Here is a 40,912-nt window from a genome sequence, read left to right as displayed (position 1 = left end):
AGCGACATGCCCGCGACTTCCTGGGTCTCGACGGCCGCCACCTTGCCGACGCCGTGCGCCGGATAGACGACCGCGTCGCCAACCTTGAATTCCAGACCGCTCTTGTTCGTCATGTCATTCCTTTCCCGGCGCAGGGTGGATGAGGCGGCAACGCAAGTGACGGCTGCGCTCTCCATCGACGGGAACCGTCGGCGGCGCAGCTGTATCAGTCGTCAGGAGCGAAAACGGATCACCAAACCTCTGGCCGACCCCGCCTTCGTGGGCGGAGTTCTGTCGCAAACGCGGGCGGCGCGAGAAAATCGCTTACCGCCCGACCCAATNCGACCCCGCCTTCGTGGGCGGAGTTCTGTCGCAAACGCGGGCGGCGCGAGAAAATCGCTTACCGCCCGACCCAATGACAGGAACCTATCACAAAATTGGGGAAATTCAAAACGTCCACAGCGTCAGCGTGGCCGTAACGGTAAATCCCACCGGCCGATGGCGGCGAACAGGCGCCGCCGTTGCCGTCAGGAGCCCTTGCCGGGCTTTTCCGAGAAGTATTTCTCGAACTTGCCGGTTTCGCGCTCGAACTGTTCGGCGTCGGCCGGGGGCGTGCCCTTGACGGTGATGTTGGGCCAGACCTTGGCGTATTCCGCGTTGACCAGCAGCCATTTGCCGTCGGGCTCGTCCTCGGTGTCGGGCACGATGGCGTCGACCGGGCATTCCGGCTCGCATACGCCGCAGTCGATGCATTCGTCCGGGGCGATGACGAGGAAATTCTCCCCCTCGTAGAAGCAGTCGACCGGGCAGACCTCGACGCAGTCCATGAACTTACATTTCACGCAGGCGTCGGTGACGATGTAGGTCATGGGGCGGAGGGGATCGCGCGGTTTCGGGGACGGGTTGCGCAGATGACCCCCGCGGCCGCGGCTGTCAACTCGGTGGGCGGACGTGACGCATCCGGGGGGTTGTCATGGACGATGGGCGCTCTATCTGTATCAGATGCGATTACAGATCGCCCGACATCCAGAGGATTTCACACAATGCATCCCGTCTCCCGCACCGTCATCGCCGCCGCCGCCTCGCTCAGCCTTCTGGCCGGCGGCGCCGTGGTCGCCCAGGCCGTCCTGACCCAGACCCCGGCCGAGGTCCAGGCGGGGACCTACAAGCTGGATTCCGCGCACGGCAAGATCACCTGGTCGGTCGACCACATGGGCTTCTCGACCTACGTCGGCCAGTTCGTGGCGGTGCAGGCGAACCTGACCCTGGACCCTGCCAACCCCTCGGCCTCGACGCTGACGGCGACCATCCCCCTGACCGAGGTCGACACCAATTCCGACGGACTGGACGCCCACCTGCAGACGGCCGACTTCTTCGACACCGCAAACCATCCTGTCGCCACCTTCGTCTCGCGCTCGGTCACGATCGACGCCGCCGACCCGTCGGAAGCCGTCGTGGTCGGAGACCTGACCCTGCGCGGCGTCACCCGTCCGGTGACCATGGCGGTCGAGTTCAACCAGGCCGGCCCGTCCATGGGCGCCTACAAGGCCGGGTTCGACGGCGAGGCCACGATCAAACGGTCCGAGTTCGGCATCGCCTATGGCCTCCCGGTGCTGGGCGACGAGGTGACGCTGCACATCGAAGGCGAGTTCGTCCGGCAGCCGTAGGCGTCAGTCGGTCGGGGCGAGGACATAGAGGGCGCGGGCTTCCTCGGGCGGACCGCGCCGCTCGCCCAGGCCCTCGACCGTGAGGTCGACCAGCCGTCCGCCGATGGCGAACACCAGACCGTCGCCGACGTGAACGGAACGGCTGGGCTTGTCCAGCCGGGCCTGTCGCCCCTGGTGGGTCAGCCGGACCGCGCCCCGCTCGACCATGGCCGCCGCCAGCGACCGCGTCCTCGCGAAGCGTGCGCGCCACAGCCACACATCGATGCGACAGGCCGTCTCGCTCATGCCGGCGCGCGGTTCCGGCGGGGGCGTCTGCGTTTCGCGCGGGCGGGCGGGGGCGCCGCCGTCAGGGCCGACAGGACGGCGAACGGCGAGTCCTTCACCGTCCTTGGCCGGTCGCCCCGATCCGGCTTCTGCGCGCGCGAGGCTTTCAGCGCGGCGGTCAGGGCCCTGGCCTCGTCCAGCGAAACGCCCAGGGCCCCGACGTCGGCGTCGGTCAGCACGCCCTTGCCGGCGGCCTGGCGCTCGCTCATCGACTCCAGCAGGTCCACCGCGGCGGCGACCTTGCCGACCGCGCGCAGGCCGAAGGCCGACAGCAGGCGCGGCGAGGGCGGCGGCTCGGGCAGGGCGGTCAGGGTCGTGGCTCCCGGCCGGAACGGCTCGCCGGCGACAAAGGCCTGGGCCAGGGTTCGCGCCCGCGCCTTCAGCACCCCCGGCAGCCAGACCGAATGGGTCCCCATGCGCACGGCGAAGGTCCTCAGCGTGCGCCGCTCGACCTGGCTCAGCGCCGCCAGATCGCGCTCGACGTCGCGCCGGTCGATGACTCCCCCGGCCTCGATCAGGCGGAAGGCGATCCCGCGCGGCAGGCCCTTCAAGGTCCCGCTCTCCACCGCCGCCTTCAGTCGCGCCAGCGGCTTCAGCGCCCGCCCGGCCTCGCCGGCCAGCCACGCCTCCAGCCGCCGCTGCGCCCGCTCGCGCCCCGCCGCCGGCCCCAGTTCGCCCGACAGCCGCACTCGCGGCGCGAACCAGCTTCCGCCCGTCACCTGACCGGCCGCAACGCCGCGCCACAGCACCGCGCCTTCGGGGGTGACGCTGAACGCCTCGTCCGCGTCGGCCGCCAGCCGGCCAAGCCGGCGCGCGATCTCGGGCGTCACCGCCTGCCGCGCGGCATGCCGCAGGGCCCGGTCCTCGAGGGCCGAGGATCCCTTGTCGATCTGGAAGTCCACGCCGGTCAGCCGCCCGACCGCATGGCCCTCGACGATGACCGCCCCTTCGGCGTCGACGTCCGCGACCGCGTCCTCGCGCACGTTCAGGGCCCGCATCAGGGCGGTCGTGCGCCGGTCGACGAAGCGCGCGGTCAGTCGTTCGTGCAGGACGTCCGAAAGCCGCTCCTCCAGCGCCCTGGTGCGGTCGCGCCAGCCTTGGGCCTGATCCAGCCAGTCGGGACGGTTGGCGATGTAGCTGAGGGTGCGCACGCCGCTGAGACGGGCCGACAGCTGGTCGATCTGGCCATCGTCGCGGTCCAGTTCGGCGAAGCGGGGCGCGATCCAGTCCTCGGTCAGTCGGCCCCGCCTGCCGGTCAGAGCCTGGAAGATGTCCTTCGCCAGCCGGCCGTGTTCGTCCAGCGTCGTCTTCTGGAAGTCCGGCAGCTGGCAGGCCTCCCACAGCCGCATGATGGCGCCGCGCGAGCGGCCGACGCGCGCGACCTCCTCATCCTTGATCAGGCGCCGCAGCAGGGTTTCGTCCAGCGCCGGCTGGGTCAGGCTCAGACCCGTCCGGCCCGGCGTGACGACCAGCGACCGCAACAGGTCGGGCAGGGTGTCGAAATCCAGCCGGGCATTGCGCCATTCGGCCCCCTCGACCGGGTCGAAGCGGTGCTCGACCACCTGTTCGACCAGATCGGGGTCCAGCTCCAGCGATTCTCCGGTGACCCCGAAGGTGCCGTCACGCAGATGCCGTCCGGCGCGGCCCGCGATCTGGCCGATCTCGTGGGCGTGCAGCCAGCGCGTCCGTCGCCCGTCGAACTTCCGCAGGCCGGCGAAGGCGACGTGGTCGACCTCCATGTTCAGCCCCATGCCGATGGCGTCGGTGGCGACCAGAAAATCGACCTCGCCCGACTGGAACAGCTCGACCTGGGCGTTGCGGGTGCGGGGACTGAGCGAGCCCATCACCACGGCGGCGCCGCCGCGCTGGCGCCGGATCAACTCGGCGATGGCGTAGACCTGCTCGGTCGAGAAGGCGACGATGGCGCTGCGGGCCGGCAGGCGGGTCAGCTTCTTGGATCCGGCGTAGGACAGGGTCGACAGCCGTTCGCGCGAGACGATCTCCACGTCGGGAACCAGGGCGCGGATCAGCGGAGCCATCGTCCCGGCGCCCAGGAACATGGTCTCGAACCGCCCGCGCGCATGCAGGAGCCGCTGGGTGAAGACGTGACCCCGCTCGGGATCGGCGACCAGCTGGATCTCGTCGACGGCGAGGAACTCGACCGACCGCTCCATCGGCATGGCCTCGACGGTGCAGACGAAATAGACGGCCCGCGGCGGGACGATCTTCTCCTCGCCGGTGACCAGGGCCACAGCCGCCGCGCCGCGGCGCTTGACGATCCGGTCGTAGATCTCGCGCGCCAGCAGCCGCAGGGGCAGACCGATCATGCCCGAGGCGTGGCCCAGCATCCGCTCGACCGCCAGATGGGTCTTGCCGGTGTTGGTGGGCCCCAGGACCGCGACGACGCGCGAGGGGGGCTGACCGGTGCTGCGATCACTCATGATGCTGAAAAGGTGGCGTGTCCCGACCGGTTCCTCAAGCGGCGCCGTGGCGGCCGGCGGACACGTAAACAGCGAAGGTTCGGCTGGCGGAACAGGGGCGAAACGAATCAGGACCGAATCATCGACACGGCCCGATTCGGGGTTTGTTCCCTACAAGATATTGTATCTTAACGGCTCTTAATCACAAGAAGATAGGGCGGCTTTCAACCGGCGGCGCGCGGACCGGGGCGGGTGTCGCCGGAAAACGCATCTGGCCGCTTCCCCGACGCCGTCCCAGCCGCTAGGTCAGCGCTGCGTGGCCCCGTAGCTCAGCCGGATAGAGCAAGGCTTTCCTAAAGCAGAGGTCGGGGGTTCGAGTCCCTCCGGGGTCGCCATCCTCACCATCCCGCAAAAATCCGCCCCCGACGGACCTCTTCCGTCCACAGGATTCCTCCGGTCTGAAGATGGTTTCCCCGTTTACCGGAACGCCTCCGCCTCCCGGGTCCAAGGGTCCGATCATGCACGCATCGATAGAGACAAGTATAGTGTTCTATCCTTCAGGGCATAACCGCCTGCCCTTTCTCAATGTAATCGAAGAATACGGTCTGGCAAACGTCTGCCATTTCTGATACATTGGAGCCGTATTTGGCTATATTTAAAGTATATAAAAGTAAACACTGATATATTCAGAAAGCAATGTGACCTATATTTCGTGAGGTGTTTCGTTGTTCACTCAAAATACGAATCAGGATGAGTCGAGATTAATTTCTAAAATCACTGTAACGGCGTATTTTCGAGCATCATTACTGCATTAACTTGGCATGTTAACCAGAAGGCTAAGGTTCGAGTTAATCTATCAGCGTTCATTCAATCAGTCGGACGAGGTGGAAGCCAGGAGGGTCGGGCATGCATGCGGGACGGGGGGACTGGGGCTATGGCCGGTTGCGCGAAGAGGCCGAGGCGGGAGCGGCCCCGCAGCGGCGCGCCTTCGGTGCCCCGTACGAAAGCGTCACGTTTTCAACCGCCACCCGGTCCCGTTGTGAGTTGACCGTCACCCTGGCCTCGCAGCCCGTGTTCGACCTGGCGTCCTCGACCCCCATAAGCCAGCGTCTGAGGCGCACCATCCGGCGCTGTGGCGAACGCTCGCTGTTCGAACGAAGGACGCTCGAGGTTGACGACCTGAAGCAGATCGACGTCCTGACCATCGAACACGGCCTGCGGCTGCTGCGGCTGGGACCGGGCGACAGCGGCATCGTGCCCGCCTTCTGGCGGACGTTCGCCGCCGGGCGCGGATCCTATGCCTTGCTCTGCGCGGCCAGCCAGCACAGCGCCGAACCCGGCAGTCTGCTGGTCGAGGTCTTCGGCGGCATCGAGCACGCGCCCGTGGAGGTCATCGACGACGCCCTGGCGCATTTCCAGACCCAGACCCGCGGCGTCGTGCTCCACGTCGCGCCCGACATCGACGCCGCGCGACGGCTGAACGGCGTGCGGGCCCACTGCCTGGCCATCGATTTCGCCGGAGTCGCGCACGAGACCGTGCGCGACTGGCTCAGCGCGGCGGAACTGGTGGCGGCGGCGCGTCAGATCTGCAGTCAGCTGATGCTGGTCAATCTCAGGCCCGACCGGGCGCTGCCGGCCCAGGCCGCCGGCGCGACCCACGCTGTCTTCTCCACCCTCGAGCCGCGGACGCTCTAGCGACGAGCCGCCGGCGGGACGGCGGATGGACCTGTCCCTTCGCGCATTGGTCCTGGCCGCGCTGACCGGTCTATTTCCGCGTGCGCGTCAGGATCATGCGGACGCCCATACCGAGGATGACGACGGGCACGAGAATGAGCAGCCAAGACAGTATGCGTTCGACGTCCATGGCTCGCCCCTCCTCGAGGCTCGCGCAGGGAGCGCGCCGCCGCGTCCGAAGTCAAACGGCGATCAGCGCCATTTCGACCCTTCGCCGTGTCCGCCCAGACTCTGGAACTCGGGCGGGGCGGCCTTGTGGATGTACTGTTCCGAAACCAGCCAGCCCTTCAGCGGCCGCAAGACGGCGAGACAGCCCAGCACCAGCAGCGGCATGGTCACCACCAGATGCACCCAGATCGGCGGGTGGGCGCCGAATTCGAACCACATGAACAGGGCCATGCCGATGACGCCGACCAGGCTCATGCCGAAGAAGGCCGGGCCGTCGGCCGGTTCGGCGAAGCTGTAGTCGAGGCCGCACGCGGGGCAGGCGTCGCGGATGGTCAGGAAGCCCTTCAGCAGCGGACCCTTGCCGCAACGCGGGCATCGGCAGCGCAGGCCGGTGGACAGGGTGCTGAGGCGCGGAAACTGGGGATCGGTCACAATTCGGGTCCTGACGGGAAGCCACAGCGCATGTCGGTCTGCGGGGGCCGCCATGCAACCGGCCGCATTGTCGCGGTCACCAACCGTTAACCGCGTTGTAAGGCCGGTCGCGCGAGGGTGCGCGCGTATGTCCGGGGTCTCCGTCAGCAAGCGCGTTCTCAGAACCACCGTGGCCGCCGCCGCGGCGGGCGCGGTCGTCTTCGCGCCCATGGCGCCCCTGGCCCAGGAGGTCGGCGCGGCCGCCGATCCCATCTCGATCCGCATCGGGGCCAACGCCGAGTTCACCCGCATCGAATTCGCCGGCGTCATCGGGGCGCGGTCGAAAGTCCGGCGCGAGGGCCGCGACGTCATCGTTCGCATCGGGTCGACCGCCGCGCCCGATGTCTCGCGGTTGAAGGTCGATCCGCCCCGGGGCGTGGAAAAGGTCGAGACCCGCGCCGTCGAGGGCGCCACCGAACTGGTCCTGACCCTGGCCGAGGGAGCCGACGCCCGCTCGGGCTCGGCCGACGGTGCCGTCTATCTGAACCTCTTCGCCTCGGCCCCGGATGCGCCGCCGGTCGCCGTCGCCGCGCAGACCGTGGCCGTCGTCACCCGGGCCACCCCCGCCAAGGTGTCGCTGGCCTTCCAGTGGGACAAGCCGGTCGGGGCGGCCGTCTTCCGTCGCGGCGAGGCGGTCTGGGTCGTGTTCGACACCCCGGCCCGGCTCGACATGTCCGGCGCGCGACAGCTGGGCCCGGCCTCCGACGCGCACTGGACGGCCGGAACGGACCATGTCGCCGTCCGCATCGCCGCGCCTGCCGGTCTGGCGGTCTCCGCCGTCGCCCGGGGCTCGGCCTGGACCGTGACGATCGGCGGTCAGCCGGTCGCCGTCGAGGGCGTGGCCATCAACCGCGACGACAGCGGCGAGCCGGTTCTGGTCGCCCGGATGGCCGGCGCCACCAAGGCGGTCTGGCTGACGGATCCGCTGGCCGGAGACCGGTTCGCGGCCGTCACGGCCCTCGCGCCCGGCAAGGGCTTCGCCGACCGTCGCCGGACCGTCGATCTGGCCCTGTTGCCCACCGCCCAGGGACTGGCCGTCGAAACCTCCTCCGCCGACCTTGGCATCCAGGCCGACGGCGATCGGGTCACCTTCAGCCGGCCCAACGGCCTGATCCTGTCGCCGCCGTCCGCCGCGCTCGACGCCGCGACGGATCGGAACGGCGCCCCCCGGAAGGCGAAATACGCCGCCCTCGTGCTGGCCGAATGGGCCGATGTCGGCCACGCCGGCTTCTCCGCCCGCTATCGTCAGCTTCAGGACGCCGCCGCCCAGGAGGCGATGGCGGCCGGCGACGATCCGCGCGCGCCGGCCGAGGCGCGCTTCGCCCTGGCCCGCTTCCTCGTCGGGTCGGGTCTCGGTTACGAGGCCGTCGGCGTCCTGAACAACATCGTCGCCAGGGCTCCCAACATGGTCGGGGAGCCCGAGCTTCGCGGCCTGCGCGGCGCCGCCCGCGCCTCCATCGGCCGTATGGAGGAGGCGGAAGGCGATTTCGCCGCCTCCGCCGTGGCCGGCGATCCCGCTTCCGCGATGTGGCGGGGCTATATCGCCTCCAGCCAGGGCGACTGGGCCGCCGCCCGGCAGGCGTTCGCCACCGGAGCCGTGGCCGCCGACGCCTTTCCCGCCGCCTGGCGCGCCCGCTTCGGCGCGGCCCATGCGCTGGCGGCCCTTGAGACCGGCGACCTGGACGCCGCCCGCGCCCTGCTGGCCTACAGCTTCAGCCAGGAAGCGCCCGCCGCCGATCAGCTGACCGCGCGCCTGGTGCAGGCGAAGCTGTTCGAACTGGACGGCCAGTCCGACAGGGCCCTGTCGGTCTACAACGCCATCAGCCGGGCGCCGCTGGACGCCGTCTCGGTGCCGGCCAAGCTGGGCGTCGTCCGCCTGTCCCTGGCCAAGGGCCGGATGAAGCCCGACGCCGCCGCCTCTGAACTGGAAGGCCTGCGGTGGCGCTGGCGGGGCGACGCCACCGAACTGGCTGTCATCCGCCAGCTGGGCCAACTCTATTTGTCGCAGGGGCTCTACCGCGAAGCCCTGACCGTGCTGAAGGGCGCGGGGCCCGGTCTGAACCGGCTGGAAGGCGCCGCCGACATCCAGGCCGATCTGGGCGCGGCCTTCCGGATGCTGTTCCTCGAAGGCGGCGCCGACGGCCTGCAGCCCGTGCAGGCCCTGGGTCTGTTCTACGATTTCCGCGACCTGACCCCGATCGGCGCCGACGGCGACGAGATGGTGCGCCGCCTCGCGCGCCGGCTGGTCGACGTCGACCTGCTGGATCAGGCGGCCGAACTGCTGAAGTATCAGGTCGACAACCGGCTGGAGGGGGTGGCCAAGGCCCAGGTCGCGACCGACCTGGCCGCGGTCTATCTGATGGATCGGCAACCGGAACCCGCCCTGCAGGCGATCTGGGGTTCGCGGACCACCATCCTGCCCAACGCCCTGAACGCCGAGCGGCGCGCCCTTGAGGCCCGCGCCCTGGCGGGCCTCGGCCGCTTCGATCACGCGCTGGAGGTGCTGGGCTCCGACGGCTCGCCCGAGGCCGGCGACGTCCGCGCCGAGATCTTCTGGAAGCAGCAGAAATGGCTCCAGGCGGCGGCCCTGTACGACGCCCGTCTCGGTCAGCGGTACGCCGATCCGACTCCGCTGACCGCCGAGGAAGAGGCGCGCCTGATTCGCGCCGGGATCGGCTATTCGCTGGGACGGGACGGCGCGGCCCTGAACCGCCTGTCGCGGAACTACCGCCCCTTCGTGGCCGGCGCCCGGGCCAGGTCGGCGCTGGCGATCGCCCTCGACGACGACGGCGTCGCGCCGGGAGATTTCGCGACCCTGACCGCCTCGGCCGACACCTTCGCGGGTTGGGTCACCGCCATGAAGGGGGACCTCAGAACGAAAACGGGCGGGAACCGCGCCGCGGCCCCCGCCCGTCCTCAAGCTGCGACGCCGGCCCCCTAGAGGCCACGCGCCGGGACCTTCCGGTCTTACTTGTTCACCGCATCCTTCAGCGGCTTCGAMACGCGGAAGCGCACGGCCTTCGAGGCGGCGATCTTGATGGTCGCGCCGGTGGCSGGGTTGCGGCCTTCACGGGCGGCGCGGGCGGCCGTGTCGAACACGCCSAGGTTGGAGATGCGCACGTCGCCGCCGCCGGTCAGCGACTTGTGRATGTTCTTGACGAGGGCGTCGAGCATSCGGCCGGCGTCGGCCTGGCTGACACCTGCGTCCTTGGCGACGGAGGCGATGAGTTCTGCTTGGGTGGTCATGTGGGTCGTTTCCCGATGAAAGCTCGCCCCGATTCAGGGGCGATGACGGACGGATTNGCTGGAAGAGGCCGACGCCTATCGTCGCTGAATCAGGATCACGCCCGCAAGCGCGATCGAAATGAGGATCATGGCGACGAGGAGAATGGTCTGGAGCATGGCATGTTCGTTGCGGATCGGCTGGGCCCGGCCAAGGGTCCAGCGATAGACGCCGTCGGCGCGGCGGAGGCGGTATTCGATCTCATAGGGCTCGCATCATCATRCCCATGGACATGAGCACGCTGGCGACCACCAGATCGATCACAAGGAACGGAACGAAAAGGAGAAATCCGATTTCGAAGGCCTTCTTCARCTCRCTGATCATGAAGGCCGGAGTGACCACTCTCARGGGCAGGTCSGCGGYCGCSGTCGGGGCCTCCAGGCGGGACAGCCGGACGAACAGCGCGAGGTCGTCCTGATCCACCTGSGCCAGCATGAAAGTCTTCACAGGTTCCGACGCCGCATCGAAGGCCTGGGGCAGCTCCATCTGCTGATCCAGCAGGGGKCGGATGCCCGAATCATAGGCGTCCTGCCAGGTCGGAGCCATGACGATGGCGCTCAGGAACAGCGCCAGCGACACCAGCACCGCGTTCGGCGGCGACTGCTGCATGCCCAGGGCGGTGCGCAGCAGGGACAGCACGACGACGATTCGCACGAAGCTGGTGGTCATGATGACGATCGACGGCGCCAGCGACAGCACGGTCATCAGGCCTACCAGCTGCACCACACGCTCGGTCAGGCCCGCGCCGGTGCCGAGGTCGACATTGATCGCCGCGCCGGGTCCGCCGGCGGCGGCGATATCCTGGGCCAGGGCCGCCAGCGGCCACAGCAGGCAGGCGAGGGTGGTGATCAGGGACAGGAGCGCCGCACGCTTCAGCTCCGCGCGGCCGGGCAGGACGAAGACGTCCCTGAGGCTCACTGGGCGGCTCCCGGAGGCGTGACGGCCCCGCGCGGCTCGATCAGCTCGCGCCCTTCGCCGAGCATCAGCAGCCGCTCTTCGCCGTCGATCGAGACCAGCACCAGCCGTCGCGCCGGGTCCAGCATCAGGGTCTCGACCACCTTCATACGCTTTTCGCCGCGCTCGGCGCTGAGGCGCGCCAGCAGCGCCGGGGCGTACCGCCGCGCCGCCCAGGCGGCCAGGCCGATGATGCCCAGGGTGAAGGCGAGCGCGAACAGGGCTCGCAGCAGGTCGAGGAAATTCATGCCCCAGCCTTCGGCGATCATGGTTAACGCCGTATTGAGATAACGTCCCGTTAACCATGGACGCGGCAGTTTCTGCCCATCTCAACGGGCGATCCGCGCCCCGGGAGTCGCCCGTGGGCTTCGCCGACCTGCCGCTGCTCAGCCAGATCAAGGGCCGCCTGTCCTGGCTGGACGAGCGCCAGCGCGTCATCGCCCAGAACGTCGCCAACGCCGACACGCCCGGCTACGCCGGCCGCGACCTGAACCAGCCGACCGATTTCGCCAGAGCCCTCGCCGAGGGCGGCGGCGGGGTCCGCATGACCCGCACCAGCGCCATGCACATCGCCCCGGCGGGCCAGACCGCCCGCTTCCAGACCCAGGCCGCCCCCGATTCGGAGACCACGCTCGACGGCAACTCGGTCGTGGTCGAGGAGCAGATGCTCAAGATGGCCGAGAGCCGCATGGCCTATGACGCCGCGATCGGCCTGTACCAGAAATCCATGCAGATGCTGCGCATGGCCGTCCGCGCGCCCGGACGATGAGGAGCTGACCGATGCCTGACCCCATTCCGCCGCGCAACAGCGCCATGGCCGTCGCCGCCGGCGCCCTCAAGGCCCAGCAGTCGCGCATGCGCATCATCGCGGAGAATATCGCCAACGCCGAGTCGACCGCCCAGGTCGCGGGCGGCCAGCCCTACCGTCGCCAGGTCCCCGTCTTCCAGGCGCGCGAGATCGACGGCGCCACCGGCGTGACCCTGGCCCAGGTGCGGCCCGACATGAGCGACTTCCGCAGCGAATACGATCCGGGCCACCCGGCGGCCAACGCCGAGGGCTATGTGCTGCGCCCCAACGTCGACACCCTGGTCGAGGCCATGGACATGCGCGAGGCGCAGCGCGCCTACGAAGCCAATCTGAACGTCATCGAGACCGCGCGTTCGATGGACAGCCGCACCCTCGACCTGCTGAAGAAATAGGCCTGAGCGATGAATCCCTTGATGGCGGCCAAGGCCTATGCGGCGATCCAGGACGGCGCCTCGCCGGTCGGACCGGGCGCGAACGTCGGCCAGTCCGGCTTCGCCGACATGCTGACCAGCGTTATGGGAGACATGACCCAATCGACCCGCGCGGCCGAGACCCAGATGGCCTCGGCGGTGCAGGGGCAGGGCAGCCTGATCGACGTGGTCACCGCCGTGTCTTCGGCCGAGGCCTCGCTGGAAACCGTCATGGCCGTGCGCGACCAGGTGATCCAGGCCTATCAGGAGATCATGCGGATGCCGATCTGACGTTCGTCAGGCCGTCGGCGCCCGCCCCCTGAGCCACTGCGACAGCACCCATTTCTCGCCCCGGGTCGGCGGCAGGCCCGCGTGGCGTGTCCGCCGGTCGATCGAGCCGTCGGGCAGGGTGTTGGCCCACAGCAGGGCGTCGCCCTTGCGGCCCCGGTGGCGCAGTCCTCCCGCCTCGAACGCCGTCTCCCCGCCCTCGAAATCGTCGTTGAGGAAGACCAGCAAGGTCGCGATCCGCTGCCCCCGCGCCGCCAGATCGGCGGCGTACCCGGGCAGCGACGGATCCAGCCAGTCCACATGCCAGTCGAACGTCTGCCCCACGGCGTAATGCAGCACCTGGGTCCATTCCAGCCCCGGCGCCGGCAGGCCCGCCGCGCGCGCGATCCGCTCCCGCACCAGGGCCAGCAGCACGTCCATCTTCTCCAGGTCGAACTGCGCCGCCCGGTTCGTGCGCACGCTCTCGCGCCGTCCTTCGCCCGTTTCGGGGTCATAGACGAGGGCCGGTTCCACCATGGCCTCGGCCCGGGCGATCATGCCGTCGCAGACCGCCGGCGGCAGGAATCCATCGATGGCGAGGATCGCCGGACCCTCCGACAGCACGCGCGGGCGCGGCGCATTCAGCCAGCCGGCGATGTCGACGCCCCGGGCCGCCCTGAGCCAGTCGTCGGGCTCCGGGGTTCCGGCCAGCAGCACGATCTGCTGCCGGGCAGGTTCGAACCCGAGGCTCGCGGCCCGGCCCAGCAAGGCCATCGCCCGATCCCAGTCCGGCGCGACGCCCAGCCCCATGCCGGTCAGCACGGCCAGACGCGCCGCCGCCGCCCCGTCGCCTGCTTCGGCGGCCTCGGCGAGCGTGGATGGATCGTTGTCGACAGGGACGTCGTTCACCGGGCTGTTCTAGAAGCCCGGGCGGCGCAGGCCAAGCCGGCGATCCGGCGTCGGCTTCAGCCTTCCAGCGACACGACCGGCTGCAACCCGGCCGAGGTCCGGCGCCCGGACCGGCCTTTCAGCCAGACGCGGATGCGGTCCTGGACCGGGGTGTCGATCGCGACGTGAAACGCCCAGGCGAAGAGGAAGGCCGCCGCCACGCCGGCGACCCACAGGGCCCACTGGGCGGCGACGGGCAGGGCGAACCGGGCGATGGCGACATTGGCCACCCCGAACCAGGCGATGCGCACCACCTCGTTGGTGATGAACATCGAGAACGACACCTGCGCCGCCTTCTCGATCCATTTCGAGGGGCGCGGCGTCGGAATGGCGCCGGCGGCGAGGATGATGGTCGAGATGCAGGCCAGCGAGAACAGGGCGTTCTTGTCGAAATACTGGGCCACGGCCAGACCGACCGCGGCGGCGGTTCCGGCCCATCGCGCCAGCTTCGGCGCGATCCAGACCTTTTGCGCGAACCAGGCCAGCGCCATGCCGAGGAAGAACAGCGGCAGGGCCCGGAAGAAGCCGAAGCCCATGGGCATCTGATAGACGGGATAGCCCAGCAGACTCCAGGTCAGCTGGTTGGCCAGCAGGTACAGGCCGACGCCGAGCGCCAGCACGCTCCACGGCCCCAGCCGGACCAGCCCCTTCAGCATCCACGGGAAGGCGAGATAGCAGCCGATCAGGGCCGAGATCGACCAGCTGGGCGCGTTCCAGCCGTAGCCGCCAGGCACGCCGAAGGCCTGCACCAGCCCCATCTGCGCGGGCAGCTGGCTCCAGTCGAACCACTCCGGCGCCCGCGGCCCGACGCCGACGGCCGTCCCGCCGACGACGAGCGCGACCAGGCTGAGGCCCATCATGATGTGCGCCGGCCAGACGCGCAGGAAGCGTTTGGCGAAGAAGTCGCCGGCCGACATCCGGCCCCCGGCCACCGCCGCGCCATAGACGCGCATCAGCACATAGCCGCTGTCGATCAGGAAGAAGTTGGTGAGCAGGAAGCCGCCGCGCTCGAACACCGGATGCCACTGTTCGGCCAGCGGCGCGGGCCCCGCGCCCTGGAAGTGGTGCAGGATGATCAGAGCAGCCACAATGAAACGCAGGGCGTCCAGCCACCCGCCCCGAACGATGGGCGTTGTCTCATTTCGGGTCGATATCGCCGTCCAGGCCATGGGAAAGGCCTCCTTCGAGGCGAATTCCGCAAGGACCGGGCCGCGGCGGGAACCCTACAGCTTGCCGAAGGCCACGCCCCGCCAGCCCCAGCCCGCCGCCAGGACGGCGGCCCGCACCGGGTTTTTGATCTCGGTGGTGTCGAACGCGTAGTCGTAGACCTCGCCGAACGACCCGTCCTCGCGGAAGGCGTAGACGGTCTCGAAGCTCTTCTCGAACTGCTGGCCGCGCGAGGCGCTGGCGGCGGCGCTGAGCGTCGGAACGCCGGCGCGCCATTCGACCTCCCACAGCTCGTCGACCGCCCGGACCTCGCCCTTGGCCTCGTCGAACTTCATCAGCACCTTGAACACCTTCTTGATGCCGGCCTTGGCGAAGATCTCGTACCATTTCGCATCGACGATCCGCCATTCGGCGACCATGTCGACGCCTTCCTTCTTGCCGTCGCGGATGACGAACGGCGCCGTCGCCCGGTTGACGGCCATCAGGCTCTTGCGCAGCTCGGCCGTGGACTGGCGTTTCACGCCGGCGGGCGCCGCCTTGCTTCCTGTCAGAAAATCGAAAAGTCCCATGGCCGTCCCCCGATGAATGTCGGGAGACAGTGGTCGATAGAGGGGCTGAAGACCAGAGGCCTCAGCCGCCCCGCACCAGCCGCAGGAACTCTTCCCGCGTCCGGGCGTCGTCGCGCAGCACGCCCGTCAGATGGCTGGTGATCAGGCTGGTGCCCGGCGCATTGACGCCGCGCAGGGTCATGCAGCTGTGCTCGGCCTCGATCACGACGCCGACGCCCTGGGGCTGAAGCACCTCCTGGATGGCCTTGGCGATCTCGGACGTCATCTTCTCCTGGATCTGCAGCCGCCGAGCATAGCCCCGCACCACGCGCGCCAGCTTGGAGATGCCCACCACCCGGTCGGTCGGCAGATAGGCGACGTGGGCGCGCCCGATCACCGGCAGCATGTGGTGTTCGCAGACGCTGACGAAGCGGATGTCCCTGAGCACGATCAGTTCGTCATAGCCGCCGACCTCCTCGAAGGTCCGCTCCAGATATTCGCGGGGATCCACGTCGTAGCCGGCGAACATCTCGCGATAGCTGCGGGCTACCCGGTCGGGCGTGTCGACCAGGCCCTCGCGGTCCGGATCGTCGCCGGTCCAGCGGATCAGGGTGCGGACGGCGGCCCGGACCTCGTCCTCGTCGGGCAGATCGACCTCGGGCCGTTGTCCGCCCCGGCGCGGCAGTGGCGTGCCGGCGGCGCGCGCCAGGGCCTCGCGTTCCCGCCAGCTGCCGTCGCAATTCTCATCATGGACGTGACGGGGGTCGGTCATGGGGGAATCCTCAACTCTGCGACTGCGGCCTTTAGCTGGGGCCTCATGACATCAGGGCAAGGGCTTCGTCCATCCTAACGCCCCGTTAACCACGCTCCCGGCATTTTCTGCCCGGTGTTTGGTGGAGCGTAAAATGAACGGCGCGGAAGTTCTGGATGTGGGGCGCGACGCCCTGTGGCTGACGATCCAGCTGTGCCTCCCCGTCCTGCTGGTGGGTCTGGTCGTCGGCGTGGTCATCGGCCTGGTCCAGGCCCTGACCCAGATCCAGGAACAGACCCTGATCTACGCCCCCAAGATCATCGCCATCTTCGTCTCGCTGCTTCTGTTCCTGCCATTGATGGGCGCCCTGCTGGGCGGTTTCATGCGCGAGATCGCCGCCCGCATCGCCGGCATGTGATCGCCTGATCGGTGGAGCCATACGCCACATCGGACCAGGTCTGGCAGGGCGCGCTGATCTTCGCGCGGATCGGCGCGGTGCTGATGATGCTGCCCGGCATCGGCGAGAGCTATGTGCCGCCCCGCATTCGCCTGTCGCTGGCCCTGGTGGTGTCGCTGGCCCTGTGGCCGGTCATCGCCGGCGTGCTGCCCGCCCTGCCGGCGACGGTCGGCGGCGTGGCCGGCTGGATCATCCGCGAGGTCATCGTCGGACTGATGATCGGCGCCCTGCTGCGCAGCTTCACCACCGCCCTGTCGACCGCCGGCGAGATCGTGGCCCTGCAGACCACCCTGGCCTTCGCCCAGACCGCCAATCCCATGCAGGCCCAGCCGGGCGCCACCCTGGCCGCCTTCCTGATGCTGCTGGGCACGACCCTGGTCTTCGCCACCAACACCCATCACCTGTTCATCGCCGGACTGGTCGGTTCGTATGAGCTGATCGCCCCGGCGCGGCCGCTGGTCACCGGCGACTTCGCCGAACTGGCCATCCGCACCCTCGGCGACGCCTTCATGCTGGGCGTCCAGCTGTCGGCGCCGCTGCTGGTCTTCGCCCTGATCTTCAACGTCGCCTCGGGACTGATCGGCCGCGTCATGCCGCAGTTCCAGGTCTTCTTCGCCGCCGCCCCGCTCAGCATCATCCTGGGCCTGTCGGTCTTCGCCCTCAGCCTCGGCGTCGTGGGCACGGTCTTCATCGACCGCTACCGCGCCCTGGCCCGGATCTTCGCGGGAGGCGCGGGTGTCTGAAGGCGCCGATCCAGAGTCGAAGACAGAAGAGGCGACACCCCGAAAACTCGAGGACGCGCGAAAAAAGGGCGACGTCGCCAAGTCGCCCGACGTCGCCTCGACCCTGTCCCTGGCGGGGGCCTCCGCCGCCGTCCTGATGACCGGCGGCTATTTCGCGACGTCGATGGCCGAACAGCTTCTGCCCTTCATCGCCGCGCCCCACACCATGCTGGGCGGGCTCGAGGCGGGGGCGGGCGTGGAGATCGGCGCCATCGCCCTGTGGGCCGTCGCGCCCTTCCTCGGCGTGGTCATGCTGGCCACCATCCTCGGCGGCGTCGGCGGCAACGTGGCCCAGTCCGGCCTGATCTTCTCCGCCGACAAGCTCAAGCCCGACTGGTCCAAGGTCAGTCCGATGAAGGGGTTCAAACGCATCTTCGGCCCCGACGGCCTGGTTCAGTTCATCAAGACCTTCATCAAGCTGCTGGCCGTCGGCTTCATCTGCTGGATGGTGCTGAAGCCGCGCCTGCGCGACCTCGAGAATATGGCCGCCATGCCGCCGGCGATGATCCTGCCCGTCGCGCGCGACATGATCCTCGCTCTGGTGGTGGCGACGCTGATCCTGCTGGCCTTCACCGCGGGCGCCGACTTCCTGTGGCAGAAATTCCGCTTCGCCGAGCGGATGAAGATGACCAAGGAAGAGATCAAGGAAGACTACAAACAGTCCGAGGGCGATCCGCACGTCAAGGCCAAGCTGAAGCAGATCCGGGCCCAGCGCAGCCGCCAGCGGATGATGCAGAACGTCCCCAAGGCCACGGTCATCATCACCAACCCCACTCACTATTCGGTGGCCCTGCGCTACGAGCCGGGCGAGGGCGATCCGGCGCCCATCTGCGTCGCCAAGGGCGTCGACGCCCTGGCCCTGCGCATCCGCGAGGTCGCTCGCGAGCACCAGGTGCCGATCGTCGAGAACGTGCCGCTCGCCCGCGCCCTCTACGCCGCCGTCGAGGTGGACCAGACCATTCCCCGCGAGCATTTCGAGGCGGCCGCCAGGGTCATCGGCTTCGTGATGCAGAAGCGGAAGAAGCGTTGATCGTTCAACACTCTTAACCCGCCATTTACCATGCGCCCGGCATTTTCTGCCTGGCGGGCCTCCAGTCGGTACCCGTGAGTAACCGGGGCGGGACGCGTGGGCGGCTTCACGGCGGCATTGCAGAGATTCGGGATCGGTCGGTTGACCGTGGTGCTGGGCGTCGCCGCCGGCATCACGATCGCCCTCATCCTGATCATGATGCGGGTCGGTCAGGCCCCCGACGCCCTGCTGTATTCCGGTCTGGACCTGCGGGAGGCCTCCGAGGTCACCACCGCCCTGGACGGCGCCGGCATCAAATATTCCTCGAAGGGCGACGGCTCGACCATCTTCGTCAGCCGCGACCAGGTCGGCGAGGCCCGCATGCTGGTCGCCGGCAAGGGTCTCGTGACCTCGGGCAGCGTCGGCTACGAAATCTTCGACAACCAGTCGGTGCTGGGCCAGACCGAGTTCCAGCAGAACCTGAATGCCAAGCGGGCGCTCGAGGGCGAGCTGTCGCGCACCATCATGAGCATGCGCGGCATCAACTCCGCCCGCGTCATGATCGCCCTGCCGCAGCGCGAACTGTTCCAGTCGGAAGCCGCGGCCCCGACCGCCTCGATCGTCGTCGGCGTCACCGGCGGCCAGCTGGCCGCCGCCCAGGTCCAGGCCATCCGCAACGTCGTCGCCTCGTCGGTGCCGAACCTGAAGCCCGAGAAGGTCACCCTGACCGACACCTCCAACCGCACCCTGGCCGCCGGCGCCGACGCCGAGGGCTTCAGCGCCGCCTCGGCCCAGGACGCGCAGGAGACCACCGAGTCCCGGCTGCAGGCCCGCATCAAGGACATCGTCGAGGGCGTCGTCGGCGTCGGCTCCGCGCGCGTCCAGGTCACGGCCGACATCGACCACAGCCGCTCGACCACCCAGGAACAGCGCTACGATCCGGACGGCCAGGTGGTGCGCTCGACTTCGACCAACGGCACGGAATCCAGCGACACCACGCCGACCTCGGACGGCGGCGCCACGGCCACCAACAACATCCCGGGCGCCGAGGCCCCCGCGACCGGAACCGCCGGTTCGCGCGACACCGCCAACACCGAGACCACCAACTACGAAATCTCCAACACCACCACGACCACGGTGAAGGAGGCCGGCGAGATCAAGCGCCTGGCCGTTTCGGTCGCCGTCGACGGCAAATGGACGCCGGGCGCCGACGGCGCGGCTCCGACCTACGCCGCCCGGACGCCCGCCGAGATCGAACAGATCAAGGCCCTGGTCTCGGCCGCCGTCGGCATCGACCTGACGCGCGGCGACAAGATCGAGGTGCTGAACACCCGCTTCAACCGCGACCTTGCGGTGGTCGGCGGCGAGGAGGCCAAATCGTCGCTGTTCGACTTCACCAAGAACGACCTGATGCGCGGCGTCGAGCTGCTGGTTCTCCTGATCACCGGCGTCCTGCTGATCTTCTTCGTCCTGCGTCCGCTGCTGAAGTCGGCGTCGGGCGGCGGCGCGATGCAGCTGGCCGGGGCCCTGCCGGGCGGCGGTTCCGTAACCTCCCTGCAGACCACGACGGTCATGGGCGGCGGCTCGCCGATGCAGCAGCTGACCGGCCCCCCGTCCGAGATGGAGCAGCGGCTCGACATCGCCCGCATCGAGGGTCAGGTGAAGGCGTCGTCGGTCAAGAAGGTCGCGGACTTCGTCGAGAAACATCCTGACGAATCCACCTCGATCCTGCGCAGCTGGGTGCACGAAGGCTGATGGCGGCGCGCCTCGCCTCCAAGAAGCCGGCCGTCGAGGACGCCAGGAAGCTGACGGGGCCCGAGAAGGCCGCCGTCATCCTGCTGTCCCTCGGCGAGGACCACACCCGCCTGTGGCAGAGCCTGGACGACGAGGAGATCAAGGAAATCTCCCAGGCCATGGCCAGCCTGGGCACGGTCACGTCGGGCGTGGTCGAGGAACTGATGGTCGAGTTCGTCTCGGGCATGAGCGGTTCCGGCGCGGTCATGGGCAGCTTCGAACAGACGCAGCGCCTGCTGGCCTCCTTCATGCCCGCCGATCGGGTCGAAGGCCTGATGGAGGAGATCCGGGGTCCCGCCGGCCGCACCATGTGGGACAAGCTCGGCAATGTGAACGAGGCCGTCCTCGCCAACTATCTGAAGAACGAATATCCCCAGACCGTCGCCGTGGTCCTGTCCAAGATCAAGCCGGACCACGCCGCCCGGGTGCTGACCAGCCTGCCCGAGGACTTCGCCCTCGAATGCGTCCAGCGGATGCTGCGCATGGAGCCGGTGCAGCGCGAGATTCTCGACAAGATCGAGCAGACGCTGCGCACCGAATTCATGTCCAACCTGGCCCGCACGTCCAAGCGGGACAGCCACGAGATGATGGCCGACATCTTCAACAGCTTTGACCGCCAGACCGAGGCCCGCTTCATCGGCGCCCTGGAGGAACGCAACCGCGAGGCGGCCGAACGCATCCGCGCCCTGATGTTCGTGTTCGAGGACCTCGCCAAGCTGGACCCCGGCGGCATCCAGACGCTGCTGCGCGCGGTCGAGAAGGATTCCCTGGGCCTGGCGCTCAAGGGATCGTCGGAATCCCTGCGCGAACTGTTCTTCTCCAACATGTCCGAGCGCGCCTCCAAGATCATGCGCGAGGACATGGAGTCGATGGGCCCGGTCCGCCTCAAGGACGTCGACCAGGCCCAGATGGCCATGGTCCAGGTCGCCAAGGATCTCGCCGCCAAGGGCGAGATCATGCTGGTGGGCCAGGGCGGCGACGACGAGCTGATCTACTGACATGACCCATCAGCCCCTCAGCACCCCGTTTTCCTTCGATACCGAGTTCGACGCCTCGGGCGTGGTCGTCCACGCCTCGTCCTTCCGCCCGACCAAGCGGTCCTACGCCCCGCTCGAGGTCGACGCCCTGATCGCCCAGGCTCGAATGGAGGCCCGTAGGGAGGCCCTGGCCGAGAGCGCGAACGTGCAGGCCATGGCCCTGTCCGCCATCGCCCAGGCCCTGGACGCCGCCGTCCCCGCCCTGACGCAGGTGGCCCAGGCCCACCGCGAACAGTCCGCCCATCTGGCGATGTCCGCCGCGCGCGTGGTGGCCGCCTCGGCGCTGGACCGGTTCCCCGCCGCCCCTCTCCAGGCCGCGCTGGAAGCCCTGGGCCAGGAAGTCGACGCCTCGCCCCGTCTGGTCATCCGCACCGGCGATCTGGACGACGCGACCCGCGCCCGTATCGAACAGTTGTGCACGGACGCCGGCTTCTCCGGGGTGGTGGCTTTCCGCAACGAACCCATGATGCCCGCCGCGGCCTTCCAGCTGGAATGGGCCGACGGGCGCGCCGCCTTTGACCCCGCGGACGCCTTCGCCCGCATCAGCGAGGCCCTGAACTCCGCCTTGGCCGCCGAAGCCGGCCATGCCGAAACCCTGACCCCCGAAACCCCGCTGGAAGAGAGGCCGTAATGGCGTCCGACACCATGGCTCTGGAGGAGTTTCCCGACTCCACCGCGATCACCGTCAACGACGAGGCGACCGACAAGACCGCCAGCGACCTGGCCCCGGTCTTCGACGTGCCGGTCAACATCTCGGCGGTGCTGGGCAAGGCCCATATGTCGGTCGCCCAGCTGCTCAAGCTGAACCGCGGATCGGTGCTGCAGCTGGACCGCAAGGTCGGCGAGGCCATCGACATCTTCGTCAACAACCGGCTGGTCGCGCGCGGAGAAGTCGTCGTCGTCGAGGACCGGCTCGGCGTGACCATGACGGAAATCATCAAGACGGAAGACAGCAACGCCTGATCGGCGCGGCTTGTAGTGATTAGAGGAGAAGACCCATGCGGCTTCTGGTGGTTGGCAGGCTCAGCGGACAGCTGGCGACGGCGGTGAAGATGGCCATGGCGCACGGCGCCAAGGTCAGCCACGTCGAGCGYGGCGATCAGGCGACGGAACAGCTGCGCCGGGGGCAGGGCGCCGACCTGCTGATGGTCGACTACCGCRTCGACATCGCCGCCCTGATCGCGGCCAACGAGGYCGAGCGCATYCAYGTGCCGGTGGTGGCCTGCGGCGTCGACGCCGACGCCAAKGACGCGGCCAACGCCATCCGCGCCGGAGCCAAGGAGTTCATCCCGCTTCCCCCGGAAGCCGATCTGATCGCCGCCGTCCTGTCCGCCGTCGCCGACGATGATCGGCCGCTGATTTCGGCCGATCCGTCGATGAAGGCGGTGGTCATGCTGGCCGACCAGGTCGCCCGCTCGGAGGCCTCGATCCTGATCACCGGCGAAAGCGGCGTCGGCAAGGAGGTGATGGCCCGTTATCTCCACACCGGCTCGAAGCGCGCCGAGCGGCCCTTCATCAGCGTCAACTGCGCCGCCATCCCCGACAACCTGCTGGAATCCGAGCTGTTCGGGCATGAGAAGGGCGCCTTCACCGGCGCCATGGCCCGCCGCATCGGCAAGTTCGAGGAAGCCGACGGCGGCACCCTGCTGCTGGACGAAATCTCCGAGATGGACGTGCGCCTGCAGGCCAAGCTGCTGCGCGCGATCCAGGAACGCGTCATCGATCGCGTCGGCGGAACGAAGCCTGTGCCGGTCAACATCCGCATCATCGCAACCTCGAACCGCGATCTCGCCAAGTCGGTCGCCGAGGGGACCTTCCGCGAAGACCTGCTCTACCGCCTCAACGTCGTGAACCTGCGCCTGCCCGCCCTGCGCGAGCGGCCCGGCGACATCTCCGTTCTGGCCGATCATTTCGTCAAGAAATACGCCGCCGCCAACGGCGTGCCGGCGCGGCCGATCTCGGTCGACGCCCGCCGCGCCCTGGTCTCGCATCGCTGGAACGGCAACGTGCGGGAGCTGGAGAACGCCATGCACCGCGCCGTGCTGCTGGCGGTCGGGCCCGAGATCGACGTCGAGGCCATCCGCCTGCCGGACGGCCAGCCCCTCAGCGCCGGCTCGCACGGCGCCGCCGCTTATGACAACCCCGCCGCCCGCGCCGCCCAGACCGCCGACGCCGTCACCCGCGCACACGTCGGCCAGACGGTGGCGCAGATGGARAAGACCCTGATCCTCGACACCCTGTCGCACTGCCTCGGCAACCGCACCCATGCGGCSACCATCCTGGGCATCTCGATCCGGACSCTGCGCAACAAGCTGAACGAATACGCCGACGAGGGGACCAGCATCCCGGCTCCGCAATCGGGCATCGCCGCTGTCGGCTACGCGGCGGCCTGAGCATGACCTCGGGTACGGACCGCAGAAGCGTCCTGACCGGCCTCGGCGCGATCGGCGTCATGGGCTGCTCGCAGCAGGCCGCCCCCGAGGCGGCCCCGACGGCCCAGCCGGAACGACCGGCCGTGGCGATGCAGGCCATCGACGTCTCGGGGCTGGAAACGCGCAACGGCGGCCGTCTCGGCTTCGTCGCGCTGGATACGGCGACGGGCCGCAGCCTCGGCTGGCGGGCGACCGAGCGGTTCGTCTATTGCTCGACCTTCAAGATGTATCTGGCCGCCGCGACCTTCGTCCGCATCCAGGACGGCCGCGAAACCGCCGACCGGATGATCCCGATCAGCCGGGCCGACATGGTCAACCACGCGCCGGTGACCGAGCCCGCCATCGGCTCCAGCCTCAGCGTCGGGCGGCTGATGCAGGCGGTGGTCGAGGTCAGCGACAACCCCGCCGCCAACCTGCTGCTCAAGGCGAACGGCGGCATCGCGGCCATGCAGAATTTCTACCGCTCGATCGGCGACGACAGCACCCGCGCCGATCGTTTCGAGCCCGAGATGAACCGGCTGGACGGCGACAAGGACACGATCCAGCCGGCGCAGTCGGTCACGAACCTGCAGCGTCTCTTCCTTTCACCGAACTCGCCGCTGACGGCAGGGTCGCAGGCGCGGCTGTTGCGCTGGATGGTCGACTCGCCGACCGGCGCGGATCGCCTCAAGGCCGGCGTCCCGGCCGGATGGCGGGTGGCGCACAAGACCGGCACCGGCGGCTACGGCCCGACCAACGACATCGGCCTGCTCTATCCACCCAACGGCAAGCCGGTGATCGTCGCCGCCTACTATCACGCGACCTCGGCGTCTTCGGCGGCTGCAAACGACGCCGTCATCGCCGACGCCGCCCGCCTGGCCCTGAAGGCGCTCGGCCATGACTGACATCCCCGCCTCGGTGATGATGAAGGACGGCTACGCCCGTCCGACCGGCCGCGACATGATGGGCTGGGTCGCGCGCGGCGAGGTGGCCATGGCCATCGGCGTCATCGGCGTCATTCTGCTGCTGATCCTGCCGGTGCCGAAATTCCTGCTGGACCTGCTGCTGGCCATCTCGCTGGTCTCGTCCGTGCTGATCCTGATGACGGCCGTGATGATGAAGCGGCCGCTGGACTTCGCCATCTTCCCGACGGTGCTGCTGGTCACCACCCTGTTCCGCCTGGGGCTGAACCTGGCCTCGACCCGCCTGGTGCTGACCCACGGCCACGAGGGCCACGGCGCCGCCGGCCAGGTGATCCAGTCGTTCGGGGCCCTGATGATGGGCGGCAGCTTCATCATCGGCATCATCATCTTCGCCATCATCCTGGTGGTGAATTTCGTGGTCATCACCAAGGGCTCGACCCGCATCGCCGAGGTCTCGGCCCGCTTCACCCTCGACTCCATGCCGGGCAAGCAGATGGCCATCGACGCCGACCTGTCGTCCGGCCTGATCACCGAGGACCAGGCCAAGCTGCGCCGCAAGGAGCTGGAGCAGGAATCGACCTTCTTCGGAGCCATGGACGGCGCCTCGAAATTCGTCCGCGGCGACGCCGTGGCCGGCCTGATCATCGTCTTCATCAACGCCATCGGCGGCATCCTGATCGGCACGATCCAGCACGGCCTCCCGATCGGCGAGGCGGCCGACACCTATGTCGCCCTGACCATCGGCGACGGCCTGGTGACCCAGGTCCCGGCCATCGTCATCTCCATCGCCGCCGGCTTCCTGGTGTCCAAGGCGGGCGTCGAGGGCACGGCCGACAAGGCCCTGGTCGCCCAGCTGGCCACCAACCCCGTCAGCCTCGGCGTCGTCTCCGCCGCCGCCGCCCTGATCGGCCTGATTCCGGGGATGCCCCTGATCCCGTTCGCGGCGCTGGCCATCGGTACGGGCTTCATGGCCTGGAAGCTGGGCCGCGAACGGCTCAGGCCCAAGCCCACCGAGGCCGAAATGGCCGCCACCGCCTCCGGCCCGCGCGAGGATGTCGAGGAGCCCATCGGCACCGCCCTGACCATCGACGAGGTCAAGATCGAGCTGGGCTATTCCCTGCTGTCCCTGATCAACGATCTCGAGGGCCGCCGCCTGACCGACCAGGTTCGCGCCCTGCGCCGCTCGCTGGCCCAGGAGTACGGCTTCGTCATGCCGTCGGTCCGTATCCTCGACAACATGCGTCTGGGGACCCAGGGCTACGCCATCCGCATCAAGGAGATGGAGGCCGGACAGGGCGAGGTCCGTCTCGGCTCCCTGATGGCCATGGACCCCGCCGGCCGCCAGGTCGAACTGCCGGGCGAACACACCAAGGAACCCGCCTTCGGCCTGCCCGCCACCTGGATCGACGAAAGCCTGCGCGAGGAAGCGACGTTCCGCGGCTACACCATCGTCGATCCCTCGACGGTGCTGACCACCCACCTGACCGAAATCCTCAAGGAGAACATGGCCGACCTGCTCTCCTACGCCGAGGTGCAGAAGCTGCTGAAGGAGCTGGGGACCGAGGAGAAGAAGCTGGTCGACGAACTGATCCCCTCGGTCGTGACCGTCACCACCCTGCAGCGCGTGCTCCAGACCCTGCTGCGCGAAAAGGTCTCGATCCGCGATCTCGGCGCCATTCTCGAGGGCCTCGCCGAGGCCGCGCCGCACACCAGCTCCGTCACCACCCTGGTCGAACACGTCCGCGGCCGTCTGGCCCGTCAGCTGTGCTGGCAGCACAAGGGCGACGATGGCGCCCTGCCGATCGTCACCCTGTCGCCGGAATGGGAAGCCGCCTTTGCCGACGCCCTGGTCGGACAGGGCGAGGACCGCCAGCTGGCCATGGCGCCGTCCCGTCTCCAGGACTTCATCCGGGCCGTCCGCGACGTCTTCGAGCGCGCCGCCATGGCGGGCGAGACCGGCGTCCTGCTGACCGGCCCGCAGATCCGGCCCTATGTTCGCTCGATCATCGAACGCTTCCGCGGCCAGACCGTGGTGATGAGCCAGAACGAGGTCCATCCGCGGGCGCGGTTGAGGACGATCGGCACGGTCTAGGCCGACCCGTCAATCTCCTCCCCATCGCCAGATGGGGAGGTGGCGCGGCAGCGCAGCCGCCGTGACGGAGGGGGCGACGCGGACGGCAATCGTTCCTCGCAACCCCCGCGATGAACCCGAGTACGCCCTCCAGTTCACCCAGCACGTCACGCGCCGCGACGCGAACCACGCGAATGCCCCGCCCGCGCAGCCAGACCGTCCGTCGCCGATCATGCTCGGCTCGCTCAGGATGCTCGTGAGACGACCCGTCCATCTCAACCGCGAGAGCGGCTTCCGCGCAAAAGAAGTCGAGGATGCTGCTTCCGGAACCGCAGGCCCCGAAGCTTGCGCGCCTTCAGGTACAGCCAGAGCCGGGCTTCCGGCGCCGTCAGCGCCTTGCGGAAAGCCTTGGCGCGTTCGTAGCTCTTTCCGTCAGCCACCGCGTCGCCCCCTCCGTCACGGCGCTTCGCGCCGCGCCACCTCCCCACGATGCGGGGAGGAGAGTTCTCTACCGAACCTCGGTCCATCCCCCCGACGACGCGGTGCGCGCCGCGTCGTTGGCCGGGCGCGCCACCAGGCCGGACTGGGTGATCCACACCTCGTATTTCGCCCCGTCGGCCATCGGCATATAGGCGCCGCCGCCGTACAGGGTGTCGACCGCGTCGACATAGCGCCGGTAACGCCGCGCCGTGTCCCAGGTGCTGATCGTCCACGGCAGCCAGGTGACCGAGGGGTCGCCGCCCGACAGCGGATGGACGCTGCGTTCGGCGTTGATTTCCTGTTCGATCGAGGCGTACCGCCCGGACAGGCGATCCAGCCGGTATTGCGTGTCCAGACCCAGCACATTGGCCCACGGCTTCCACTTCAGCACCTGGGCCTCGATGCGCCATTCGTCGCCGTGCAGCGGATACAGGTTGGTCGCCGCCGGCGCGTGCTCGCCCCGGTCGGGCTGGATCACTGTCGCCTCGAAAAACTGCGGCCCCAGCTGGCGGGTCTGGATCGTGGCCACCGGACGCTCATAGGTCAGCCGGCCATAGGTCTGGATGTCGAGGGCGAGGAGGGAGGCGATGACCGCCGCCGCCATGAAGCCCGCGCCGCCGGCGCCGACGAGGAAACCGCTGAAGATCCGGCCCCTGAACAGGGCTCCCAGGCCCTTGAGCAGCAGGACGACGCCGATCAGTCCGACGACCGCCGGAACGATCCACCACCACCACACCATGTCGTTCTCCCCCGATCCTGACGAACGCACCTTTACCTTAAATCGCCGGAACGGGCAGGGTTTCTCCCGGGACGCGACTGGACAGGGCCGAACGCGCCGCTAATGCTCGCGCCCGATGATACCGGCGCTGCGTCCCACGCTTCTGGCCCTTGGCCGCTTCCTGCGCACTCCGTCGCTCAGCCGGTCCGTCGTGGCGCTGCTGACCGGCGCGATCAGCCTGCTGCTGATCGTCAATGTCGGCGTCTTCGTGATGCTGCAGCGGACAAGCGACTTCAACGACAATGTGGAGCGCGGCCAGCGCATCCGGCTGGCGGCGGTCGAGGTGATGCGCCTGCTGATCGACGCTGAAACGGGTCAGCGCGGCTTTCTGCTGACGCGGCAGCCTGAGTATCTCGAACCCTATAACATCAGCACGGCCCGGCTGCCCGAGCGGCTGGACGAACTGGCGCGGCTGACGGCGGGGGATCCGGACCTGTCGCCGCGCGTCGAGCAGCTGCGCAGCCTGTCCCAGCAACGGTTCGACGTGATCGATCGCACCATCGCCCTGGGGCGGATGGGCCGCTTCGAGGACGCCGTGCGGATTATCCGCGAGGGCTCCGGCAAGCGGGTGATGGATCAGATGCGCGCCGAAACCGCCGCGATCGACGAGGTGCAGGAGACCCGTCTCCAGTTCAGCACCCGCCAGACGGAGTGGGCCGCCGGCGTGACGGTTCTCGTCAACGCCATCGCGGCCCTGCTGATCCTGGCGCTGGCGGGCGTCAGCGCCTGGCTGATCCGCCGCTATGTGCTCGAGATCCAGCAGGCGCGCGACGCCCTCGATGCGATGAACGCCGGGCTTGAGCACAAGGTCCGCGACCGCACCTTCCAGTTGACCCGCGCCAACGAGGAAATCCAGCGTTTCGCCTATATCGTCAGCCACGACCTGCGCGCCCCGCTGGTCAACGTCATGGGGTTCACCTCGGAACTGGAGCAGGCCGGCAAGGTCATCGACCGTCAGATGACGGCGGTGGAAACCCGGGCGCCCAAGCTGGTCGAGCAGGACGCCCTGACGGCGGTGCGCGAGGACCTTCCCGAAGCCGTCGGCTTCATCCGCGCCTCGACCGAAAAGATGGACCGGCTGATCAACGCCATCCTGAAGCTGTCCCGTGAGGGTCGCCGCAATCTCACGCCCGAATGGCTCGACATGACCGCCATGGCCCGCGGCGTGGCGGACAGCGTCCGGCACCAGACCGAGGCCTCGGACGCCGAGATCGTCGTCGAACCCCTGCCGTCGGTCGAAAGCGACCGGCTGTCGATGGAGCAGGTGCTGGGCAATCTGGTCGACAACGCCGTCAAATATCTGGACCCGGCCCGTCCCGGACGCATCGTCGTCTCGGGTCGGGAAACCGGCGACGGCCACGTCGTCTACCGGATCGCCGACAACGGGCGCGGAATTTCCGACCGCGATCACGAACGCATCTTCGAACTCTTCCGACGCTCCGGCAAGCAGGACCGGGTGGGCGAGGGCGTCGGTCTGGCCTTCGTGCGCAACAGCGTGCGTCGTCTGGGCGGCGAAATCACCGTCGGGTCGGAGCTCGGAAAAGGCTCGACATTTACACTGAAATTCCCCACACGCCTCGTCCTCGCGGACGCCGGAGACGATTGATGAGCACTGCCGTGAAGATCGTGATGGTCGAGGACGACCTCGGTCACGCCAAGCTGATCGAAAAGAACATCCGCCGCGCCAACATCGCCAATGACATCGCCCATTTCGCCGACGGCGGCTCGGCCATGGACTATCTGTTCAGCGAGGAGGTTCGGCTGAACGGGCCGATGCTGATCCTGCTGGACCTCAACCTGCCGGACATGTCGGGCACCGACATCCTCGAGCGGGTCAAGAAGGACGAGCGCCTGCGCCGCGCCCCTGTCGTGGTCCTGACCACCACGGACGACAAGACGGAAATCCAGCGCTGCTACGACCTCGGCTGCAACGTCTACATCACCAAGCCCGTGGACTATGAAAGCTTCGCCGGGGCCATCCGCCAACTGGGGCTGTTCCTGTCGGTGATGCAGGCGCCGGACATCGAGTGAGCGCACAGTGAAGCCCGAGGGGGAGGTCATCCGCCTGCTCTATATCGACGATGACCGCGGCCTCTCGCGGCTGGTCGAGAAGGAGCTGGGCCGCCACGGCTTCGCCGTCGCCTGCGCCCCCGACGGGGACGCGGGTCTGGAAATCCTCGTCGAGCGCGCCGCTGATTTCGATGTCGTCGCCCTGGACCACTACATGCCGGGCCGCGAGGGCCTGGACGTCCTGCCCGAGATCATCGCGCTGAAGAACCCGCCGCCCGTCGTCTATGTCACCGGGGCCCAGGAGGGCCGTATCGCCGTGGCCGCCCTGCGCGCCGGCGCCGCCGACTACGTCATCAAGGACGTGTCCGAGGATTTCACCGCCCTGCTGCGCAACGCGCTGGAGGAGGCGGTGTCGCGCCGCCGGCTCCAGCGCGAGAACGAGGCGGCCCAGGAGATGGTCCGCCTCGCCCGCGACCGCGCCGAGGCCATGCTGCGCGAGGTCAACCACCGCGTCGGCAATTCCCTGCAGCTGGTGTCCAGCTTCATGTCTCTGCAGCTGCGCCACATGACCGACGAAGGCGCCCGATCCGCCCTGAAGGAATCCCAGGCCCGGATCGAGGCCGTGGCCCACGTCCACCGCCGCCTCTACACATCCGACGACATGTCCTCCGTGGCCATGGACGAATATCTCGAAGGCCTGATCGACGAATTGGGCAAGTCGGTCGGTCCCGGCGACAACTCGCCGAACATCACCCTGCGCGCCGAGCCCATGCGCGTCTCGACCGATCAGGCGGTGTCGCTGGGCGTCGTCGTCACCGAACTGGTCACCAACGCCGTCAAATACGCCTACGCTCCCGGTCAGGCCGGCGAGATCCGGGTCATTCTCGAGCCGGACGCCAACGGCCGCGCCCTGCTGACGGTCGAGGACGACGGCCCCGGCATGGGCGACGGCAAGGCCCGCGGCACCGGTCTGGGCGGCAAGATCATCACCGCCATGGCCTCGGGCCTGCGCTCGAAGGTCGAGTACGACGGCGAGCACCGCGGCGTACGCGCCCGCCTCGCCTTCGATCTTTGACGCTTCGGACGCATTATCCGCCCATGCTCCAGTTCGGCTGCCGAGATCCCGACCTTGATTACGCCCCGCGCCCCACGGCGTTCGGCCTGGTCTTCCACGATGCGAAACTGGCCTGTGTCCGGGTGGACCGGGGCGAAGGCAGCTATTTCGACCTGCCCGGCGGCGCCGTCGACGGCGACGAGACCGAGGAGCAGGCCCTGGTCCGCGAATTCATCGAGGAGACGGGGATGTCCGTCCGGCCTCTGCTTCGCCTGGCCGAGGCCTCGCAGTATTTCCGCAAGTCCGACGGATCGCCGATCAACAACCACGGCGGCTTCTGGATCGCGGAACAACTGTCGCTTGATCCCGCCGTCAAGGTCGAGATCGATCACGAACTGGTCTGGCTGCATCCGCATACGGCCGCCGCCCGGTTGCGCCACGACGCCCACGCCTGGGCCGTGACGCTCTGGCTGCGACGCCACGCCAGCTGAACCATACGGAACGGGCGCGGCCGTCGTTCGCTTTTTCCTGCACAGGCGCCGTCAGTCCGACGGCGTGTCAGTGAGGAGATTTCCATGCCCGATCATGACCGTATCGAAGGCGCCGCCAAGAACATGGGCGGCAATATCAAGGAAGCCGCCGGCAAGCTGACCGGCGACGAAAAGCTCAAGGCCGAAGGACGCGCCGATCAGGCCGAGGGCAAGATCCAGAACGCCGTCGGCGGTCTGAAGGACACCCTCCGCGACAACCGCAACTAGGTTTCGCGTTCAACGACCGTGACGCCGTCCGCACCGCGGGCGGCGTTTGCGCGTCCGGTCAGTCCCCGCCCAACCGGACCCTCAGCCCATCCTGCGTCGGCGCCCGTCCGTCGGCCGGCCGGCATTCCTCGGTCCAGGCCACACCGCCCTGGGGCCGCGCCTGCGGGCGGGTTTCACACGTCTGCTCCTGCGGCGCGAGGGCGGCGCGGGCAGGTCGATCCGGAGCGCCGCACTGCAGGGCGTAGCGGTCGCCCGCCGCCGCCAGCCGGCCTGCGTCGGGCGCGCCCGCGGGCGCCAGGCCGGGCGGCAGATCGGCCCCCAGATTGGCCGCCAGCGCGGTCCGAACCCGGGCCTGGCAAGCCTCCATCGACTCCGAGGCCTTGCGGATCAGCGGGCTGCATTCGGCCCGTTCATAGCCATAGGGGTCGGCGCGGGCGCTGTCGGGGATGGCGGGAATCCCGACCGGCGCGGCGGGCGGCGGCGGAGGCGGCTCCTCCCAAACGACCTGACCCGCGGCGGCCTGTTGCAGCATCACGGCGAACACGATGGCGAGCATGTCGGAACACTCCCGGAAACCGCCCGCACCCTAGCCTATTTGGCCAGCGCCCGCATCGCCTTCTCCAGGCCTTCCAGGGTCAGCGGATACATCCGCTCGTCGACCAGTTCGCGCACCATCCCGACCGAGGCGGAATAGCTCCAGTAGCGCTCGGGCGACGGGTTCAGCCAGGCGACNAGTTGTGGAAGTAGAAGAACTCGAGGTGTTTGAACTCGGTCTTCGCGGCCGAGAACAGCTCCTCGCACATCTTCACATGGGCATCCATCGAGCCGCCGGGCATGGTCACCTCATAGGGGCTCATGGTGGCGTCGCCGACGAAGATGGCGCGCCAGTCGGCGGGGTATTTGTTCAGCACCTCCCAGGTCGGGATCTTCTGCTCGTGCCGGCGCCGGTTGTCCTTCCACACGCCTTCGTAGAGGCAGTTGTGGAAGTAGAAGAACTCGAGGTGTTTGAACTCGGTCTTCGCGGCCGAGAACAGCTCCTCGCACATCTTCACATGGGCATCCATNTCGTAGAGGCAGTTGTGGAAGTAGAAGAACTCGAGGTGTTTGAACTCGGTCTTCGCGGCCGAGAACAGCTCCTCGCACATCTTCACATGGGCATCCATCGACCCCCCGATGTCGAGGAACAGCAGCACCTTGATGGTGTTGCGCCGCTCGGGCCGCATGTGAATGTCCAGCCAGCCCTGCCGCGCCGTGCCGTCGATGGTGGCGTCCATGTCCAGTTCGTCCGGCGCGCCCTGCCGCGCGAACCGGCGCAGCCGCCGCAGCGCCACCTTGATGTTGCGCGTGCCCAGCTCGACCTGGTCGTCCAGATTTCGGTACTCGCGCTTCTCCCAGACCTTGACCGCCCGCCCCTGCCGTCCGGGCCCCCCGACGCGCACGCCCTCGGGATTGTAGCCGCCGTGGCCGAACGGGCTGGTCCCGCCGGTGCCGATCCATTTGTTGCCGCCCTCGTGCCGGCCCTTCTGCTCTTCCAGACGCTGCTTCAGCGTCTCCATCAGCTTGTCGAACCCGCCCAAGGCCTCGATCTGCGCCTTCTCCTCGTCGGTCAGGTATTTTTCGTTGAGCAGTTTCAGCCAGTCCTCGGGCACGTCCAGCGACGGCTCTTCGCCCGCCCCGACGGTCTCGATCCCGGCGAACACCTTGCCGAACACCTGGTCGAACCGGTCGTAGTGCTTCTCGTCCTTGACCAGCACCGCCCGCGACAGGTGGTAGAAATCATCCACCTTCCGCCCGGCCACGTCCCGGTCCATGGCCTCCATCAGATGGAGCCATTCCTTCATCGACACGGGCACGCGCGCGTGTCTCAGGGCGGTGAAGAAGGGGAGGAGCATGGGACCAACCTGAGCCCGGCTCAGCCCCGCCGCAAGATGAACTCGTCATCCAGCCACCGACCGACGGGGTATTGATACTCCCCGGCCTTCACGAACCCGAAAGCCTCGTACAGCTTCTGCGCCTTCAGATTGCCGCTCCAGACGCCGATCCACAGCGGCCCGTCGCTGTGCGCCTCCATCCACTCCAGCGCCACGGCCAGCAGCTTCGTCCCCAGCCCCAGGCCCTGCGCCGCCTTCGCCACATACAGCCGCCGCAGCTCGGCGTGGCCGGGCCGGGCGTCCGGGTGGGGCAGGGTGTTCGGCCCGGTGTTGGCGAAGGCCAGCAACTCGCCGTCGCGCTCCGCCACCCACCAGGCCGCGCCGGGCTCCCTCAACTTCGTGCGGATCGTCTCCGGGCTGAAGCTGGCGTCGAGGAAGGCGGTCAGATCATCCGCCGGATACGGGATGGCGAAGCCGTCGGCGGCCACGAAGGTGTCGATGAAGGTCTGGCGCCCGATCGCGGCCAGCGCGTCGGCGTCGGCGTCGGTCGCGGGACGGATGATGGGTTCGCTCATGCTTCCGCTTTCAGCCATTGCACCCCGGGACTCAACCCCCTCCGCTCATCCCGGCGAAAGCCGGGACCCAGTGCTTTCGTGATGCAGGATGCGTGGGGCAGCGGCTGTGAAAATTCTGAACGACCGGATCGCCCAAAGAACTGGGTCCCGGCTTTCCCCGGGATGAGCGGATGATTTTGTCAGGCCGCCCGCCTAGTCTCCAACAATGAGCGTCGCCCTGTTCACCCACCCCGACATGATCGAGCACCGTCCCGGCGTCGGCCACCCCGAGCGGCCCGAGCGGCTGAAGGCCGTGCTGGACGCCCTCGACGATTCCGGCCTGTCCCTCGACCGCCGCGCCGCGACGGAGGCGACCGTCGCCGACCTCGAACGGCTGCACCCCGCTGATTACGTCGCCCGCCTGCTCAGGGCCTCGCCCTCCGCCGGCCTGAACCAGCTGGACGCCGACACCGTCCTGTCCCCCGGCAGCCTCCGCGCCGCCCGCCTCGCCGCCGGCGCGGTGATCGACGCGGTCCGCGCCATCGCCCGCGGCGAGACGACCCGGGCCTTCGCCGCCGTCCGCCCGCCCGGCCATCACGCCGAGCCCGATCAGGCCATGGGCTTCTGCCTGTTCTCCAACGTGGCCGTCGCCGCCCGCGTCGCCCAGGCCGAGGGACTGGCCCGCGTCGCCGTGATCGATTTCGACGTCCACCACGGCAACGGCACCCAGGCCGCGTTCGAGAACGACGCCAGCCTCTTCCTCGGCTCGATCCACCAGATGCCCCTCTATCCCGGCACGGGCGCGGCCTCCGAAACCGGCGTCGGCAATATCGTCAACGCCCCGGTGCCGCCCCACGCGGCCCGCGAGGCCTGGCGCGCGACCTTCTCGGGCGGGCTGATGCCGGCGCTGCAGGCCTTCAATCCGGACCTGATCCTGATCTCCGCCGGCTTCGACGCCCACCGCCGCGATCCGCTGGCGCATCAGAGTCTGGAGGCCGACGATTTCGCCTGGGCCACCCGCGCCGTTCTCGAGGTCGCGCGTTCGTGTTGTGGCGGCAAGGTTGCAGCCTCGCTCGAGGGCGGTTACGACCTAGAAGGGCTGGGCCGTTCCGCGGTCGCTCACGTTCAGGCCTTGGGGGAGGAATAAGGACGGTTCGCCAAAGGCTTATCCCTCCGCAAATCATGCCCGCCCCCGCCCGAGACCCATTGATGGCAGACCCGCCGATTCCCGTGACTGCCCCGCCGGCCCGCCCGGCTCTGGTCTCGGTGCGTCCCGGCGCCATCATCCTGGCCCGCCACGGCGAGCCGGCCCTGTCGCGCAAATGCCTGCTGACCTCCGACCAGTATCGCGACTGGTGGGCGAAATACGAAGTCGGCGGCCTGCGCGCCGGCCAGACCCCGCCGCCCGAACTGCTGGCCACGGCCGAGGGCGCCGGCGCCATCTACGCCTCGACCCGTCCCCGCGCCCAGGAAACCGCCGCGGCCATCGCCGCCGGCCGCGAGGTCATGTCGGACGCCCTGTTCATCGAGGCGCCCCTGCCGCCGCCGCACTTCCCGTCGTGGTTCAAGCTGCCGCCCAAATACTGGGGCGCCGTCGCCCGCTTCTGGTGGCACGCCTTCAATCACCACGAGGGTCAGGAAACCCGCGCCCAGGCCGAGGCCCGTTCCGAGGCCGCCGCCCGGGCCCTGATCGCCCGGGCAGAGAGCGGTCAGGATGTGCTGGTCCTCGCCCACGGCTATTTCAACCACATGGTCGGTCGCCGCCTGCGCGCCGACGGTTGGGATCTGGTCCACAACCAGGGCTTCAAATACTGGTCCCAGCGCCGCTACGAGAAGCGCTGACGGCGCGGAGAGCACGATGATCCGACGGTCCCTGCTTTCCCTCGTCCTCAGCCTGGCCTTCCTCGCTCCGGACCGGGCCTCCGCCCAAGACCCGGCTCCCGCCGGCGCGGTGCGCGTGGCCATCGAAACCACCGCCGGAACCATTCTGGCCGAAACCGACCCCCGCGCCCCGGTCACCTCCGCCAACTTCCTGCGCTATGTCGACGAGGGCCGCTTCAACGGCGTGACCTTCTACCGCGGCATGGTCCTCGGCCCCGCCGCCGGCCTGATCCAGGGCGGAACCGGCGGCGCGCCGGAACGCGTCCTGCCGCCCATCGCCCACGAGCCGACCAGCGAGACAGGCCTCAGCCACACCGACGGCGCCCTCTCCATGGCGCGCTTCGATCCCGGCACGGCCACGGGCGACTTCTTCATCATCGTCGGCGACGTCAGCTCGCTCGACGCCGGCAAGTCCGCCCCCGGCGACCCCGGCTTCGCCGTCTTCGGCCGCGTGGTCGAGGGCATGGACATCGTCCGCCGGATCCTCGCCGCCCCCAAATCCCCCACCGAGGGCGAAGGCTTCATGCGCGGCCAGATGCTGGACCCGCGCATCGGCGTCGTCTCCGTCCGCCGCCTCCCCTAGCAGGAAAGTCCGGCCTTCCGCTTGAGACGGGCCGCCGCCCCCTCTAGGGTCGTCGCCGATGACCGACCCCGCCGCCATTCCCGCCGATCTCAGCTTCGAGGACGCCCTGCAGCGTCTCGAGGCCATCGTGTCCAAGCTCGAGTCCGGCCAGGCGCCGCTCGAGGAATCGATCGCCCTGTACGAGGAGGGCGCCCGGCTCAAGGCTCACTGCGAAAACCGCCTGAAGGCCGCCCAGCTGCGCGTTGAGAAGATCGTCGTCGGCCCCGATGGCCAGGCGAAAGGCGTCGAACCCGCCGAGTTCAGCTGATGCCGGCCCCGGCCGCCCCGATCGCCTTCGACGACTTCATGAAGGTGGACGTGCGCGTGGGCCAGGTCCTGACCGCCGACCCGTTCCCCGAGGCGCGCAAGCCGGCGTACAAGCTGACCATCGACTTCGGCCCCGAGGTCGGCGTCAAGACGTCCTCGGCCCAGATCACCACCCACTACACGCGCGACGACCTGGTCGGCCGCAAGGTCGCCGCCGTGGTCAACTTCCCCCCGCGCCGGATCGGCCACTTCATGTCCGAGGTCCTGACCCTGGGCTTCCCGGACGCCGCGGGCGAGGTCGTGCTGGTCGGCGTCGACCGCGAGGTCGAGATCGGCGGGAGGCTGTTCTGACCCTCCACCCGCCCCAGGCCCCCGCCGCCAACTCCCCGGAGCAGGACGTCATCGACCGCGTGGCCGAGATCGCCGATCTGGTCACCGTCGCCCTCGACGAGCTTCTGCCCCGCGCCAGCGGCCCCGAATCGCGCCTGACCGAGGCCATGCGCTACGCCGCCCTCGGCCCGGGCAAGCGGCTGCGCCCCTTCTTCGCCCTCGAGGCCGCCAATCTGTTCGACATCGAGGAGCGGCCGGTGCTGCGCGCCGCCTGCGCCCTAGAATGCGTCCACGCCTACAGCCTGGTCCACGACGACCTGCCCTGCATGGACGACGACGACATGCGCCGCGGCCGCCCGACGGTGCACAAGGCCTATGACGAGGCCACCGCCGTCCTCGCCGGGGACGCCCTGCAGACCGCCGCCTTCGACATCCTGCTGCACCCCGACACCCACGACGACGCCGAGGTCCGCTGCGAACTGGCGGCCCGCCTGTCGCTGGCCTCGGGCGCGCGCGGCATGGCCGGCGGCCAGATGATCGACCTGCTGGGCGTGCGCGACGATCTCGGCGGCGTCGCCCGCATGCAGCGGCTCAAGACCGGCGCCCTGTTCACCTACGCCTTCGAGATTCCCCTGATCATCGCCCGCGCCCGCGAGGCCCAGCGCCAGGCCCTGATCAGCTTCGCCCACGACATCGGCCTGGCCTACCAGATCGTCGACGACCTGCTCGACGTCGAGGGCGACGAGGATATCCTCGGCAAGGCGGCCAACAAGGACGCGGCCCAGGGCAAGACCAATTTCGTCACCCTGCTGGGCGTCGACGCCGCGCGGCATCGCGTCGCGCATCTCGCCGACCAGGCCCGCGCCCACCTCGACGTCTTCGGTCCCGACGCCGAAATCCTCAAGGCCAGTGTGGATTACGTCCTTCAGCGCCGTTCTTGACGACCCTTCGCCGTCATCCTCGGGCTTGACCCGAGGATCAGAGGTTGGGAACAGCTGGCTATCCAAAGGCTTCTCTGACTGCCGGCCACCCTGGAATACCGAGCGCCGGAACGTCTGATCCCCGGGACAAGCCCGAGGATGACGGGTAGAGAAGAGCTCGTAAGGAACACGTGAGTTCATGCCCGACACCCCGCTGCTCGACCAGGTTCACCTCCCCGCCGACACGCGCGGGTTCGACATCCCCCAGCTGCGCCAGCTGGCCGATGAGCTGAGGGCCGAAACCATCGACGCCGTCTCCACGACCGGCGGCCACCTCGGCGCCGGCCTCGGCGTGGTCGAGCTGACCGTGGCCCTGCACCAAGTCTTCGAGACGCCGAAGGACATCCTGATCTGGGACGTCGGCCATCAGTGCTATCCGCACAAGATCCTGACCGGACGCCGCGACCGGATCCGCACCCTGCGCCAGCCGGGGGGGCTGTCGGGCTTCACCAAACGCAGCGAGAGCGAATACGACCCCTTCGGCGCGGCCCACGCCTCGACCTCGATCAGCGCCGCCCTCGGCTTCGCCGCCGCCCGCGACCAGAAGGGCGAAACGAACCGCGTCGTCGCCGTCATCGGCGACGGCTCCATGTCCGCCGGCATGGCCTATGAGGCCATGAACAACGCCGCCGAGACGACCCACGGCCAGCTGATGGTCATCCTCAACGACAACGACATGTCGATCGCCCCGCCGGTCGGCGGCATGAGCGCCTATCTGGCCAAACAGGTCTCGGGCGGCGCCTACCGCAATTTCCGCCGCTTCGGAAAGTCGGTCGCCGAACATCTGCCGCGCCCGTTCCGCAACGCCGCGCGCAAGGCCGAGGAATACGCCCGCGGCATGATCGTGGGCGGCACCTTCTTCGAGGAGTTGGGCTTCTACTACGTCGGGCCGGTCGATGGCCACGACATGGACAACCTGGTCCCCATCCTCAGGAACGCCGCCGCCATCACCGACCGTCCGGTGATCGTCCACGTCGTGACGCAAAAAGGGAAGGGCTACGCCCCCGCCGAGAGCAGCGCCGACAAGCTGCACGCCGTCGCCAGATTCGACGTCGTCTCGGGCGAACAGTCCAAATCCGTTTCCAACGCCCCCAGCTACACCAAGGTGTTCGGGACCGAGCTGATCAAGCGCGCCCATCTCGACCCCTCCATCGTCGCCATCACCGCCGCCATGCCGTCGGGCACCGGGCTGGACCTGTTCGGCCAGGCCTTCCCGACCCGCACCTATGACGTCGGCATCGCCGAACAGCACGCCGTCACCTTCGCCGCCGGCCTCGCCGCCGACGGCCAGGTCGTCCACGATGTGGCCATCCAGAAGCTGCCGGTGCGCTTCGCCATGGATCGCGCCGGTCTGGTCGGCGCCGACGGGGCCACCCACGCGGGCAGTTTCGACATCGGCTTCATGGGCGCCTTGCCCGGCATGGTGCTGATGGCCGCGGCCGACGAGGCCGATCTGGCCGCCATGATCGCCACCAGCCTCGAGATCGACGACCGCCCGTCTGCCTTCCGCTATCCGCGCGGCGACGGCGTCGGGGTCGAGATTCCCGAGCTCGCCGCCCCGCTCGAGATCGGCAAGGGCCGCATCGTGCGCGAGGGCACGACGGTCGCCATCCTGTCGCTCGGAACCCGCCTGCAGGAATCGCTCAAGGCCGCCGACGCCCTGGCCGCGCGCGGCGTCTCCGCCACCGTCGCCGACGCCCGCTTCGCCAAGCCGCTGGACGCCGACATGATCCTGCGTCTGGCCCGCGAGCACGAATGCCTGATCACGGTCGAGGAGGGGGCCATGGGCGGCTTCGGCGCCTTCGTGCTGCAGTTGCTGGCCGAAAAGGGCGCGCTCGACGCCGGGCTGAAGATCCGCACCCTCTGCCTGCCTGACGTCTTCCAGGACCAGGACAATCCGGTCGCCATGTACGCGACCGCGGGCCTCAACGCCGAACACATCGCCGCCGCCGCCCTTCAGGCGCTGGGCGTCGAGGCGACGCGGGCGGTGCGGGCGTAAGCACGCGTTCTCCCTCCCCTTCATGGGGAGGGATGTCGGCGCGAAGCGGCGACAGGGTGGGTCAGGGCTGGAATTCCTCACCCGGTCGCTTCGGCGCCCCCCTCCCCATGAAGGGGAGGGAGAACGCAACCCTCGCCCTCTGAGCCCGTTCTGTCGCGGGGCTTTGAGGGTTGAGTAAAATGAATATCCGCATCCTGACCGCCGTCGCCGCCTTGACCGTGGGCGTCGTCCAGCCCGCCGTCGCACAGGAAGCCTCGGCTTCCGCCGACGGCCCCGTCGAGATCATGCGCGCCAGCGACACCGCCATGACCTGCCCCCAGATTTCGGAAGAAGCGGCCCAGCTCAGCCAGCGGCTGGGCGGAACGCCGGGCGGCGGCATTCTCTCCTCGATCACCGGCGTGGCTACGGCCGGCGCGGCCTTGCTGATCCCCGGGGCCGGTCTGGCCATCGCCGGCGCCGAGGCCCTGACCCGCCCCGACCGCGAGCGCAAGGAGGCCGAGGAGGCCGCCGTCCGCCACCGCTGGTACTATCTGAACGGCCTCTACGCCGGTCAGGACTGCCAGGCCGCCGCCGACGCCGCCGGCGCGACACCGGCCAGTCCGGCGGACGCCGCCCCGGCCCCGCGCGAAGGGAACTGACCAAATCGCCCCTTCCCCCATTTCGGGGGAAGGTGGCTCGCGCAGCGAGACGGGTGGGGGCTGTCTGATCGCGGACCACCGTCCGCCGACCGCTGACCCGGACAGAGCCCCCATCCGGGCGGCTCCGCCGCGCACCTTCCCCCGAAATGGGGGAAGGATCAGGTTTGATATAGTCGGGTTCGGAAGAAAATATCCTCCCCGATCAACCGCTTCCGCTTTTCTCAAACTCTATTGTCAGCACCCCCTCCCGGCGGCCGCATACTATCTGCATCCCGTCGCGGGGGAGGGCGTCTGGCGCCAGGGCCAT

General features: G+C 68.8%; 45 protein-coding genes, 1 tRNA gene and 4 pseudogenes. 30 read left to right on the top strand and 20 right to left on the bottom strand.

Annotated features, from left to right (window positions below; all coding sequences use genetic code 11):
* The coding region (locus ASD25_RS17785) for a CarD family transcriptional regulator (RefSeq protein ID WP_304439660.1) at window positions 1-113 on the bottom strand (113 nt) is incomplete at its 3' end.
* Between the two features lie 393 nt (window positions 114-506).
* The gene (gene fdxA / locus ASD25_RS17780) at window positions 507-848 is read right to left on the bottom strand and encodes a ferredoxin FdxA (protein ID WP_055830815.1); all 342 of its coding nucleotides are present in this window, start codon (window positions 846-848) and stop codon (window positions 507-509) included.
* Between the two features lie 174 nt (window positions 849-1,022).
* Between fdxA and ASD25_RS17775 the strand changes: the two genes are divergently transcribed.
* Window positions 1,023-1,646, top strand: a complete 624-nt coding sequence (locus ASD25_RS17775) for a YceI family protein (protein ID WP_055830813.1) — start codon at window positions 1,023-1,025, stop codon at window positions 1,644-1,646.
* 3 nt (window positions 1,647-1,649) lie between these two features.
* Here the strand turns inward: ASD25_RS17775 and ASD25_RS17770 are convergent, their stop codons facing one another.
* On the bottom strand, window positions 1,650-1,931 hold the full coding sequence (locus ASD25_RS17770; protein WP_055830811.1) for an RNA-binding S4 domain-containing protein: 282 nt from the start codon (window positions 1,929-1,931) through the stop codon (window positions 1,650-1,652).
* The gene (locus tag ASD25_RS17765) at window positions 1,928-4,411 is read right to left on the bottom strand and encodes a helicase-related protein (RefSeq protein WP_055830809.1); all 2,484 of its coding nucleotides are present in this window, start codon (window positions 4,409-4,411) and stop codon (window positions 1,928-1,930) included. The genes ASD25_RS17770 and ASD25_RS17765 overlap by 4 nt, the downstream gene beginning before the upstream one ends.
* Before the next feature lie 297 nt (window positions 4,412-4,708).
* On the opposite strand from ASD25_RS17765, the gene ASD25_RS17760 reads away from it, so the two are divergent.
* Window positions 4,709-4,785 (top strand) — tRNA-Arg (locus ASD25_RS17760).
* 511 nt (window positions 4,786-5,296) lie between these two features.
* Entirely contained in the window at window positions 5,297-6,085 is a 789-nt protein-coding gene (locus ASD25_RS17755) for a hypothetical protein (protein ID WP_056619306.1), read from the top strand.
* 231 nt (window positions 6,086-6,316) lie between these two features.
* Here the strand turns inward: ASD25_RS17755 and ASD25_RS17750 are convergent, their stop codons facing one another.
* Window positions 6,317-6,724: a DUF983 domain-containing protein gene (locus tag ASD25_RS17750; protein WP_055830805.1), complete on the bottom strand. Its 408-nt coding sequence runs from the start codon at window positions 6,722-6,724 to the stop codon at window positions 6,317-6,319.
* 127 nt (window positions 6,725-6,851) lie between these two features.
* Here ASD25_RS17750 and ASD25_RS17745 point away from each other — a divergent pair, with 127 nt between their 5' ends.
* Window positions 6,852-9,704 carry a hypothetical protein gene (locus tag ASD25_RS17745; RefSeq protein ID WP_055830803.1) on the top strand — a complete coding sequence of 951 codons (2,853 nt, stop codon included), beginning with the start codon at window positions 6,852-6,854 and terminating at the stop codon, window positions 9,702-9,704.
* Window positions 9,705-9,730: 26 nt separating this feature from the next.
* On the opposite strand, the gene ASD25_RS17740 is transcribed toward ASD25_RS17745, so the two are convergent.
* The 4 genes and pseudogenes from ASD25_RS17740 to ASD25_RS17730 form a co-directional block, all read right to left on the bottom strand.
* On the bottom strand, window positions 9,731-10,009 hold the full coding sequence (locus ASD25_RS17740; protein WP_055830800.1) for an HU family DNA-binding protein: 279 nt from the start codon (window positions 10,007-10,009) through the stop codon (window positions 9,731-9,733).
* Between the two features lie 75 nt (window positions 10,010-10,084).
* Window positions 10,085-10,246: a PAS domain-containing protein gene (locus ASD25_RS32130; RefSeq protein ID WP_235562782.1), complete on the bottom strand. Its 162-nt coding sequence runs from the start codon at window positions 10,244-10,246 to the stop codon at window positions 10,085-10,087.
* Window positions 10,247-10,259: 13 nt separating this feature from the next.
* A pseudogene (gene fliP / locus ASD25_RS17735) lies at window positions 10,260-10,964 on the bottom strand (flagellar type III secretion system pore protein FliP); the annotation flags it as partial.
* Window positions 10,961-11,248 (bottom strand): flagellar biosynthetic protein FliO, encoded by a 288-nt coding sequence (locus ASD25_RS17730; protein ID WP_055831252.1) that lies wholly within the window; start codon window positions 11,246-11,248, stop codon window positions 10,961-10,963. The pseudogene fliP and the gene ASD25_RS17730, both read right to left, overlap by 4 nt.
* 113 nt (window positions 11,249-11,361) lie before the next feature.
* Between ASD25_RS17730 and flgB the strand changes: the two genes are divergently transcribed.
* From flgB to fliE, 3 genes are read left to right on the top strand one after another with little or no spacing between them, the layout of a single operon-like run.
* Window positions 11,362-11,769, top strand: a complete 408-nt coding sequence (gene flgB, locus ASD25_RS17725; RefSeq protein ID WP_055830794.1) for a flagellar basal body rod protein FlgB — start codon at window positions 11,362-11,364, stop codon at window positions 11,767-11,769.
* A gap of 11 nt (window positions 11,770-11,780) precedes the next feature.
* Window positions 11,781-12,200 (top strand): flagellar basal body rod protein FlgC, encoded by a 420-nt coding sequence (gene flgC, locus ASD25_RS17720; RefSeq protein WP_235561773.1) that lies wholly within the window; start codon window positions 11,781-11,783, stop codon window positions 12,198-12,200.
* A 9-nt stretch (window positions 12,201-12,209) separates the two neighbouring features.
* The gene (gene fliE, locus ASD25_RS17715; RefSeq protein WP_055830793.1) at window positions 12,210-12,509 is read left to right on the top strand and encodes a flagellar hook-basal body complex protein FliE; all 300 of its coding nucleotides are present in this window, start codon (window positions 12,210-12,212) and stop codon (window positions 12,507-12,509) included.
* A gap of 6 nt (window positions 12,510-12,515) precedes the next feature.
* Here the strand turns inward: fliE and ASD25_RS17710 are convergent, their stop codons facing one another.
* The 4 genes from ASD25_RS17710 to folE all read right to left on the bottom strand — a co-directional run bounded on the left by ASD25_RS17710 (window position 12,516) and on the right by folE (window position 15,920).
* On the bottom strand, window positions 12,516-13,394 hold the full coding sequence (locus ASD25_RS17710; RefSeq protein WP_055830791.1) for a 2OG-Fe(II) oxygenase: 879 nt from the start codon (window positions 13,392-13,394) through the stop codon (window positions 12,516-12,518).
* A 56-nt stretch (window positions 13,395-13,450) separates the two neighbouring features.
* A complete protein-coding gene (locus tag ASD25_RS17705) occupies window positions 13,451-14,602 on the bottom strand; it encodes an acyltransferase (protein WP_055830789.1) in 1,152 nt (383 codons plus the stop codon).
* Window positions 14,603-14,656: 54 nt separating this feature from the next.
* Window positions 14,657-15,169, bottom strand: coding sequence for a hypothetical protein (locus tag ASD25_RS17700; protein ID WP_055830787.1), 513 nt, complete (start codon window positions 15,167-15,169; stop codon window positions 14,657-14,659).
* 61 nt (window positions 15,170-15,230) lie between these two features.
* Window positions 15,231-15,920, bottom strand: coding sequence for a GTP cyclohydrolase I FolE (gene folE / locus ASD25_RS17695; protein WP_082560131.1), 690 nt, complete (start codon window positions 15,918-15,920; stop codon window positions 15,231-15,233).
* A gap of 133 nt (window positions 15,921-16,053) precedes the next feature.
* Here folE and fliQ point away from each other — a divergent pair, with 133 nt between their 5' ends.
* The 10 genes from fliQ to flhA all read left to right on the top strand — a co-directional run bounded on the left by fliQ (window position 16,054) and on the right by flhA (window position 26,404).
* Window positions 16,054-16,317: a flagellar biosynthesis protein FliQ gene (gene fliQ / locus ASD25_RS17690; RefSeq protein ID WP_055830786.1), complete on the top strand. Its 264-nt coding sequence runs from the start codon at window positions 16,054-16,056 to the stop codon at window positions 16,315-16,317.
* 11 nt (window positions 16,318-16,328) lie between these two features.
* Window positions 16,329-17,099 (top strand): flagellar biosynthetic protein FliR, encoded by a 771-nt coding sequence (gene fliR / locus ASD25_RS17685; protein ID WP_055830784.1) that lies wholly within the window; start codon window positions 16,329-16,331, stop codon window positions 17,097-17,099.
* Complete coding sequence (gene flhB, locus ASD25_RS17680; protein ID WP_055830782.1) at window positions 17,092-18,168, top strand: flagellar biosynthesis protein FlhB; 1,077 nt, start codon at window positions 17,092-17,094, stop codon at window positions 18,166-18,168. Before fliR ends, flhB begins: the two co-directional genes overlap by 8 nt.
* A 96-nt stretch (window positions 18,169-18,264) precedes the next feature.
* The gene (fliF, locus tag ASD25_RS17675) at window positions 18,265-19,902 is read left to right on the top strand and encodes a flagellar basal-body MS-ring/collar protein FliF (protein ID WP_055830779.1); all 1,638 of its coding nucleotides are present in this window, start codon (window positions 18,265-18,267) and stop codon (window positions 19,900-19,902) included.
* The gene (gene fliG / locus ASD25_RS17670; RefSeq protein ID WP_055830777.1) at window positions 19,902-20,939 is read left to right on the top strand and encodes a flagellar motor switch protein FliG; all 1,038 of its coding nucleotides are present in this window, start codon (window positions 19,902-19,904) and stop codon (window positions 20,937-20,939) included. The genes fliF and fliG overlap by 1 nt, the downstream gene beginning before the upstream one ends.
* 1 nt (window position 20,940) lies before the next feature.
* Window positions 20,941-21,609, top strand: coding sequence for a flagellar assembly protein FlbE (locus tag ASD25_RS17665; protein WP_055830775.1), 669 nt, complete (start codon window positions 20,941-20,943; stop codon window positions 21,607-21,609).
* Window positions 21,609-21,941 carry a flagellar motor switch protein FliN gene (fliN, locus tag ASD25_RS17660; RefSeq protein ID WP_055830774.1) on the top strand — a complete coding sequence of 111 codons (333 nt, stop codon included), beginning with the start codon at window positions 21,609-21,611 and terminating at the stop codon, window positions 21,939-21,941. The genes ASD25_RS17665 and fliN overlap by 1 nt, the downstream gene beginning before the upstream one ends.
* A gap of 35 nt (window positions 21,942-21,976) precedes the next feature.
* Window positions 21,977-23,371: a sigma-54 dependent transcriptional regulator gene (locus ASD25_RS17655; RefSeq protein WP_056619303.1), complete on the top strand. Its 1,395-nt coding sequence runs from the start codon at window positions 21,977-21,979 to the stop codon at window positions 23,369-23,371.
* Window positions 23,372-23,373: 2 nt separating this feature from the next.
* Window positions 23,374-24,294, top strand: coding sequence for a class A beta-lactamase (gene bla, locus ASD25_RS17650; protein ID WP_055830770.1), 921 nt, complete (start codon window positions 23,374-23,376; stop codon window positions 24,292-24,294).
* 16 nt (window positions 24,295-24,310) lie between these two features.
* Complete coding sequence (gene flhA / locus ASD25_RS17645) at window positions 24,311-26,404, top strand: flagellar biosynthesis protein FlhA (RefSeq protein ID WP_055831247.1); 2,094 nt, start codon at window positions 24,311-24,313, stop codon at window positions 26,402-26,404.
* On the opposite strand, the pseudogene ASD25_RS29565 reads toward flhA, so the two are convergent.
* Both ASD25_RS29565 and ASD25_RS17640 read right to left on the bottom strand, forming a co-directional pair.
* Window positions 26,316-26,910: pseudogene (locus tag ASD25_RS29565) on the bottom strand (endonuclease domain-containing protein). The gene flhA and the pseudogene ASD25_RS29565 sit on opposite strands and share 89 nt — an antisense overlap.
* A complete protein-coding gene (locus ASD25_RS17640; RefSeq protein WP_235562781.1) occupies window positions 26,892-27,632 on the bottom strand; it encodes a hypothetical protein in 741 nt (246 codons plus the stop codon). The pseudogene ASD25_RS29565 and the gene ASD25_RS17640 overlap by 19 nt, the downstream one beginning before the upstream one ends.
* A gap of 85 nt (window positions 27,633-27,717) precedes the next feature.
* On the opposite strand from ASD25_RS17640, the gene ASD25_RS17635 reads away from it, so the two are divergent.
* The 5 genes from ASD25_RS17635 (at window position 27,718) to ASD25_RS17615 (ending at window position 31,463) form a co-directional block, all read left to right on the top strand.
* Complete coding sequence (locus tag ASD25_RS17635; RefSeq protein WP_055830765.1) at window positions 27,718-29,247, top strand: CHASE3 domain-containing protein; 1,530 nt, start codon at window positions 27,718-27,720, stop codon at window positions 29,245-29,247.
* The gene (locus ASD25_RS17630; RefSeq protein WP_055830763.1) at window positions 29,247-29,672 is read left to right on the top strand and encodes a response regulator; all 426 of its coding nucleotides are present in this window, start codon (window positions 29,247-29,249) and stop codon (window positions 29,670-29,672) included. The genes ASD25_RS17635 and ASD25_RS17630 overlap by 1 nt, the downstream gene beginning before the upstream one ends.
* A gap of 7 nt (window positions 29,673-29,679) precedes the next feature.
* Window positions 29,680-30,726 carry a sensor histidine kinase gene (locus ASD25_RS17625; protein WP_055830761.1) on the top strand — a complete coding sequence of 349 codons (1,047 nt, stop codon included), beginning with the start codon at window positions 29,680-29,682 and terminating at the stop codon, window positions 30,724-30,726.
* A 23-nt stretch (window positions 30,727-30,749) separates the two neighbouring features.
* Complete coding sequence (locus ASD25_RS17620) at window positions 30,750-31,196, top strand: NUDIX domain-containing protein (RefSeq protein ID WP_055830759.1); 447 nt, start codon at window positions 30,750-30,752, stop codon at window positions 31,194-31,196.
* A gap of 84 nt (window positions 31,197-31,280) precedes the next feature.
* The gene (locus ASD25_RS17615) at window positions 31,281-31,463 is read left to right on the top strand and encodes a CsbD family protein (RefSeq protein ID WP_055830757.1); all 183 of its coding nucleotides are present in this window, start codon (window positions 31,281-31,283) and stop codon (window positions 31,461-31,463) included.
* A 58-nt stretch (window positions 31,464-31,521) separates the two neighbouring features.
* Here ASD25_RS17615 and ASD25_RS17610 read toward each other — a convergent pair whose 3' ends face one another.
* The 5 genes and pseudogenes from ASD25_RS17610 to ASD25_RS17600 form a co-directional block, all read right to left on the bottom strand.
* Window positions 31,522-32,019, bottom strand: coding sequence for a hypothetical protein (locus ASD25_RS17610; RefSeq protein WP_055830755.1), 498 nt, complete (start codon window positions 32,017-32,019; stop codon window positions 31,522-31,524).
* A 35-nt stretch (window positions 32,020-32,054) separates the two neighbouring features.
* A pseudogene (locus ASD25_RS33270) lies at window positions 32,055-32,195 on the bottom strand (VWA domain-containing protein); the annotation flags it as partial.
* Between the two features lies 1 nt (window position 32,196).
* Window positions 32,197-32,527, bottom strand: a pseudogene (locus ASD25_RS33265) (VWA domain-containing protein); the annotation flags it as partial.
* Window position 32,528: 1 nt separating this feature from the next.
* A partial coding sequence (locus ASD25_RS32125; protein ID WP_156389371.1) for a VWA domain-containing protein occupies window positions 32,529-33,355 on the bottom strand: 827 nt, incomplete at its 3' end.
* Window positions 33,356-33,375: 20 nt separating this feature from the next.
* On the bottom strand, window positions 33,376-33,909 hold the full coding sequence (locus ASD25_RS17600; protein ID WP_055830751.1) for a GNAT family N-acetyltransferase: 534 nt from the start codon (window positions 33,907-33,909) through the stop codon (window positions 33,376-33,378).
* Between the two features lie 205 nt (window positions 33,910-34,114).
* Between ASD25_RS17600 and ASD25_RS17595 the strand changes: the two genes are divergently transcribed.
* The 8 genes from ASD25_RS17595 (at window position 34,115) to ASD25_RS17560 (ending at window position 40,605) form a co-directional block, all read left to right on the top strand.
* Window positions 34,115-35,035, top strand: coding sequence for a histone deacetylase family protein (locus ASD25_RS17595; protein ID WP_055830749.1), 921 nt, complete (start codon window positions 34,115-34,117; stop codon window positions 35,033-35,035).
* 62 nt (window positions 35,036-35,097) lie between these two features.
* On the top strand, window positions 35,098-35,730 hold the full coding sequence (locus ASD25_RS17590; protein WP_082560129.1) for a histidine phosphatase family protein: 633 nt from the start codon (window positions 35,098-35,100) through the stop codon (window positions 35,728-35,730).
* Between the two features lie 16 nt (window positions 35,731-35,746).
* On the top strand, window positions 35,747-36,352 hold the full coding sequence (locus ASD25_RS17585; protein ID WP_055830747.1) for a peptidylprolyl isomerase: 606 nt from the start codon (window positions 35,747-35,749) through the stop codon (window positions 36,350-36,352).
* A gap of 58 nt (window positions 36,353-36,410) precedes the next feature.
* Window positions 36,411-36,659 (top strand): exodeoxyribonuclease VII small subunit, encoded by a 249-nt coding sequence (locus ASD25_RS17580; protein ID WP_055830745.1) that lies wholly within the window; start codon window positions 36,411-36,413, stop codon window positions 36,657-36,659.
* Window positions 36,659-37,009, top strand: coding sequence for a tRNA-binding protein (locus tag ASD25_RS17575; protein ID WP_055830743.1), 351 nt, complete (start codon window positions 36,659-36,661; stop codon window positions 37,007-37,009). Before ASD25_RS17580 ends, ASD25_RS17575 begins: the two co-directional genes overlap by 1 nt.
* A gap of 50 nt (window positions 37,010-37,059) precedes the next feature.
* On the top strand, window positions 37,060-37,929 hold the full coding sequence (locus ASD25_RS17570; RefSeq protein ID WP_156376991.1) for a polyprenyl synthetase family protein: 870 nt from the start codon (window positions 37,060-37,062) through the stop codon (window positions 37,927-37,929).
* Window positions 37,930-38,107: 178 nt separating this feature from the next.
* The gene (dxs, locus tag ASD25_RS17565; RefSeq protein ID WP_056619300.1) at window positions 38,108-39,967 is read left to right on the top strand and encodes a 1-deoxy-D-xylulose-5-phosphate synthase; all 1,860 of its coding nucleotides are present in this window, start codon (window positions 38,108-38,110) and stop codon (window positions 39,965-39,967) included.
* A gap of 179 nt (window positions 39,968-40,146) precedes the next feature.
* On the top strand, window positions 40,147-40,605 hold the full coding sequence (locus ASD25_RS17560) for a hypothetical protein (RefSeq protein WP_055830739.1): 459 nt from the start codon (window positions 40,147-40,149) through the stop codon (window positions 40,603-40,605).
* Window positions 40,606-40,912: the final 307 nt, after the last annotated feature.

It is taken from the genome of Brevundimonas sp. Root1423 (assembly GCF_001426805.1).
This window is presented reverse-complemented; position numbering and strand designations above follow the sequence as displayed.

Coding starts and splice junctions, on each gene's coding strand:
- fdxA (WP_055830815.1), bottom strand. CDS start 848: ATGACCTACATCGTCACCGACGCCTGCGTGAAATGTAAGTTCATGGAC.
- ASD25_RS17775 (WP_055830813.1), top strand. CDS start 1,023: ATGCATCCCGTCTCCCGCACCGTCATCGCCGCCGCCGCCTCGCTCAGC.
- ASD25_RS17770 (WP_055830811.1), bottom strand. CDS start 1,931: ATGAGCGAGACGGCCTGTCGCATCGATGTGTGGCTGTGGCGCGCACGC.
- ASD25_RS17765 (WP_055830809.1), bottom strand. CDS start 4,411: ATGAGTGATCGCAGCACCGGTCAGCCCCCCTCGCGCGTCGTCGCGGTC.
- ASD25_RS17755 (WP_056619306.1), top strand. CDS start 5,297: ATGCATGCGGGACGGGGGGACTGGGGCTATGGCCGGTTGCGCGAAGAG.
- ASD25_RS17745 (WP_055830803.1), top strand. CDS start 6,852: ATGTCCGGGGTCTCCGTCAGCAAGCGCGTTCTCAGAACCACCGTGGCC.
- ASD25_RS17730 (WP_055831252.1), bottom strand. CDS start 11,248: ATGAATTTCCTCGACCTGCTGCGAGCCCTGTTCGCGCTCGCCTTCACC.
- flgC (WP_235561773.1), top strand. CDS start 11,781: ATGCCTGACCCCATTCCGCCGCGCAACAGCGCCATGGCCGTCGCCGCC.
- fliE (WP_055830793.1), top strand. CDS start 12,210: ATGAATCCCTTGATGGCGGCCAAGGCCTATGCGGCGATCCAGGACGGC.
- ASD25_RS17705 (WP_055830789.1), bottom strand. CDS start 14,602: ATGGCCTGGACGGCGATATCGACCCGAAATGAGACAACGCCCATCGTT.
- ASD25_RS17700 (WP_055830787.1), bottom strand. CDS start 15,169: ATGGGACTTTTCGATTTTCTGACAGGAAGCAAGGCGGCGCCCGCCGGC.
- folE (WP_082560131.1), bottom strand. CDS start 15,920: ATGACCGACCCCCGTCACGTCCATGATGAGAATTGCGACGGCAGCTGG.
- fliQ (WP_055830786.1), top strand. CDS start 16,054: ATGAACGGCGCGGAAGTTCTGGATGTGGGGCGCGACGCCCTGTGGCTG.
- fliG (WP_055830777.1), top strand. CDS start 19,902: ATGGCGGCGCGCCTCGCCTCCAAGAAGCCGGCCGTCGAGGACGCCAGG.
- ASD25_RS17665 (WP_055830775.1), top strand. CDS start 20,941: ATGACCCATCAGCCCCTCAGCACCCCGTTTTCCTTCGATACCGAGTTC.
- fliN (WP_055830774.1), top strand. CDS start 21,609: ATGGCGTCCGACACCATGGCTCTGGAGGAGTTTCCCGACTCCACCGCG.
- bla (WP_055830770.1), top strand. CDS start 23,374: ATGACCTCGGGTACGGACCGCAGAAGCGTCCTGACCGGCCTCGGCGCG.
- flhA (WP_055831247.1), top strand. CDS start 24,311: ATGATGAAGGACGGCTACGCCCGTCCGACCGGCCGCGACATGATGGGC.
- ASD25_RS17635 (WP_055830765.1), top strand. CDS start 27,718: ATGATACCGGCGCTGCGTCCCACGCTTCTGGCCCTTGGCCGCTTCCTG.
- ASD25_RS17630 (WP_055830763.1), top strand. CDS start 29,247: ATGAGCACTGCCGTGAAGATCGTGATGGTCGAGGACGACCTCGGTCAC.
- ASD25_RS17620 (WP_055830759.1), top strand. CDS start 30,750: ATGCTCCAGTTCGGCTGCCGAGATCCCGACCTTGATTACGCCCCGCGC.
- ASD25_RS17615 (WP_055830757.1), top strand. CDS start 31,281: ATGCCCGATCATGACCGTATCGAAGGCGCCGCCAAGAACATGGGCGGC.
- ASD25_RS17610 (WP_055830755.1), bottom strand. CDS start 32,019: ATGCTCGCCATCGTGTTCGCCGTGATGCTGCAACAGGCCGCCGCGGGT.
- ASD25_RS17600 (WP_055830751.1), bottom strand. CDS start 33,909: ATGAGCGAACCCATCATCCGTCCCGCGACCGACGCCGACGCCGACGCG.
- ASD25_RS17595 (WP_055830749.1), top strand. CDS start 34,115: ATGAGCGTCGCCCTGTTCACCCACCCCGACATGATCGAGCACCGTCCC.
- ASD25_RS17590 (WP_082560129.1), top strand. CDS start 35,098: ATGGCAGACCCGCCGATTCCCGTGACTGCCCCGCCGGCCCGCCCGGCT.
- ASD25_RS17585 (WP_055830747.1), top strand. CDS start 35,747: ATGATCCGACGGTCCCTGCTTTCCCTCGTCCTCAGCCTGGCCTTCCTC.
- ASD25_RS17580 (WP_055830745.1), top strand. CDS start 36,411: ATGACCGACCCCGCCGCCATTCCCGCCGATCTCAGCTTCGAGGACGCC.
- ASD25_RS17575 (WP_055830743.1), top strand. CDS start 36,659: ATGCCGGCCCCGGCCGCCCCGATCGCCTTCGACGACTTCATGAAGGTG.
- dxs (WP_056619300.1), top strand. CDS start 38,108: ATGCCCGACACCCCGCTGCTCGACCAGGTTCACCTCCCCGCCGACACG.
- ASD25_RS17560 (WP_055830739.1), top strand. CDS start 40,147: ATGAATATCCGCATCCTGACCGCCGTCGCCGCCTTGACCGTGGGCGTC.